Origin of the sequence: Escherichia sp. HH26CH, assembly GCF_009820205.1 — a bacterium.
Taxonomy (GTDB): Bacteria; Pseudomonadota; Gammaproteobacteria; order Enterobacterales; family Enterobacteriaceae; genus Escherichia; species Escherichia coli_F.
Genome location: NZ_VNXM01000051.1, coordinates 1 through 46684 on the forward strand (window position 1 = coordinate 1; position 46684 = coordinate 46684).

The window sequence follows — 46684 nt, forward strand, 5'->3', positions numbered from 1 at the left end:
CGGCGCTGTGTCTGGCATGCCTGCAATCTGGGAAACCGGGGTAGAAAAAAACTTGCAGGCCATAACAGTATCTACGAGACTCCTGCAATATTTTGAATTTGCATGATTTTGTAGGCCGGATCAGACGTTAACGCCGCATTCGGCAAGAAGCTATAAGAAAAGGGCGGAGATCATCTCCGCCCTTTTTATTTCTGCAATCCGTAATTATCATTCCGCAGATCTATACTTTTTGAGTCAACACGTAACGCTTTACAGGTGATTATCATGGGGCTTTTTGATGATGTTGTCGGCGCCTTTCTGAAAGGCGATGCGGGGAAATATCAGGCTATTTTGAGTTGGGTTGAGGAACAGGGCGGCATTCAGGTGCTGTTGGAAAAACTGCAAAGTGGCGGCTTAGGTGCCATTCTCTCAACCTGGTTGAGTAATCAACAGGGCAATCAGCCGGTGAGTGGCGAGCAACTGGAGTCGGCGCTCGGCACAAATGCGGTGTCCGATCTCGGGCAAAAACTGGGTGTAGATACCAGTACGGCTTCCAGCTTGCTGGCAGAGCAACTGCCAAAGATTATTGATGCTCTCTCACCGCAGGGTGAAGTGTCACCACAAGCCAATAACGATCTGCTTTCCGCAGGCATGGAACTGCTGAAAGGGAAACTCTTCCGCTAAGCAAAAGGGGAGCATGCAACGCGCGTTGCATCCCCCTTTTCCCTCGGGTGTTGTACTGATTTTTGAGCGGAATCGCGTTAGCATGGGTCAGGAACCAATCTACCTGGGGAACTCATGGCTATCAAACTCATTGCTATCGATATGGATGGCACCCTTCTGCTGCCCGATCACACCATTTCACCCGCTGTTAAAAACGCGATTGCCGCAGCTCGCGCCCGTGGCGTGAATGTCGTGCTAACGACGGGTCGCCCTTATGCAGGTGTTCACAACTACCTGAAAGAGCTGCATATGGAACAGCCGGGCGATTACTGCATTACTTATAACGGCGCGCTGGTACAGAAGGCCGCCGATGGTAGCACCGTGGCGCAAACCGCTCTGAGCTATGAAGACTACCGTTTCCTGGAAAAACTCTCTCGCGAAGTCGGTTCTCATTTCCACGCCCTGGACCGCACCACGCTGTACACCGCCAACCGTGATATCAGCTACTACACGGTGCATGAATCTTTCGTTGCCACTATTCCGCTGGTGTTCTGCGAAGCGGAGAAAATGGACCCCAATACTCAGTTCCTGAAAGTGATGATGATTGATGAACCCGCCATCCTCGACCAGGCCATTGCGCGTATTCCGCAGGAAGTGAAAGAAAAATACACTGTGCTGAAAAGTGCGCCGTACTTCCTCGAAATCCTCGATAAACGCGTTAACAAAGGTACGGGTGTGAAATCACTGGCCGACGTGTTAGGCATTAAGCCGGAAGAAGTCATGGCGATTGGCGATCAGGAAAACGACATCGCAATGATTGAATATGCAGGTGTTGGTGTGGCAATGGATAACGCTATTCCTTCGGTGAAAGAAGTGGCGAACTTTGTCACCAAATCCAACCTGGAAGATGGCGTGGCGTTTGCTATTGAGAAGTATGTGCTGAATTAATCAGTGGGCGGGCAAACTACATAAATGCGTTTGCCCGCAGCGATTAACAATTTCTGGTCGTGCATAAAATCAGGAACTGGAGTGGTGACGTTACTATATCCAGCGTAAGAGTGACTGGTAGCAGCGCATTAGCGAGGCCGCGCGGAACGCCATCAGTTGCTTTGTACTTATAAAATCCCACCGTAAAGGGTTGATGGAAAACCATCACGTTTGAGTAATCCGCTTTTTTATTTTTCTGGTGGATAGAGCCTTTCAGGCCGTCAAGTGCCCAGGTACAACGCTGGGTATTACAAATAAAACCATATTGTGTCGCCAGTGCTTTATCTTCCTCATTATCCCAGTCGTAATAGAGCATTATTGAACCAGAAAAATTAGTATCACTGCTGCTTAAAATAAATTTCGCGTTATCGGAAACGGTGATTCTTTCGCCATGAATTGCCGGATCGTTCAGCATTTTAACCACCTCGCCGCCGCCCGTGGTCAACAGATAGTCCAACGATTCACCAACAAAAACATAGCCTTTCGTACCGTTACTATCCTCTGCCAGCGATAACCCCTTAATCGAGTCTGACCGCCATTGCTCGGCATGTGGCGGACTTGCGGTATTGAAAAGCAGTCCTGCGGTTAGACATCCGGTCAACGCAAATGCCAAAGAACACAAACCGGCAGCCTTAAAAAATCCCTTAAAATTCAACTTCATGACTAATCCTTTAAACGAGTAGCTAAGCCGTTGAAAGCATACTCTTCTTTCCCTCCTGTTTAGCGCCTGATATCCCTTTTCAGATTTCTGCCCGACGCATGTCATTTTTTTATGCATTGTTCTTTTTGTGATCTAAATTGTAGTACAACAATATAACTTTGTACTACATTACGCATACGGCAAACGCGAACGTCATCACGCTGGTACTACAAAATTGCCGCGTTATGCATCGATCGGGGTAAAGTAGAGAAGTACATACAGAGCACAAGGACTCTCCATGACTCTCAATAAAACCGATCGCATAGTCATTACGCTGGGTAAACAGATCGTTCACGGCAAATACGTGCCAGGCTCGCCGCTTCCGGCCGAAGCGGAACTTTGTGAGGAGTTTGCAACCTCGCGCAACATCATCCGTGAGGTGTTTCGTTCGCTGATGGCGAAGCGGCTGATTGAAATGAAACGTTATCGCGGGGCGTTTGTGGCACCGCGTAACCAGTGGAATTACCTCGACACTGACGTACTGCAATGGGTGCTGGAAAACGACTACGACCCACGGCTTATCAGTGCAATGAGCGAAGTGCGAAATCTGGTGGAACCGGCGATTGCCCGTTGGGCGGCAGAGCGCGCGACTTCCAGCGATCTGGCGCAGATTGAATCAGCGCTGAACGAGATGATCGCCAACAATCAGGACCGCGAAGCGTTTAACGAAGCGGATATTCGCTATCACGAGGCGGTACTGCAATCAGTGCATAACCCGGTGTTACAGCAACTTAGCATTGCGATTAGTTCATTACAGCGGGCGGTTTTTGAACGAACCTGGATGGGCGATGAGGCCAACATGCCGCAAACGCTCCAGGAACATAAGGCGCTGTTTGATGCGATACGGCATCAGGACGGCGATGCGGCAGAGCAGGCGGCGCTTACCATGATCGCCAGCTCGACACGAAGGTTAAAGGAAATCACATGACAGCTCGCTACATCGCAATTGACTGGGGATCGACCAATCTGCGCGCCTGGCTTTATCAGGGCGACCACTGCCTGGACAGCAGGCAATCAGAAGCAGGCGTTACGCGTCTGAACGGAAAATCTCCGGCTGCGGTGTTAGCAGAAGTGACGACCGACTGGCGTGAAGAGAATACGCCAGTGGTGATGGCAGGAATGGTTGGCAGCAATGTCGGCTGGAAAGTTGCGCCGTATTTATCTGTTCCTGCCCGTTTTTCGTCTATTGGCGAACAATTAACGTCTGTTGGCGACAATATCTGGATTATTCCCGGATTATGCGTTTCTCATGATGATAACCACAATGTGATGCGCGGCGAAGAAACACAATTGATCGGTGCGCGTGCTCTGGCTCCTTCCTCTCTTTATGTCATGCCCGGTACGCATTGCAAATGGGTGCAGGCCGATAGCCAGCAAATCAACGATTTTCGCACCGTGATGACCGGTGAATTACATCATTTACTGTTAAATCACTCATTGATTGGCGCAGGTTTACCGCCGCAGGAAAACTCTGCCGATGCCTTCGCGGCTGGCCTTGAGCGTGGTCTCAATGCGCCCGCCATATTGCCGCAGCTTTTTGAAGTTCGTGCCTCGCATGTGCTGGGAACACTTCCCCGTGAACAGGTCAGCGAATTTCTCTCTGGATTGTTGATTGGCGCAGAGGTCGCCAGTATGCGCGACTACGTGGCCCATCAACACGCCATCACCCTTGTCGCCGGAACATCGCTGACTGCACGCTACCAGCAAGCCTTTCAGTCGATGGGTTGCGAGGTGACGGCGGTGGCGGGCGACACGGCATTTCAGGCTGGTATAAGGAGCATCGCTCATGCAGTGGCAAACTAAACTCCCGCTGATCGCCATTTTGCGCGGTATTACGCCCGACGAGGCGCTGGCGCATGTTGGCGCGGTGATTGACGCTGGGTTCGACGCGGTTGAAATCCCTCTGAATTCCCCACAATGGGAACAAAGCATTCCCGCCATCGTTGATGCGTATGGCGACAAGGCGTTGATTGGCGCAGGTACGGTACTGAAACCTGAACAGGTCGATGCGCTCGCCAGGATGGGCTGCCAGCTCATCGTTACGCCCAATATCCATAGTGAAGTGATCCGCCGCGCGGTGGGCTATGGCATGACCGTTTGCCCCGGCTGCGCGACGGCGACAGAAGCCTTTACCGCGATCGACGCGGGCGCGCAGGCGCTGAAAATATTCCCGTCATCGGCTTTTGGGCCGCAATACATCAAAGCGTTAAAAGCGGTATTACCGCAGGACATCCCGGTCTTTGCCGTAGGCGGTGTGACGCCAGAAAACCTGGCGCAGTGGATAGACGCAGGTTGTGCAGGGGCGGGCTTAGGCAGCGATCTCTATCGCGCCGGGCAATCAGTAGAACGCACCGTGCAGCAGGCAGCAGCATTTGTTAAGGCGTATCGAGAGGCAGTGCAATGAAAATCACCAACATTACTACGTATCGTTTACCTCCCCGCTGGATGTTCCTGAAAATTGAAACTGATGAAGGCGTGGTCGGTTGGGGCGAGCCCGTGATCGAAGGCCGCGCCCGCACGGTGGAAGCGGCAGTTCACGAGCTGGGTGACTATTTGATTGGTCAGGATCCATCGCGCATCAATGACTTATGGCAAGTGATGTATCGCGCCGGATTTTATCGTGGCGGTCCGATTCTGATGAGCGCCATCGCCGGGATCGACCAGGCGTTATGGGATATCAAAGGTAAAGTGCTGAATGCGCCGGTCTGGCAATTGATGGGTGGCCTGGTTCGCGACAAAATTAAAGCCTACAGTTGGGTCGGTGGCGATCGTCCGGCGGATGTTATCGACGGCATTAAAACGCTACGCGAAATCGGCTTCGATACCTTCAAACTGAACGGTTGTGAAGAACTGGGATTGATTGATAACTCCCGCGCGGTAGATGCGGCGGTCAACACCGTGGCACAAATTCGTGAAGCTTTTGGCAATCAGATTGAGTTTGGTCTTGATTTCCACGGTCGCGTCAGCGCGCCGATGGCGAAAGTGCTGATTAAAGAACTGGAACCGTATCGCCCTCTGTTTATTGAAGAACCGGTGCTGGCGGAACAAGCCGAATACTACCCGAAACTGGCGGCACAAACGCATATTCCACTGGCGGCGGGTGAGCGCATGTTCTCACGCTTCGATTTTAAACGCGTGCTGGAGGCGGGCGGTATTTCGATTCTGCAACCGGATCTCTCCCACGCAGGCGGTATTACCGAATGCTACAAAATTGCCGGAATGGCGGAAGCCTATGACGTGACCCTTGCGCCGCACTGTCCGCTCGGCCCGATTGCACTGGCGGCTTGCCTGCATATCGACTTTGTTTCCTATAACGCGGTACTTCAGGAACAAAGTATGGGCATTCACTACAACAAAGGCGCGGAGTTACTCGACTTTGTGAAAAATAAAGAAGACTTCAGCATGGTCGGCGGCTTCTTTAAACCATTAACGAAACCGGGCTTAGGCGTGGAAATCGACGAAGCCAAAGTTATTGAGTTCAGTAAAAATGCCCCGGACTGGCGTAATCCGCTCTGGCGTCATGAAGATAACAGCGTAGCAGAGTGGTAATTCCTGCCACGTAAGCCCCTCATCGGGCACTAAAACAGCAATACAAAAATATAACCCTCTGTACATTACAGGGCATGGTGAGCGGCTTCGCTATGCCCAAAATCTGGAGAAAGCTCGCTATGGATATTCCCGTTAATGCAGCAAAACCGGGGCGTCGGCGTTATCTGACGCTGGTGATGATCTTTATTACGGTGGTCATTTGTTATGTCGACCGCGCTAACCTTGCCGTGGCTTCCGCCCATATTCAGGAAGAGTTCGGCATTACCAAAGCGGAAATGGGCTATGTATTTTCGGCCTTCGCCTGGCTATATACCTTATGCCAGATCCCCGGCGGTTGGTTTTTAGATCGCGTAGGTTCACGCGTGACTTATTTTATTGCGATATTTGGCTGGTCAGTGGCGACGTTATTCCAGGGCTTTGCCACGGGCTTAATGTCATTAATTGGTCTGCGCGCGATAACCGGTATTTTCGAAGCGCCCGCGTTCCCGACCAATAACCGAATGGTGACCAGCTGGTTCCCGGAACATGAACGCGCTTCTGCCGTGGGTTTTTATACGTCTGGTCAGTTTGTCGGTCTGGCGTTTCTGACTCCGCTGCTGATCTGGATTCAGGAAATGTTGAGCTGGCACTGGGTGTTCATTGTCACCGGCGGTATCGGCATTATCTGGTCGCTGATTTGGTTTAAGGTTTATCAGCCGCCGCGCCTGACCAAAGGCATTAGCAAAGCTGAACTGGATTACATTCGTGACGGCGGCGGTCTGGTGGATGGCGATGCGCCAGTGAAAAAAGAGTCGCGTCAGCCGCTAACAGCCAAAGACTGGAAACTGGTGTTCCATCGTAAACTGATCGGCGTCTATCTTGGGCAATTTGCGGTGGCTTCTACACTGTGGTTCTTCTTAACCTGGTTCCCGAACTATTTAACCCAGGAAAAAGGAATCACAGCGCTGAAAGCGGGCTTTATGACCACGGTGCCATTCCTTGCGGCGTTTGTTGGCGTCCTGCTCTCAGGCTGGGTCGCGGATCTGCTGGTACGTAAGGGCTTTTCACTGGGCTTTGCGCGTAAAACGCCGATTATCTGCGGTTTGCTGATCTCCACCTGCATTATGGGTGCTAACTACACCAACGATCCGATGATGATTATGTGCCTGATGGCGCTGGCATTCTTCGGCAACGGTTTTGCTTCGATTACCTGGTCGTTAGTCTCTTCTCTGGCACCGATGCGGCTGATTGGTTTAACCGGCGGCGTGTTTAACTTCGCCGGTGGTCTGGGCGGCATCACCGTTCCGCTGGTGGTAGGGTACCTGGCGCAGGGTTACGGTTTCGCGCCTGCACTGGTTTATATCTCCGCCGTCGCGTTGATTGGCGCGCTCTCTTACATCCTGCTGGTGGGCGATGTGAAGCGCGTTGGATAATCTTTAAACTGTGGAATATGCGCCACACCACTGCGCATAATCCACTTTCGTAAAGCCGGTGCGGTCAGGCATTGGCTTTTTACTATTTTGCTGAAGAGTTTTAAACGCAGTGTGCGGGTGGCGCGCCAGTAGGCGGCGTTGCTCTTCTCCGGTTGCTTGAGTAACACCGAACGCAGAATCTCTGCGCTATCCAGCGCATAGCTAATCCCCTCCAGTGAGCTGGCGCTGATAAATCCCGCCGCTTCACCAATCAGAAAGGCGTTGTCCTTACCGCAGACAAAATCCTGCCAGCGTGAGGGAAACAGCACCGTGCATTTTTCGCTTTTTACCGCCTTACCAAACTGGAACTGAAAGGCGCTCATTTTCTCTTTTAGCGCCGTGAAGCGCGCCTGGCCGTCTTTCATTGGATAGGCACCGCCAAAGATAAAATAACCGTCTTTGCTGATACTCCATGAGTAACAGTCAGTTATCGCATTATCAAAGATGCAGGAGTAGAACGGTACCGGATGTTTCTCTGCGAACCACTGCTGGATAGCGACATATTTACGAATTTGATGGTTCGGGTAGAGATGTCGCCGCACCATCGAGTTGGCACCATCGGCACCGACCAGATAGCGGGCGGTAATGTGTTGCTCCCAGCCGTCTGCGCGAAAAATGACATGCCATTTATCATCCTCATGCCAGATTTTCCGGCACAGGCTATCGTGGTAAACCTCAACGCTGGTGGGAATGAGCGATTTCATCCATAAGTCGAAAGCATGGCGATTAATATTGATATAGCTTCGCTGGTAGTTACGTGTAAGCGATGCGGCGACGTCGACGGTTTTGACGCTGAAAATCTGCGGATTGGCGATCACATCGACAGGAAGCGTCAGTCCATCGCGAATAAAAGATCGCTGCGCGTCCGGTGCCAGCAGACCGCCACAAGGCTTGCTGAAACCTTCAGTACCATGCTGGTGCTTTTTATCCAGCGCGATCACCTGCATTTTGCTGGCTAACTTTCGCGCCAACGCCGAACCTGCCGGGCCGAGGCCAATAATCGCCACGTCGAAATGTTCCATCTTTTCACTCACATTCATTACGATGGCAAAAGACTATTGTCTGAAAGTGAAGTCCTTGTGAAGTATGATGGCGGAAACCGTTTTGTATCAGGACCGCGCCATGAAACAGATAACCTTTGCTCCCCGTAATCACCTGCTCACCAATACCAATACCTGGACGCCCGACAGCCAGTGGCTGGTATTTGACGTGCGTCCTTCTGGGGCGTCGTTTACCGGTGAGACCATTGAGCGCGTGAATATCCATACCGGCGAGGTCGAGGTTATCTACCGTGCGTCACAGGGCGCACACGTCGGCGTGGTGACCGTTCATCCGAAGTCAGAAAAATATGTCTTCATTCACGGCCCGGAAAATCCTGATGAAACATGGTATTACGATTTCCATCATCGACGCGGAGTGATTGCTGAAGGCGGCAAGGTGAGCAATCTCGATGCAATGGATATTACCGCGCCGTATACGCAAGGAGCGCTGCGCGGCGGCAGCCATGTGCATGTCTTTAGCCCGAACGGTGAAAGGGTGAGCTTTACCTATAACGACCATGTAATGCATGAACGCGATCCGGCGCTGGATTTGCGAAATGTCGGTGTTGCTGCACCGTTTGGCCCGGTCAACGTACAAAAGCAGCATCCGCGTGAATACAGCGGTAGCCACTGGTGCGTACTGGTGAGTAAAACAACGCCCACGCCGCAGCCTGGCAGTAATGAAATCAATCGTGCTTATGAAGAAGGATGGGTAGGAAATCACGCGTTGGCGTTTATTGGCGACACACTTTCGCCAAAGGGCGAGAAAGTGCCGGAGCTGTTTATCGTTGAGTTACCGCAAGATGAAGCTGGCTGGAAAGCAGCAGGTGATGCGCCGTTAAGTGGAACGGAAACAACCCTGCCCGCGCCACCGCGTGGCGTCGTGCAGCGACGTTTAACCTTTACCCACCATCGGGCTTATCCGGGGTTAGTCAACGTCCCGCGCCACTGGGTGCGCTGTAATCCGCAGGGGACGCAAATCGCGTTTTTAATGCGTGATGATAACGGCATTGTGCAACTGTGGCTTATCTCGCCACAGGGCGGCGAGCCGCGCCAGTTAACCCATAACAAAACGGATATTCAGTCTGCATTTAACTGGCATCCGTCAGGAGAATGGTTGGGCTTTGTGCTGGATAATCGAATTGCTTGCGCCCATGCGCAAAGCGGCGAGGTTGAGTATTTAACCGAAAACCACGCCAATCCACCTTCTGCGGACGCCGTGGTCTTCTCGCCGGATGGTCGATGGCTGGCGTGGATGGAAGGCGGCCAGCTGTGGATCACCGAAACTGATCGCTAAATCAGTTATCAGGCATTCTGGCCGGTGGAATAACCGCATTGGTGGCTTGCGCGTTGGCTTCGCTTTTTTCAACGCGTGAGCGCACCGAGCTGTCTTTGCGGAACACATCCCACGGCAGTAAAAGCGTGTCCATCACAGCGGTAAACGGCATATCGAGGATCGCCAACGACTTAGTGCCCCAGTTGGTTTCATCGTCGCCGATCATGGTGGCGCTGGCGCGGGTGCCGGGATACGTTCCTTCTTTTCCCCCGGTATGGGACATCACGCTGGAGCATCCTCCGAGTAATGTCATTCCGCTGCATATCATGAACGCTAACAACACATTTCTTATCATAATAAATTCATCTGTTGATCGTGGGTGTTGGCCTGATGAGTTATAGCGATCCCTTGCTGAAAATAACATCATCATTACGTCGCACTGTGGCGGCTATCGCACTTTAACGTTTCGTGCTGCCCCCTCAGTCTATGCAATAGACCATAAACTGCAAAAAAAAGTCCGCTGATAAGGCTTGAAAAGTTCATTTCCAGACCCATTTTTACATCGTAGCCGATGAGGACGCGCCTGATGGGTGTTCTGGCTACCTGACCTGTCCATTGTGGAAGGTCTTACATTCTCGCTGATTTCAGGAGCTATTGATTATGCGTAACTTTGATTTATCCCCGCTTTACCGTTCTGCTATTGGATTTGACCGTTTGTTTAACCACTTAGAAAACAACCAGAGCCAGAGTAATGGCGGCTACCCTCCGTATAACGTTGAACTGGTAGACGAAAACCATTACCGCATTGCTATCGCTGTGGCTGGTTTTGCTGAGAGCGAACTGGAGATTACCGCCCAGGATAATCTGTTGGTGGTGAAAGGTGCTCATGCCGACGAACAAAAAGAGCGCACCTATCTGTACCAGGGCATCGCTGAACGCAACTTTGAACGTAAATTCCAGTTAGCTGAGAACATTCATGTTCGTGGTGCTAACCTGGTAAATGGTTTGCTGTATATCGATCTCGAACGTGTGATTCCGGAAGCGAAAAAACCGCGCCGTATCGAAATCAACTAATTCCCTAAGGCCGCCTGGCGCGGCCTGACATCTCCATGCTCGCCGTCAGGGAGCATATGCGAATCTTCGGATTTGCAGGTATTTACTCGCTTCTTAGAAGGAGAAATGACTATGCGTAACTTCGATTTATCCCCACTGATGCGTCAATGGATCGGTTTTGACAAACTGGCCAACGCACTGCAAAACGCCGGTGAAAGCCAGAGCTTCCCGCCGTACAACATTGAAAAAAGCGACGATAACCACTACCGCATTACCCTTGCGCTGGCAGGTTTTCGTCAGGAAGATTTAGAGATTCAACTGGAAGGTACGCGCCTGAGCGTAAAAGGCACGCCGGAGCAGCCAAAAGAAGAGAAAAAATGGCTGCATCAAGGGCTTATGAATCAGCCATTTAGCCTGAGCTTTACGCTGGCTGAAAATATGGAAGTCTCTGGTGCAACCTTCGTAAACGGTTTACTGCATATTGATTTAATTCGTAATGAGCCTGAACCCATCGCAGCGCAGCGTATCGCTATCAGCGAACGTCCCGCGTTAAATAGCTAACTAGCTATTCTCTTTGCCCCACCATTCTGGTGGGGCTTTTTTTGTCTTTCTTCTTCAACAATGCGTTAATTTTCGCCTGTTTAAGATATTTCGGCACGTTCTTTCCCGTGATAATGTGCGCTATAAGGCAAATCTGCTTCACCGATTCAGCCATAATCCGTAGCAATTAAAATGTTATCTCAAGAGAAATGGACGATGAGTGATATAGCATTAACGGTCAGTATTCTGGCTTTGGTGGCAGTCGTCGGTTTGTTTATCGGCAACGTCAAATTTCGCGGCATAGGATTAGGTATTGGCGGCGTGCTGTTTGGTGGGATCATCGTCGGCCATTTTGTTTCTCAGGCGGGGATGACATTAAGTAGCGATATGCTGCATGTTATTCAGGAATTTGGCCTGATCCTGTTCGTTTATACCATCGGTATTCAGGTGGGGCCGGGCTTCTTTGCTTCATTGCGCGTCTCCGGATTACGCCTCAACTTGTTTGCTGTTTTGATTGTCATCATCGGTGGTCTGGTTACCGCCATCCTGCATAAGCTGTTTGATATTCCACTGCCGGTCGTGCTGGGGATTTTCTCCGGTGCGGTGACCAATACGCCAGCGCTGGGGGCGGGGCAGCAGATCTTGCGCGACCTGGGTACACCAATGGAAATGGTCGATCAGATGGGGATGAGCTACGCGATGGCGTATCCATTTGGCATTTGCGGGATCTTGTTCACCATGTGGATGTTGCGGGTTATTTTCCGCGTCAATGTCGAGACAGAAGCTCAGCAGCACGAGTCTTCACGCACCAATGGCGGTGCGCTGATCAAGACTATCAATATTCGCGTTGAGAACCCTAACCTGCATGATTTAGCCATTAAAGATGTACCGATTCTCAACGGGGACAAAATTATCTGTTCGCGTCTGAAACGAGAAGAAACCCTAAAAGTACCTTCGCCAGATACTATTATCCAACTGGGCGATTTGCTGCATCTGGTGGGGCAGCCAGCGGATTTACATAATGCGCAACTGGTGATTGGTCAGGAGGTCGATACCTCGCTGTCCACGAAAGGCACTGATTTACGCGTCGAGCGTGTGGTGGTCACCAATGAAAACGTGCTTGGTAAGCGTATTCGCGATCTGCACTTTAAAGAACGCTATGACGTTGTTATCTCGCGTCTGAACCGTGCCGGGGTCGAACTGGTCGCCAGTGGTGATATCAGCCTGCAGTTCGGCGATATCCTCAACCTGGTGGGGCGTCCGTCCGCAATTGATGCCGTTGCTAATGTGCTGGGGAATGCGCAGCAGAAACTGCAACAGGTTCAGATGCTGCCGGTGTTTATTGGTATCGGGCTTGGCGTATTATTAGGTTCTATTCCCGTCTTTGTGCCGGGATTCCCGGCGGCGTTGAAACTGGGACTGGCGGGCGGTCCGCTGATTATGGCGTTGATCCTCGGGCGTATCGGCAGTATCGGTAAGCTGTACTGGTTTATGCCGCCAAGCGCCAACCTCGCGCTGCGGGAGTTGGGGATCGTGTTGTTCCTCTCGGTAGTAGGTCTGAAATCCGGTGGGGATTTTGTCAATACACTGATCAATGGCGAAGGGCTAAGCTGGATTGGTTATGGTGCTCTCATCACCGCCGTTCCGCTGATTACGGTCGGCATTCTGGCGCGGATGTTAGCCAAAATGAATTACCTGACCATGTGCGGGATGCTGGCTGGCTCCATGACCGATCCTCCGGCGCTGGCATTTGCTAATAATCTTCATCCAACCAGCGGTGCGGCGGCACTCTCTTATGCCACTGTCTATCCGTTGGTGATGTTCCTGCGCATTATCACCCCACAATTACTGGCGGTGCTCTTCTGGAGTATCGGTTAACTCTTTTCCGGGTGGAGTCGCCGTAAATGGTACTCCACCTGGTATTCGTTGGCATTTCTGAACATTACTGAATAATTCAAAAACTCCCCGCTCTCGCTATATGACAACGAGGTGATCCGCAGCAGTGGCGTGTGTTCCGCTACCTTCATTTGCCGCGCCAGTAGTCTATCGGCGAGCACCGGCGTCAGGCTTTCATAATTACCGCCAATCAGAATCCCGCACTCTTGTTCAATATATTCAAACTTCGACCCTTCCAGATGTTGCAGCGATAGGTTGCGGAACAGTTTTACCGGCATATAGCTGTCTTCCAGCATCAGCGGTTTCCCTTCCACAAAACGAACGCGACGGGAGAAGTAGATCTGCTCGTTGATTTGAATCCGTAATTGGCTGGCAATGGCCGGAGGCGCAGGCATGATTTCAAATATTAGCACCTGGCTGGTGACCGTTTTCCCCTGGCGTTTTAACACCTCCACCAGCCCGGTCAGGCTGGCAGTTTGATGCAGTACATCTTTGCGCACCAGATAAGTACCGCTGCCGTGGCGGCGGACCACCAACCCCCACGCTACCAGCAGATCAATGGCTTTACGGATGGTCATCCGCGATACCGCAAACTCTTCCGCCAGCTTTTTTTCACCGGGAAGAGGGCTGTTTAGCGTGAAATCTGCGGAATTAAGTCGAATTCTTAACCGCTCCGCAATGCTTTTGTAGATCATCTCTAGATCTCTTTTTTGCCTGCAAGCCCGGGTAATGCGCCCACAAGTTCTGCTTAATCGATTGAAAAAACATCTTTTTTTTAAAGATGTGTTCGATGCTGTGTACCCGTGTTCACAGATGTCTACTTTTTTGCGAAAACGTAGATCTCTACCGCCCAACGAAAAGCATGAAAGCGATCACGAATCCCACTGGGTCGTCATGTTCTGCCGATAGCATCTTCCTATCCTCGCTCCAGGCCTGCCGCATAACCAATCAGGCTTCCTACTTACAGAATTGAGAAAAAAGGATGTGGAAATGCTCAGTCAAATTCAACGCTTTGGCGGCGCGATGTTCACGCCAGTGCTGCTGTTTCCCTTCGCCGGGATTGTGGTGGGTCTTGCCATTTTGCTGCAAAACCCGATGTTTGTCGGGGAATCACTGACCGATCCGAACAGTTTATTCGCGCAAATCGTACACATCATTGAAGAGGGCGGTTGGACGGTATTCCGTAATATGCCGCTGATTTTTGCTGTCGGTTTACCCATTGGCCTTGCTAAGCAAGCGCAGGGGCGTGCTTGTCTGGCGGTGATGGTGAGTTTCCTGACCTGGAACTATTTCATCAACGCGATGGGAATGACCTGGGGAAGCTACTTCGGCGTCGATTTCTCTCAGGACGCAGTGGCAGGTAGCGGGCTGACCATGATGGCCGGAATTAAAACCCTCGATACCAGCATTATCGGCGCGATTATCATTTCTGGCATTGTGACGGCGCTGCATAACCGTCTGTTCGATAAAAAACTGCCGGTTTTTCTCGGCATTTTTCAGGGGACATCTTATGTGGTGATTATCGCCTTCCTGGTGATGATCCCATGCGCGTGGCTGACATTGCTCGGCTGGCCAAAAGTACAAATGGGGATTGAATCTCTGCAAGCGTTCCTGCGTTCGGCGGGTGCGCTTGGGGTCTGGGTTTACACCTTCCTCGAACGCATTCTGATCCCAACCGGTTTACACCACTTCATCTACGGACCGTTTATCTTTGGTCCGGCAGCTGTTGAGGGCGGCATTCAGATGTACTGGGCGCAGCATCTGCAAGAGTTCAGTCTGAGCGCCGAGCCGCTGAAATCGTTGTTCCCGGAAGGCGGTTTTGCCCTGCACGGCAACTCAAAAATCTTTGGTGCCGTGGGCATTTCTTTAGCGATGTACTTCACTGCTGCACCGGAAAATCGGGTAAAAGTGGCGGGCTTGCTGATCCCTGCAACCTTAACCGCCATGCTGGTGGGAATTACCGAACCGCTGGAATTTACCTTCCTGTTCATTTCACCGTTGCTGTTTGCGGTACACGCCGTGCTGGCGGCCTCAATGTCGACCGTAATGTATCTCTTTGGTGTGGTGGGCAACATGGGCGGCGGTCTGATTGACCAGGTTTTACCGCAAAACTGGATCCCGATGTTCAGCAACCACGCGGATATGATGCTGACCCAAATCGCCATTGGGTTGTGCTTTACCCTGCTGTACTTCGTGGTTTTCCGCACCCTGATTCTGCAATTCAACATGTGCACACCGGGGCGTGAAGATGCGGAAGTGAAGCTCTACTCGAAAGCCGAATACAAAGCCTCGCGAGGCCAAACTACCGCTGCAGAGCCCAAAAAAGAGCTGGAGCAGGCTGCCGGCATCCTGCAAGCCCTGGGCGGGGTGGGCAATATCTCCAGCATCAACAATTGCGCGACGCGTCTACGGATTGCACTGCATGACATGTCACAAACGCTGGATGACGAAGTCTTTAAAAAGCTGGGAGCGCATGGCGTCTTCCGTAGTGGTGATGCCATTCAGGTGATCATTGGTTTGCATGTTTCCCAGCTGCGTGAACAGCTCGATAGCTTAATTAATTCTCATCAATTAGCAGAAAAAGTTGCCATTACGGAGGCAGTATAATGACCAAATTCTCAGTGGTTGTCGCAGGCGGTGGAAGCACCTTTACGCCAGGCATCGTGTTGATGTTATTGGCGAATCAGGATCGTTTCCCGCTTCGCGCACTGAAATTTTATGATAACGATGGCGCACGGCAGGAAGTGATTGCCGAAGCCTGTAAAGTTATTCTTAAAGAGAAAGCGCCGGACATTGAGTTTAGCTACACCACCGATCCTGAAGTGGCGTTCAGCGACGTTGATTTTGTCATGGCGCACATTCGTGTCGGTAAATATCCGATGCGCGAACTGGATGAAAAAATACCGCTGCGCCACGGCGTTGTCGGTCAGGAAACTTGCGGACCCGGCGGAATAGCGTACGGCATGCGGTCTATCGGTGGCGTCCTGGAACTGGTGGATTATATGGAAAAATATTCACCAAATGCCTGGATGCTCAACTACTCCAACCCGGCAGCAATTGTGGCAGAAGCCACACGTCGTCTGCGCCCGAACGCGAAAATCCTCAACATCTGTGACATGCCAATCGGTATTGAAAGTCGGATGGCGCAAATTGTTGGGCTGCAAGATCGCAAACAGATGCGCGTGCGCTACTACGGTCTGAACCACTTTGGCTGGTGGACATCAATTGAAGATTTGCAAGGCAACGACCTGATGCCCCAGCTGCGGCAATATGTCTCAAAGCACGGTTATGTTCCACCGCAGCAAGATACGCATACCGAAGCGAGCTGGAACGACACCTATGCAAAAGCGCGGGATGTACAGGCACTGGACCCGGATACATTACCAAACACCTATCTGAAATATTATCTCTTCCCGGATTATGTCGTTCAGCATTCCAACCCTGAACATACCCGCGCGAATGAGGTGATGGAACATCGCGAGAAACAGGTTTTCGATGCTTGCCGCGCCATTACGGCGGCAGGAAATTCAGCGGCGGGCAAGCTGGAAATTGACGAACATGCGTCATACATCGTCGATCTGGCGGCGGCAATTGCCTTCAACACTCAGGAGCGGATGTTGCTGATTGTGCCTAACAACGGGGCAATTCATAACTTTGATGATGAAGCGATGGTCGAGATCCCGTGTCTGGTCGGGCACAACGGACCAGAACCACTGGTGGTCGGCGATATCCCGCAGTTTCAGAAAGGGTTAATGAGTCAGCAAGTGGCGGTGGAAAAACTGGTCGTGGACGCCTGGGAACTGCGTTCATATCAGCACCTGTGGCAGGCGATTACCCTGTCGAAAACGGTACCGAGCGCCGCGGTCGCCAAAGCTATTCTGGATGAGTTGCTGGAGGCCAACAAAGCGTACTGGCCAGAGTTACGTTAATTGTGTGGACTGGCATCCGTTGGGTGCTGGTCCGTATTCTTCAGCACGGCTGACGGCGCATAACCAAATTTATGCTTAAAGGCTTTGCTGAAATGAAAGGAGTCGAAGAAGTTGAGTGTATCAGCGACTTCGCCAACCGAGTTCCCTTGTTGCTTTAATAGCGATAGCGCCAGATCCAGACGCGCATCGAGGTAATATTCTTTGGGCGTCTTGCCGGTATAGCGTAAAAACAGACGACGCAACCAGGCTTCGCTACAGGGGATCGTGGCAGCCATATCGGCTACGCTCCAGCGTTGTTGCAGACTGGCATGTAAAGTGGCAATTAGTTTTTCAATTTGCCGCCGTTGTGGATCTTTTTTACCGTCTGCGTACATAAGACAAATCCACTGATAAATAATTTTCGTCAGAAAAGCGACTGCCAGATTATTTTTTATTGCTTCTGGTGAAGTAATTAATTCAGCAACTTCGGTGAGTTCCTGATTATAAACTTCGCCATTATAAATAACGCTTTGCTGACCGACGGGAATATCCATCATACTGGTGGGGGTAAATTCCATCCAGTACTGTTCCCAGACTAAACCTTCACAGTGATAAGAGTGAATATCCATTGGCTTTAAAAATATAATACAGTTGCCATGCAGTGTTATTTGTTCACCATTCTTTAAAATAATTTTCCCACATCCTTGTACGGTATACACCGCTACCCATGAGTTGGCGATAAGCGGTTTCTTCTTGTCCCGCGGCCAGATGACGCGGTAATGCTCGTCGGCGTAGGTATGCCAGAGCGAGATCAGAGAAATTCCGCTGGAGATCACATTTTCGTTAATCAATAAGGGAATATTGTACGGAGTTTCGTTTTTTACATCCGAACTTTGCAATTTTCCATTCATTTTAATATCCCTCCGGCGAATTATGCTCACAACCTGAACTTAACAGAAAACAATCCGTTCAGGGATACGACGTTTGTATTTTAAGAATCTGACTGCCTGACCCGACGCATTTTACCTCTCCCTATATTCATGCGTCCGGGACATAAACATAAATAAGGGCTATGAGATGAATTCGTTACAAATCTTGAGTTTTGTCGGTTTTACGCTGCTGGTGGCGGTCATCACCTGGTGGAAGGTCCGCAAAACAGATACCGGATCGCAACAAGGCTATTTTCTTGCCGGACGTTCACTAAAAGCGCCGGTTATTGCCGCTTCGTTAATGTTAACCAACCTTTCCACGGAACAACTGGTTGGACTTTCCGGGCAGGCCTACAAAAGCGGCATGTCGGTGATGGGCTGGGAAGTCACTTCTGCGGTGACGCTGATCTTCCTCGCGCTAATCTTTTTACCGCGCTATCTGAAGCGTGGCATTGCCACCATCCCCGATTTCCTGGAGGAACGTTATGATAAAACGACGCGTATTATCATCGACTTCTGCTTCCTCATTGCCACCGGTGTCTGCTTTCTGCCGATTGTTCTCTACTCCGGCGCGTTGGCGCTCAACAGCCTGTTTCACGTCGGGGAATCGTTACAAATTTCCCACGGCGCAGCGATCTGGCTACTGGTTATTTTGCTTGGCCTGGCGGGAATTTTGTATGCGGTGATCGGCGGACTGCGCGCGATGGCGGTGGCGGACTCCATTAACGGTATTGGGCTGGTTATCGGCGGCTTGATGGTGCCGGTGTTTGGCCTGATCGCGATGGGCAAGGGCAGCTTTATGCAGGGCATTGAGCAACTCACCACCGTTCACGCCGAGAAATTAAACTCAGTCGGCGGTCCAACCGATCCCTTGCCAATTGGTGCGGCATTTACCGGTTTGATTCTGGTTAACACCTTTTACTGGTGTACAAATCAGGGCATCGTGCAACGCACGCTGGCGTCAAAAAGTTTGGCGGAAGGGCAAAAAGGGGCGCTGTTAACGGCGGTGCTGAAAATGCTCGACCCGCTGGTACTGGTGCTGCCAGGGTTGATTGCGTTTCATCTGTATCAGGATTTACCTAAAGCCGACATGGCCTACCCGACGCTGGTCAATAACGTTCTGCCAGTGCCACTGGTGGGTTTCTTCGGCGCGGTGTTATTTGGTGCGGTGATCAGTACCTTCAACGGCTTTCTGAATAGCGCCAGTACGTTATTCAGTATGGGTATTTACCGGCGCATCATTAACCAGAATGCCGAGCCGCAACAGCTGGTCACCGTTGGGCGCAAATTTGGTTTCTTTATCGCCATCGTTTCGGTGTTGGTCGCGCCGTGGATCGCCAACGCGCCGCAGGGGCTGTATAGCTGGATGAAACAGCTCAACGGTATTTACAACGTGCCGCTGGTTACCATCATCATTATGGGCTTTTTCTTCCCGCGCATTCCGGCGCTGGCGGCAAAAGTGGCGATGGGGATTGGCATAATCAGCTACATCACCATCAACTATCTGGTGAAGTTCGACTTCCATTTCCTCTATGTGCTGGCCTGTACGTTCTGTATCAACGTGGTAGTGATGCTGGTGATCGGTTTTATCAAACCGCGCGCCACGCCGTTCACCTTCAAAGATGCGTTTGCGGTGGACATGAAACCGTGGAAAAACGTCAAGATCGCGTCAATTGGTATCCTGTTCGCTATGATTGGCGTCTATGCCGGGCTGGCTGAATTCGGCGGCTACGGTACGCGCTGGTTGGCGATACTCAGTTATTTCATCGCTGCCGTAGTGATTGTCTACCTGATTTTTGACAGCTGGCGGCATCGCCACGACCCAGCCGTAACGTTTACTTCCGATGCGAAGGATAGCCTATGAAACGCCCCAATTTTCTGTTCATCATGACCGATACCCAGGCCACCAATATGGTCGGTTGCTATAGCGGTAAGCCGCTGAATACGCAAAATATTGATAGTCTGGCGGCGGAAAGTATTCGCTTTAATTCCGCCTATACCTGTTCACCGGTTTGTACACCAGCGCGCGCCGGGCTGTTTACCGGTATCTACGCTAACCAGTCCGGCCCGTGGACCAATAACGTCGCGCCGGGCAAAAACATCTCCACTCTGGGACGCTACTTTAAGGATGCGGGCTATCACACCTGTTACATTGGCAAATGGCATCTCGACGGTCATGACTATTTCGGCACTGGCGAGTGTCCGCCGGAGTGGGACGCTGATTACTGGTTCGATGGGGCGAACTACCTTAGCGAACTGACGGAAAAAGAGATCAGCCTGTGGCGCAATGGCCTAAACAGTGTTGAGGATTTACAGGCGAACCAGATCGACGAAACCTTCACCTGGGCGCACCGCATCAGCAATCGGGCGATGGATTTTCTGCAACAGCCCGCGCGCGCCGACGAACCTTTCCTGATGGTGGTTTCGTATGATGAGCCGCATCACCCGTTCACCTGTCCGGTGGAGTATTTAGAGAAATACGCTGATTTTTACTACGAACTTGGCGAGAAATCACAGGATGACCTGGCGAACAAACCGGAACATCACCGCTTATGGGCGCAGGCAATGCCATCGCCAGTCGGTGATGACGGGCTTTATCACCATCCGCTCTATTTTGCCTGCAATGACTTTGTTGATGACCAAATTGGACGGGTCATCAACGCATTAACGCCAGAGCAGCGTGAAAGTACGTGGGTCATTTATACCTCCGATCACGGCGAAATGATGGGCGCACATAAGCTGATCAGTAAAGGAGCCGCGATGTATGATGACATCACCCGTATTCCGCTGATCATCCGTTCACCGCAAGGGGAGCGGCGACAGGTCGATACACCTGTCAGCCATATTGACTTACTGCCGACAATGATGGCGCTGGCAGATATTGAAAAACCAGACATTCTGCCAGGGGAAAATATCCTTGCTGTGAAAGAGCCGCGTGGCGTGATGGTGGAATTTAACCGTTATGAGATTGAGCATGACAGCTTTGGCGGTTTTATTCCGGTGCGTTGCTGGGTGACGGATGATTTTAAACTGGTGCTAAACCTCTTCACCAGTGATGAACTTTACGATCGCCGTAACGACCCAAATGAAATGCATAACCTGATCGATGATATCCGTTTTGCCGACGTTCGCAGCAAAATGCATGACGCCTTGCTGGATTACATGGACAAAATTCGCGATCCGTTCCGCAGTTACCAATGGAGTCTGCGTCCGTGGCGTAAAGATGCGCAACCGCGCTGGATGGGGGCGTTCCGTCCACGCCCACAGGATGGCTATTCGCCGGTAGTACGCGATTATGACACCGGCCTGCCAACACAAGGGGTGAAGGTGGAAGAGAAAAAACAGAAGTTTTGACGACAATGCCCGTTGGCGATAACCCAGCGGGCAAAATATTCAGGCTGCTTAAACCAGTGAACTGCCGGTCAGGAAAGAAAAAATCAGGAATATCAGCAGAAGGCTGCAGATGATGCCGATGCCAAAAAGTAAGGTATGGAAAGCCAGCGTCCCGCCGCCAAAAACCAGAGCGCCGCGAATGCCCCAGCGATTTTCCTTACGCATACCGCCAATAAATGCGCAAAGTAGCGCGGCAATGGCCAGTGCGATTCCACCTTGATCGAGGATTATATCGACATCTACGTCCTCTTTTTTCTCCACGGTGGTAATTTTTTCACCTTTTATTCCGGCGAGAAGACCTCTTTTAATTTCAGCCGTTTTGTCCGCCACGATACTTTCAAGCGTTGGCGGTGGTGCGGAAAAAGGGCCGAATGAAAAGTGGATAATTCCCATCATTAAAGCGATGGCACCGAACAGCATGCCCAAGGAACTGATTTTATTTTGCGCTATGATACCCATCTGACCTCCTTGTAGCGGATGGCAAAAGCATATCAGGAAACGGGCGGACGAAATTCTTAAAAAAACCGCTAAAGCTAGAGCGTTAGTGAAATTGCAAAGGAGCAACAATGAAAATTTCCCGCCTCGGAGAAGCGCCCGATTACCGCTTCTCGCTGGCTAATGAGCGTACTTTTTTGGCGTGGATCCGTACTGCACTAGGATTTCTGGCGGCGGGGGTTGGGCTTGATCAACTTGCGCCAGATTTCGCCACGCCCGTCATTCGCGAACTGCTGGCGTTGTTGTTGTGTCTGTTTTCCGGCGGGTTAGCGATGTATGGCTACTTGCGCTGGTTACGCAATGAAAAAGCGATGCGTCTGAAAGAGGACCTGCCCTATACCAACAGCTTATTAATCATCAGCTTAATATTGATGGTCGTGGCGGTGATCGTTATGGGACTGGTGTTGTATGCCGGATAGCCGCAAAGCCAGACGCATTGCCGACCCAGGGCTGCAGCCGGAGCGTACATCACTGGCGTGGTTTCGTACCATGCTGGGCTACGGCGCGTTGATGGCGTTGGCTATCAAACACAACTGGCACCAGGCGGGCATGTTATTCTGGATTTCGATTGGCATCCTCGCCATCGTAGCGCTGATCCTCTGGCACTACACCCGTAATCGCAATTTAATGGATGTCACGAATAGCGATTTTTCCCAATTTCACGTAGTCCGTGACAAATTTTTGATCTCCCTCGCGGTGTTATCTCTCGCAATACTGTTTGCTGTAACGCATATACATCAACTTATCGTATTTATTGAGAGAGTCGCATGACAGGAAGTCAGGTCATTGATGCTGAAGAGGACAGGCATAAACTGGTTGTAGAGTATAAGGATGCTCTGCAACCTGCCGATTTTTATTACAATTTCAAACAGCGGGGCATCCGCTCCGTACAGCTTATTCCCCATCTTGAATTTGATGACCGGGGCGATCTGACGGCCGCTTCGGTGACAGCAGAGCTGTGGGGGAAATTTTTAATTGCCCTGTTCGAGTGTTGGGTACGGGCAGATATCAGTCGTATCTCGATTGAGCTTTTTGACGCCACCCTACAAAAATGGTGTGGCAGCGAAAACCCGCAACCGCGCCGTGGCTGCCAGGCGTGCGACTGGCATCGGCTGTGCCCGCACGCTCGGGAGGAGACGCCAGACAACGTGCTTTGTGCGGGCTATCAGGCGTTTTATTCTTACTCCGCGCCGCATATGCGGGTGATGCGTGATCTGATAAAGCAGCATCGTTCTCCCATGGAGCTGATGACGATGCTGCGGTGACGTGAGCTTAAACGGGCTGCCCCTGATGCGACATCCGCGTCGCCAGCGGTAGCCAGCACAGCACGATCAACAATCCCATTAAGGTCATCAACAACCCCAGGCTGCCCTGACCGGTTTGCGGCAACATCGCAGAGAGCGACGCAAGCACGCCGGAACCAATGTTTTGCAGACCGCCGACCAGCGCGCCAGCCGTGCCCGCCAGGAAGGGGAACGGTTCCATTGCGCCGCTGGTCGCCAGCGGAAACAGCATCCCGGCACCGAAAAAGAACAGCGCGGCAGGAACAAGCAATGTCCAGACATTCATCACGCCAAACCAGTCGGGGATCCACATCAGCAAGCCAGCCAGCAGGCAGCAGATAACCGACTGCCACATCAACGTCGGGAATCGTTTATTAGGACGCCCGGCAAACCATGCTCCAAAAAATGCCGCCGGAATCGGCAGAATAAACAAAATACTGACCGTCATACTGCTCAGCCCTAATACCGCACCCATCAGCACGCCGGAGCAGGCTTCAAAGGCGGCAATCCCGGCCAGACCGCCGATCAGCATCAGCAAATAACAGTTAAAACCGCTGTTACCGAAAAGTGTTTTATAACTGGTAAGCAGGCGCGTGCGCGGTGCATCTACCGGACGCGTTTCCGGCATCCAGCGCGCCATACTGAAGGTCACACCGGCACAAAGTACCAACAGGAAGAGATAACAGGCGCGCCAGTTCCACATCGTATCCAGCAGACCGCCGATTAACGGTGCGAGCAACGGACTGACGAGAATTCCCATGTTTAACAGGCTGTTAGCGTGACGCAACTGTGTCCGTTCATATAAATCACGCGGCAATGTACGCGCCATCACGCCGCCTACGCCGGTGCCCATCCCCTGCATCGCGCTGGCGGCAATCAACACCGTCAAACTGGAGGTCGTGACCGCGACCAGCGTTGCCAGCATAAAAATGGACATTCCGACGAGGATCACCGGTCGGCGACCCACACGGTCGGATATCGGGCCATAAAACAGTTGCGAGACACCGTAAGTCAGCAGATAAGCGCCCATTACGCTTTGCACCGCCCCTTCACGAACGTTGAGATCGCGCGCCATATCGGCAATAGCTGGAATATAAATGGTTTGCGCCATCTGACCGACGGCCACGAGTAATACCAACATCAATAACAAATTGACGTTTCTATGCCTTTTCATTATCACGGATGCTTTTATAAAAATAATTAGAATAAGTCACTACGCATTCCCATAAATGCGGGAGAGGAATCTATCACATTGATGAATGTTAGCCAGATATACGCCAGGAATGGGGAATTGTTTAGCGGCAGAATATGTAAACAAAAGCGGCAATAAATGTTGCCGGGAGGGATGGTAGGTCGGATAAGATGCGTCAGCATCGCATCCGACACCAACCCACACGCTAAATATAAAAGGGGAGCGGTTACCCGCTCCCCTTTGGTGCGACTTGAATCTGAATTACTTCAGGTATTTCAGAACAGCATCAAGCAGTTGCAGTGCTGCAACAATGAGTTTGAGGATAAGAATGGCGATATCCACCAGGCTCATACGCGTCTCCTGTGGTTCAGGAGCACTGCCAGCTGACGTACCTTTCCGCTGCCTGTTGCCAGCTGTTGTGCACGCGGTATCTCAAGGAGAAACGTTGTGCTGTTGACATAACACAGTGTGCTCACGCGGGGTTAAGGCGCTGACGGCACCACCCGTTTCAGCCAGGACTTAGTGCGCCGGGTAACGATGCGGCCCCCGCATAACACATTGCGTACAGTGATATTATAGAAGTGAACTGTATAAATAAACAGTAATTTTTAGACAAAACGCAAACTGTGATCGATACTCAACTATGCACTAAATACGTCAAAATTCGTGCCGAAATTGCGCGTTCTGCGCGGAACAGGTATACTTTCTGTGTTGACATAATACAGTGTGCTTTGCGGTTACCAGCCGCGGGCGGCTGACGAAACCTCGCTCCGGCGGGGTTTTTTATTGCCTGCTTTTCAGTACAAAACGTGATCAATCCCTCAATTTCCCCTTGATGAAAAATTTTCCATTGTCTCCCCTGTAAACCTGTGCTTGTATAAATATTGTTAAACACAAAACCAACAAGGTCCCCAATGACTACTTCCATGCTCAACGCAAAACTACTACCAACTGCGCCATCCGCCGCAGTGGTCGTTGTGCGTGTGGTGGTGGTCGTCGGCAATGCGCCGTAGGGACTGGAACAACACACGATTCCAAAACCCCGCCGGCGCAAACCGGGCGGGGTTTTTCGTTTAAGCACCTCCCGGAAAGTCGGCCCAGAAGAAAAGGACTGGAGCATGGCAAGTTCGGGCACATCATCGACACGTAAGCGCTTTACCGGCGCAGAATTTATCGTTCATTTCCTGGAACAGCAGGGCATTAAGATTGTGACGGGCATTCCGGGCGGTTCTATCCTGCCTGTTTACGATGCCTTGAGCCAAAGCACGCAAATCCGCCATATTCTGGCTCGCCATGAACAGGGCGCGGGGTTTATCGCTCAGGGAATGGCGCGCACTGACGGCAAACCGGCGGTCTGTATGGCCTGTAGCGGACCAGGTGCGACTAACCTGGTGACCGCCATTGCCGATGCGCGACTGGACTCCATCCCGCTGATTTGCATCACTGGTCAGGTTCCTGCCTCAATGATCGGCACTGATGCCTTCCAGGAAGTGGACACCTACGGCATCTCTATCCCCATCACCAAACACAACTATCTGGTCAGACATATCGAAGAACTCCCGCAGGTCATGAGCGATGCCTTCCGTATTGCGCAATCAGGCCGCCCTGGCCCGGTGTGGATAGACATTCCTAAGGATGTGCAAACGGCAGTTTTTGAGATTGAAGAACAGCCCGGTATGACAGAAAAAGCTGCCGCGCCTGCGTTTAGTGAAGAGAGTATTCGTGACGCAGCTGCAATGATTAACGCCGCCAAACGCCCGGTGCTCTATCTGGGCGGCGGTGTCATTAACGCGCCCGCGCGGGTGCGTGAACTGGCGGAGAAAGCGCAGCTGCCTACCACCATGACTCTAATGGCGCTGGGCATATTGCCAAAAGCACATCCCCTGTCGCTGGGTATGCTGGGGATGCACGGCGTGCGCAGCACCAACTACATTTTGCAGGAGGCGGATCTGCTGATTGTTCTCGGCGCGCGTTTTGATGACCGGGCGATTGGTAAAACCGAGCAGTTCTGCCCGAATGCCAAAATTATTCATGTCGATATCGACCGCGCAGAGCTGGGCAAAATCAAGCAGCCGCACGTAGCGATTCAGGCGGATGTTGATGACGTGCTGGTGCAGCTGATCCCACAGGTGGACGCGCAACCGCGTGCAGAGTGGCACCAGTTGGTAGCGGATTTGCAGCGCGAATTCCCGTGTCCAATCCCGAAAGCGTGTGATCCGTTAAGCCATTACGGCCTGATCAACGCCGTTGCCGCCTGTGTCGATGACAACGCGATTATCACCACCGACGTGGGTCAGCATCAGATGTGGACCGCGCAGGCTTATCCGCTCAATCGCCCACGCCAGTGGCTGACCTCCGGCGGGCTGGGCACGATGGGCTTTGGCCTGCCTGCGGCCATTGGCGCGGCGCTGGCGAACCCGGATCGCAAAGTGTTGTGTTTCTCCGGCGACGGCAGCCTGATGATGAATATTCAGGAGATGGCGACCGCCAGTGAAAACCAGCTGGATGTGAAAATCATTCTGATGAACAACGAAGCGCTGGGGCTGGTACATCAGCAACAGAGTCTGTTCTACAAGCAGGGCGTTTTTGCCGCCACCTATCCGGGCAAAATCAACTTTATGCAGATTGCCGCCGGATTCGGCCTCGAAACCTGTGATTTGAATAACGAAGCCGATCCGCAGACGGTATTGCAGGAAATCATCAATCGCCCTGGCCCGGCGCTGATCCATGTGCGTATTGATGCCGAAGAAAAAGTATACCCGATGGTGCCGCCAGGTGCGGCGAATACTGAAATGGTGGGGGAATAAGCCATGCAAAACACAACTCATGACAACGTAATTCTGGAGCTCACCGTTCGCAACCATCCGGGCGTAATGACCCACGTTTGTGGCCTTTTTGCCCGCCGCGCTTTTAACGTTGAAGGCATTCTTTGTCTGCCGATTCAGGACAGCGACAAAAGCCATATCTGGCTACTGGTCAATGACGACCAGCGTCTGGAGCAGATGATAAGCCAAATCGATAAGCTGGAAGATGTGGTGAAAGTGCAGCGTAATCAGTCCGATCCGACGATGTTTAACAAGATTGCGGTGTTTTTTCAGTAAGGAGCGACATTAAACCGCTCGGGGGAGTTACTGATGAGCGATTTTTGATAGATCCGTTCAGATATATAGGGTGAAATTGTGCCAGAGACCATCTCAGGCACAATTTATTAGCCCTGAATGTTAATTTAAGTCGCTGCACCGGTAATTTGGGGGTTAACAGTTAGGGCTAAAATTTCCAGCGATGGTGTTAAATTCTGATTGCTGTCTATACCAGTGGTTATGACCAGCATTCTATTAATTAATGGTTCATCGTGAGGTATATTATGGCAAGCCCTATAAACAGCGGAACAATCATGTCAAATCCCTGCCCTTCCACCTTTTTGGATAAAAATAGAATTATTGCTGCTGAGCTTAATATCACAAATAACGAGAAAAAATATTCACCTGGTAGTAATTTCGCAAAATGGATGTTACAGGAAATAAAACGCTTAATAGCAAATATTATGTCCGGTTCTCGCAGTGTTAATACCGAAATCCTTAACTATTTTCACCCTATGCCAGGCACTGAAAATAATGGTAATCGTACCTGGATGGCGGCAACTGGAGAGAACGAATACACCGTAATTGAACAAACAGGTGGCAAATCCTTTAATGTTTTTCAGGTTGGTGCAGGTAAAAATAATATAAAAGAAATATTGGGGAATACATCATATTCTGGAGTGGCTGTAGCGACTATTATCAAATCGCTATCTGAAAAAACTGCTGCGTTAGAAACACATTCTGCTGACACGGTTTTGAGGAAAAAATTAGTTAATAGTATTGTTCTGATGAATGCGGATTGTAATTACGAAATGCCTGCAGAAATTTTGAGTAATACATATGATTTATTAAACCTGCGAATTCAAAAAGATGAGGGGCATTTACCTGTTCAGGAAAAAATTGATATTGATGATGATTATTTATACTCTATGACTATGGATGCTCATAGATGTATAAAAGAACAAACTAAACCAAGTGGCGCTGCAAAAATAACTTGCTGTGGTGTTGAGTTAAGTAAAGATATTCTTAAAATATTTGCAAGCAAAATTGAAATAATTGAAAAAGATCTAAGTTATAGTCAAAAGACACCTGAACAATTGGTTGCACAGGTATGCTTTAATGATGATGATTGTGCTCGGGTAAGAGAATTATTAAAACAATCAAACGGTAATATTACGGATGATAAGATTGATGAAATAATCGCTTGCTTAGCCAGTCCTCAGGGGATTACATGTTTTTATTATTCTTCCGCACAAGGCTATCAGACTCGCTTACAACATACATCTCAAGATGTTCGCGAGTTACTCTCAAAGAGTTTGGATGGTGCCACTTCATTAACATTGCATTTAAAAAAATCAGGAAATGCTTTTTTTGGGTCTGGAAAGTATCTTAATGAAATGGATTTTACTATGAATGGGTTTAGTCAGAAGATATATTTGATGGCGGTTAATAAAATTGAAAATGAAGTTAAGCTTCAGTGTGCTCGTTATTTTACTACCGGTAGGGTCGACAAAGAAAACTCCAAAATAGATAAAGTCGCTTTTACATTTTCCGCTGCCGCAACAACTTCTGATTTATGATTTTTCTTGATAAATCGCGTTTACCATTAAGGTGAACGTGTATTCTTAAGCGTCTATGTGTAAACATTCATTTTTGAAAAATGAGCGATTTTTGATAGTGAATAAGTGGTGTTAGTGATGCAATTGCATTGGGAAAATCGATAATAATTAATGGCACTATAGTCTTATTATTGAAATAAATGAAATATAGCGGTTGGCATTGAAATATTTATCATGCTATCCATTGATATTTCTAACAATGTCAAAATATGCAAAGTGTCATATTGCGAGGTTACTATGGTTAGTGTGACGAGTTATACATATCCAACGGAAACAGAGAATGATAATAGCCAGTTTCAGAGTCAAACTCAGAGTCAGGGCCTGAGCCAGAGTCTAAGAGATAGTATCGAGGGTAATATTGCTGCATTCGATGCGATGGAGCAAAGCGGCCTGCTCGATAATTGTAGAACATTATCTAAAGATGCCACTTTTCGTGAAGTTTTCCGAAATATATTATTATACATTTTAGATTCTTTTCATATCTATCGGCATGATATCAGTGGTAAATTGGTTTCTTATTTTCATGTTACGCCTGAATCAGCGAATGCGAATTATAAGACATGGATCGCTACCACAGGCATGGATAGCTATATAAAAATTGAGCAGACCGGCAGTGATAAGTTTAAAGTCACTGATGTGTATCGTGAGTCAAAAGGCAACAGTTTGAAAAAACAGAGTAGAGACAGAGATTTTAGTGGTCGAAATGTGAAAGAGTTTATAGGGTTATTATCAGAGCACGATGTATTGGAAAAGCATCAACTCTCAAAAGTAACAGTTGCTGCAAATGCTCTTAAGATAGAAGTTGTTAATAATAATTCTGAAAATAAACGCAGTTTTGGAGTTACTGATGCTGAGCGCCAATTAAAAAAAGCGTTAAATGAACAAACTCAATTAACTCCAGATAAATTAATTCCAGATGATTGTAGTTATAAATCAGACATAAAAAAACTAGATGTTCGGGAGGGAGAGTTTAGTTCACTTCTTGCTGATGCATCAAGACACGTTGGAGAGGGTAGCTCAATTATTTCATGTTGTGGAGTTAAAATAAATAGCACAATCCATGAATTTCTGAGGGATAAAACCATGGCTTTGTCTGGTCATGGAGGTGTTAGAAAATATAAAGATTTCGAAAAACTTTTTAGTAAAATTGTATTTACGTCAGATGAATGTAATATTGTGAGAAACTCTCTACAGAACGATGGTGTTGAGAAAAAAACCAGAGAAGATATTATTTCTTGCCTCTCCAGTATTTCAGGAATAGGTAACCTGTATTATGCTTGTTCACAGGCATTTCCTGTCGCGCTTGATAGGGGGGATATTAATGCAATACAGGCAAACGATTCTGTTTCTGCCGGGCTTGATAATAACCCAGGGTTTTGTGCTTTGCTGGGAAAAACAAATTTGCTTGTTGCTGATTTTTCACAGCATACATTCACACAAACTCATTATATTGTAAAGGCCGAAATAAATGAAGTTGGTAACGATTTTAATATAGCTAATTTCATTTATCGAACATACGGTGAGGATTATATTCATAACGACTCAGTTGATGATTCTCTTAATGAGCGTTCCGCTGAAGATTATAGGTTTCTGGATGACTCTTTGTTACCTGAAAACGATTTCCGCAACAGGAGGAGAAATTTTTCAGGCAATATTGCAATTGCAACCTACAAATAATTCGCTTTTTCTCAATAACACGCACCAAACGCTTACCTTTCAGGTAAGCGTTTTGACGATAAGCTCAACATCATTAAGCCAATACATACCCCATATCCAACTTGAACAACATCGCGCTTATCGTTAAGGTATGCGCGTTTTTTATCCGCCAGGACCCAATCATGATCACCATTGCCCTTATAGACGATCACCTTATCGTCCGCTCCGGCTTTGCGCAGCTGCTGGGGCTGGAACCTGATTTGCAGGTAGTTGCCGAGTTTGGTTCGGGGCGCGAGGCACTGGCGGGGCTGCCGGGGCGCGGTGTGCAGGTGTGTATTTGCGATATCTCCATGCCCGATATCTCCGGTCTGGAGCTGCTAAGCCAGCTGCCGAAAGGTATGGCGACAATTATGCTCTCCGTTCATGACAGTCCGGCACTGGTTGAGCAGGCGCTTAACGCGGGGGCGCGCGGCTTTCTCTCCAAACGCTGTAGCCCGGATGAACTGATTGCAGCGGTGCATACGGTTGCTACGGGGGGATGTTATTTGACACCGGATATTGCCATTAAACTGGCATCCGGTCGCCAGGACCCGCTGACCAAACGTGAACGCCAGGTGGCGGAAAAACTGGCGCAAGGAATGGCGGTGAAAGAGATTGCCGCCGAACTGGGCTTGTCGCCGAAAACGGTACACGTCCATCGCGCCAACCTGATGGAAAAACTGGGCGTCAGTAACGACGTGGAACTGGCGCGCCGCATGTTTGATGGCTGGTGATGAAGACGTTGTTCTCCCGCTTAATTACTGTTATTGCCTGCTTTTTTATCTTCTCTGCCGCGTGGTTTTGCCTGTGGAGTATCAGCCTGCATCTGGTTGAGCGCCCTGATATGGCGGTGCTGTTATTTCCGTTTGGTCTTCGACTTGGGCTAATGTTGCAATGCCCACGCGGATACTGGCCAGTGCTGCTGGGCGCGGAATGGCTGCTGATTTATTGGTTAATGCAGGCGGTTGGTTTAAGCCATTTCTCCTTATTGATGATCGGTAGTTTACTGACGTTACTGCCCGTGGCGCTGATCTCACGCTATCGCCATCAACGCGACTGGCGCACTCTGCTGTTACAGGGTGCGGCGCTGACGGCGGCGGCGTTGTTGCAGTCGCTGCCCTGGCTTTGGTATGGCAAAGAGTCGTGGAATGCGCTGCTGTTAACTTTAACTGGCGGCCTGACGCTGGCCCCGATATGTCTGGTGTTCTGGCACTATCTCGCCAATAACACCTGGCTGCCGCTCGGTCCGTCATTGGTTTCTCAGCCAATCAACTGGCGCGGGCGGCATCTGGTCTGGTACTTGCTGCTGTTTGTTATCAGTCTCTGGCTCCAGTTGGGATTGCCGGATGAACTGTCGCGCTTCACTCCCTTCTGCCTGGCGCTGCCGATTATCGCGCTGGCATGGCACTATGGCTGGCAAGGGGCGCTGATTGCGACGTTGATGAACGCCATCGCGCTGATCGCCAGTCAAACCTGGCGTGACCATCCGGTCGATTTATTGCTCTCCCTGCTGGTGCAAAGTCTGACTGGGTTGTTGCTTGGTGCTGGCATACAGCGCTTGCGTGAACTTAACCAGTCGCTACAAAAGGAACTGGCGCGCAATCAGCATCTGGCTGAACGTTTGCTGGAAACCGAAGAGAGTGTGCGTCGTGATGTGGCGCGTGAATTACACGATGATATCGGTCAGACCATCACCGCCATTCGTACGCAAGCGGGCATTGTCCAGCGGCTCGCGGCGGATAACGCCCGCGTGAAACAGAGCGGGCAGCTCATCGAACAGTTATCCCTGGGCGTTTACGACGCGGTGCGCCGCTTGTTAGGGCGGTTACGTCCGCGCCAGCTGGATGATCTCACTCTGGAGCAGGCCATCCGCTCACTGATGCGGGAAATGGAGCTGGAAGGGCGCGGTATTGTCAGCCATCTCGAATGGCGAATCGATGAATCAGCGTTAAGCGAAAACCAGCGCGTGACGCTGTTTCGCGTCTGCCAGGAAGGGTTGAACAACATTGTGAAACATGCCGATGCCAGTGCGGTCACGTTGCAAGGCTGGCAGCAGGACGAACGGTTGATGCTGGTGATTGAAGACGATGGTAGCGGTTTACCGCCGGGTTCCGGGCAACACGGTTTTGGCCTCACCGGAATGCGCGAGCGAGTAACGGCGCTGGGTGGCACCTTGACCATCTCCTGTTTGCACGGCACGCGTGTCAGTGTTTCTCTACCTCAACGTTATGTCTAAGGCTTGATGATGTTGCCGTTTCTGAAAGCGCCAGCTGACGCGCCGTTGATTAGCGATAAACAAGAAATTGATGCCCGTTACCGTTACTGGCGTCGCCATATTCTGCTGACCATCTGGCTGGGTTACGCACTGTTTTACTTTACGCGTAAAAGTTTTAACGCCGCCGTACCAGAAATTCTTGCCAACGGTGTGCTCAGCCGTAGCGATATCGGCCTGTTAGCAACTCTGTTTTACATTACCTACGGCGTGTCGAAGTTTGTCTCCGGCATTGTCAGCGACCGCTCAAATGCCCGGTATTTTATGGGGATTGGGCTTATCGCTACGGGCATTATCAACATTCTGTTTGGTTTCTCGACGTCGCTGTGGGCGTTTGCCATGCTATGGGGGCTGAACGCCTTTTTCCAGGGCTGGGGTTCACCGGTGTGTGCGCGTCTGTTAACCACCTGGTATTCACGTACTGAGCGCGGGGGTTGGTGGGCATTATGGAACACGGCGCATAACGTCGGCGGCGCACTCATTCCCATTGTGATGGCAGCGAGCGCGCTGCATTACGGCTGGCGTGCCGGGATGATGATTGCCGGTTGTATGGCGATAGTCGTGGGGATTATTCTCTGCTGGCGGCTGCGCGATCGCCCGCAGGCGTTAGGTTTACCGGCGGTCGGTGAATGGCGGCACGACGCGCTGGAGATTGCTCAACAACAAGAAGGGGCAGGGCTGACACGTAAAGAGATCCTCACCAAGTATGTGTTGCTGAATCCGTATATCTGGCTGCTTTCGTTTTGCTATGTGCTGGTCTATGTGGTCCGGGCGGCGATCAACGACTGGGGCAATTTGTATATGTCCGAGACGCTGGGCGTCGATCTGGTCACGGCGAATACGGCAGTGACAATGTTTGAACTGGGCGGATTTATCGGTGCGCTGGTAGCGGGTTGGGGCTCGGACAAACTCTTTAACGGCAACCGCGGGCCGATGAATTTAATTTTCGCCGCCGGGATTTTGCTGTCCGTCGGCTCGCTATGGCTGATGCCATTTGCCAGCTACGTGATGCAGGCAAGCTGCTTCTTCACCATTGGTTTTTTTGTCTTTGGCCCGCAGATGTTAATCGGCATGGCGGCAGCAGAGTGTTCCCACAAGGAGGCGGCAGGGGCGGCAACGGGGTTTGTCGGCTTGTTTGCTTATCTGGGGGCGTCGCTTGCTGGTTGGCCGCTGGCGAAAGTACTCGATACCTGGCACTGGAGCGGTTTTTTTGTGGTTATCGCCATTGCCGCCGGGATTTCCGCACTGCTGTTACTGCCCTTTTTGAATGCCCAGACACCGCGCGAAGCGTGATGCATCTCACTTTTTCACTTCATATCCGGCAAAACTAAGAAATTTTCCAGGTTTTGCCTGGACGCTATCTCAGGCCTGATTTGCTGCTGATTTTTACAATGCATACCTCACGCAGGTATTCATTTCAGGAGTAACCCATGCTGGCTTTCTTAAACCAGGTTCGCAAGCCGACCCTGGATCTTCCGCTCGAAGTGCGGCGCAAAATGTGGTTCAAACCGTTCATGCAATCCTACCTGGTGGTCTTTATCGGCTACCTGACGATGTACCTGATTCGCAAGAACTTTAACATCGCGCAGAACGACATGATCTCGACCTACGGCTTGAGCATGACGCAGCTGGGGATGATCGGCCTGGGCTTCTCCATCACTTATGGTGTGGGTAAAACACTGGTTTCCTATTACGCCGACGGCAAAAACACCAAACAATTCCTGCCGTTCATGCTGATCTTGTCTGCCATTTGTATGTTGGGCTTCAGTGCCAGTATGGGCAGCGGCTCGGTTAGTCTGTTCCTGATGATTGCCTTCTACGCCTTAAGCGGCTTTTTCCAGAGTACCGGGGGATCGTGCAGTTACTCCACCATCACCAAATGGACGCCGCGTCGTAAGCGCGGGACGTTCCTCGGTTTCTGGAATATTTCTCACAATCTTGGCGGTGCGGGCGCGGCAGGTGTGGCGCTGTTCGGCGCAAATTACCTGTTTGACGGCCATGTGATCGGCATGTTTATCTTCCCGTCCATCATCGCGTTGATTGTCGGTTTTATCGGCCTGCGTTACGGCAGCGACTCCCCGGAATCTTATGGCCTCGGCAAAGCTGAAGAACTGTTCGGCGAAGAGATCAGCGAAGAGGACAAAGAGACAGAATCTACCGATATGACCAAGTGGCAGATCTTTGTTGAGTATGTGCTGAAAAACAAAGTGATCTGGCTGCTGTGCTTCGCCAACATTTTCCTCTATGTGGTGCGTATTGGTATCGACCAGTGGTCAACCGTGTATGCGTTCCAGGAACTGAAACTCTCTAAAGCGGTGGCGATTCAGGGCTTTACGCTGTTTGAAGCTGGTGCGCTGGTGGGTACGCTGTTGTGGGGCTGGCTCTCTGACCTGGCGAACGGTCGCCGTGGCCTGGTGGCCTGCATCGCGCTGGCGCTGATTATCGCCACGCTCGGTGTGTATCAACATGCCAGCAACGAATATATCTACCTGGCTTCTCTCTTTGCGTTAGGTTTCCTGGTCTTTGGCCCGCAATTGTTGATTGGTGTGGCTGCTGTTGGCTTTGTACCTAAAAAAGCCATTGGCGCTGCCGATGGTATTAAAGGCACCTTCGCTTACCTGATTGGTGACAGCTTTGCCAAGTTAGGGCTGGGGATGATTGCCGATGGGACGCCGGTATTCGGCCTTACCGGCTGGGCAGGCACCTTTGCCGCACTGGATATCGCCGCGATTGGTTGTATCTGCCTGATGGCGATAGTGGCGGTGATGGAAGAACGCAAAATCCGCCGCGAGAAAAAAATTCAGCAGTTGACAGTGGCATAAACGTAACTGGTGACTTTTGCCCGGCATGACGCCGGGCTTTTTTTTATTATTCCGTGACTTCCAGCGTGGTGAAGGCAAACTTCTCGCCATCAAACAGCCCCTGACTGGTTAGTTTCAGCGCGGGGATCACTGGCAGGGAAAGAAACGCCATCTGAATAAACGGCTCATCCGGTAACGGACCACATTCACGGGCGGCGGCTTTCAAGGCGTCAATTTGCTCCGCCAGTGACTGCGCCGTGTCGGTGCTCATTAGCCCGGCAATGGGCAACGGCAGATGACTTTGTACCTGGCCGTTACGTACTACGCATAGTCCGCCGCCATCCTGAATCACCTGATTGACCGCCAGCGCCATCTCTTCGGCACTACGACCGATCACCACAATATTATGGCTGTCATGGCTGACCGTCGCAGCCAGCGCGCCTTCATTCAGGCCAAAACCGCCGAGCAAACCACAGGCTGGAGCCAGTCTTTTCCCGTAACGCTCAAGTACGGCAATAAAGCACACATCATCGCGATCAAAACCATTTTCGCTGTAGACGCTAGAGCGGGAGTGCGTAATCAATTCGTTATGGATGACGTCAATGACCCGATAGCGTTTTCCAGGCGTAAATTGCAGGGCAAAGTCGCTGGCGGAAACTGGCTGGCGGGCAATGGTATTGCCATACGGCGGAGCGGATTGTGCCAGTCTCGCTGACTCTTCCGCTTGTAAGGTTTGTGCATCAATCGGTTCGCCTTTCACCAGTACCTGCTGCACCGTGACCTTACGCGCATCGCTCAACAGGACGATATCCGCCTGCTTGCCGGGTGCCAGTAAGCCGAGATGATTCAGACCAAAATGGCGTGCTGTCGACCAGCTGGCGACGCGATATGCCACATGCAGCGGCACATTGTGTTGTTCGATCAGGCGACGAATTAAGGCATCGATATGTCCTTCATGGGCGATCTCCCACGGGTTACGGTCATCGGTGCAGAGCATACATTGCGGGCTGTTAAATTCGTTGATCAACGGTGCCAGTGCGTTGAGATTGCGGGCAGCGGACCCTTCGCGGATCATCAACGACATGCCGAGTTGTAACTTCCGGCGACCTTCTTCCAGCAGATAACTTTCGTGGCAGTTTTCAATACCCGCAGCAATATAGGCATTAAGTTCTTTACCGCTCAAACCCGGGCAGTGACCGTCCAGCGTCAGGTGGCGAAATGCGTCCAGTTTATCGAGCAGCGCATTCTGTCCGCTAATTACGCCAGGGTAATCCATCATTTCAGCAAGGCCGGTAACCTGCGGATGGTCACGCCAGGCGAGCATCTGTTCAAGTGTAAAACTGGCACCGTTAACATCGCAGCCTTCCAGGGCAGGTACGCAAGAACTGACCTGCAAATACTGGTTTTGCCTTGCCTGTTCGGCACAGCGGGCAAACCAGGCGAATCCGGCTTCGCCCATCACGTTGACGATTTCATGGGGGTCGCAAATAACAGTCGTCAGGCCGCGCGGCAGGGTGGCGGTTTCAAAAGTAACCGGCGTCATCATGCTGGATTCAATATGCAGGTGAGCATCAATAAACCCTGGCACCGCCGTTGCGCCGCGTGCATCAATCCGCTGCAAAGCCGGAGCGTCAGCATATTCTGCGCCAACACCGGCAATGTGACGTCCTTTAATCACAATTGGCCCGGAAATTTCTCCACCATTGATCAGATCGAGAATAGAGACATTATCAATAATATAATCGGCAACAGCGTCGCCACGGGAAACGGCTAACAATTCCTGGTATTCAACCCGGCTAATGTGATGAAATTTATGGTTAATGGAATTATTCATATTTTTCTCATTTTGATTTTATCAATTTGATTATTATTTATCATAAAGAAACGTCGCGAGATTATTAAAGAATATCCATTAATGCGCAATTGAAATGTGATAATTATCACTGAACCGTTGTTGTCATTTGTTTTACAAAAGCAAGGGATTAAATCTCCTCCAATGGACAAAAAAATGAATAATGACAATACCGATTACGTGAGTAATGAATCAGGGACGCTTTCGCGATTATTTAAACTACCTCAGCATGGGACCACCGTCCGCACAGAATTGATTGCGGGGATGACCACTTTTTTAACCATGGTGTACATCGTTTTTGTGAACCCGCAAATCCTCGGCGCGGCACAAATGGACCCGAAAGTGGTGTTTGTTACCACCTGTTTGATTGCCGGTATCGGCAGTATTGCGATGGGGATATTTGCTAACTTACCCGTGGCGCTGGCTCCGGCAATGGGACTGAACGCCTTCTTTGCGTTCGTGGTCGTGGGGGCGATGGGTATCTCCTGGCAGACCGGGATGGGCGCAATATTCTGGGGCGCAATTGGGCTATTTTTGCTCACGCTGTTTCGCATCCGGTACTGGATGATCTCCAACATTCCATTAAGTTTACGTATTGGTATCACTAGCGGAATCGGATTATTTATCGCCTTAATGGGGTTAAAAAATACTGGTGTTATTGTCGCCAATAAAGACACCCTGGTGATGATTGGTGATTTAAGTTCTCACGGTGTGTTGTTAGGTATATTAGGGTTTTTTATTATAACCGTGTTGTCATCTCGTCATTTTCATGCCGCGGTGCTGGTCTCTATTGTGGTGACGTCTTGCTGTGGATTATTTTTCGGTGATGTTCAATTTAGCGGCGTCTATTCCATTCCGCCTGATATTAGCGGCGTCATTGGTGAAGTGGATTTGAGTGGCGCATTATCACTTGAACTCGCTGGTATCATTTTCTCCTTTATGCTGATCAACCTATTTGATTCATCAGGAACATTAATCGGTGTAACTGATAAAGCTGGCTTAATAGATAGTAACGGTAAATTCCCCAATATGAATAAGGCGCTGTATGTTGATAGCGTCAGTTCGGTGGCAGGCGCATTTATCGGTACCTCGTCTGTTACTGCCTATATTGAAAGTACTTCTGGTGTGGCAGTCGGTGGTCGCACGGGGCTAACGGCTGTCGTGGTCGGCGTTATGTTCCTGTTAGTTATGTTTTTCTCGCCGCTGGTGGCAATGGTCCCTCCTTACGCCACCGCCGGAGCGTTAATCTTTGTTGGCGTGCTGATGACCTCAAGCCTGGCGCGCGTTAACTGGGATGATTTTACCGAATCAGTACCTGCATTTATTACCACGGTGATGATGCCCTTTACTTTCTCGATCACCGAAGGGATTGCACTCGGCTTTATGTCGTACTGCATCATGAAAGTGTGCACCGGGCGCTGGCGCGATCTGAACCTGTGTGTGGTGGTGGTCGCTGCTCTGTTTGCACTGAAGATTATTCTGGTGGATTAGTAACTGGCGAGGGTTTCCAGATATCATGAGTTCTGATTACGCAGGAGAACTCATGATCTGGATAATGCTCGCCACGCTGGCTGTAGTGTTTGTAATTGGTTTTCGGGTGCTGACATCCGGGGCCAGAAAAGCGATTCGCCGTCTCAGCGATCGGCTGAATATCGATGTCGTACCCGTGGAGTCGATGGTCGATCAAATGGGAAAGTCAGCCGGTGACGAATTTTTACGTTATTTGCATCGCCCGGATGAGTCGCACCTGCAAAACGCCGCGCAGGTGTTGCTCATCTGGCAAATTGTCATTGTCGATGGAAGCGAACAGAACCTGCTGCAATGGCATCGGATTTTACAAAAAGCCCGTCTTGCCGCGCCGATTACCGATGCTCAGGTCAGGCTGGCGCTGGGTTTTCTGCGCGAAACCGAACCTGAAATGCAGGATATTAATGCTTTTCAGATGCGCTATAACGCATTCTTTCAGCCTGCTGAGGGCGTTCACTGGCTGCATTAAAACCGTTTCGTCTTATTAGCCTACAGACCGCGCCTGAGCTGGTGGGTGGATAAGGCGTGCACGCCGCATCCGGCATCGGAACTGACAGTAGGTGAACGCATTATCTACGTTCTATTTACAGCAGCACCTCCAGCCCGTGTTTTTGCACAATGCTGAGCAGTTTTAATGAAATGCCATTGGGGCGTTTAGCGCCACTTTCCCATTTTTGTACAGTTGAAACGCTGGTATTGAGATAGTGAGCGAAGACGGGCTGACTCACTTTTAATTTTTCCCGCAGTGCTTTTATCTCAACAGGTTGTAAGTCTTGCACGCTGGTCAGGCAGGCTTTGTCAAAAGTACGCATCGTTTCGGCAGAAATAGCATCGACGCTGGACAATCCAGCCGCTGCGCTGTGAATAGCCTCAAATGCAGGACTTTTAAATTTAGTTTTTGCAGTCATAGCAGATCTCTGTCAGTTCTTTAGTGTTAATCATTGCTGTTAGTTGGGCTTTCGTCAGGAAGGCATAATGCTTTGCAAGTTCACGAAACCCAGCCAGTTCCTGACTATTGATGTTCGACATATCCTGTTTTGCATATAAAAACGTGTAAAACCAATTGCTTCCCCCTTTTGCCAGAATAATTGCACGCTCACGATTTTGGTGAAGGCGCTTTTTAAAAACGCCACCACCAAGTGCATCAGCTTTACCTTGCTCCGTTTCTAAAATGGCCCGGCACAACTCTTCATCTGTTATTGCATGAGACCTGGCTCCCCTTGCAAACCATTTGGTTTTAAATACGCGCATATCGTTGAGGTCCTGTTATTAAAGTATATCACCAAGTGCAATACTTTATCCCTTATTCCCAACCCAATCGCGAAAATGCATATCAGCTTGCCCTATGATTTTTATTTCTTCGAGCAGCCTCGAACTTTTCCCACAACACCGTAAAAGTTGCAAAAACGTTAAATGTGTCACACATTTCAGTGTTAAAGTGGTCAGCTTTTCCTCTGAAACATGCCACGGGTAACACCATGAGTGAATTTATTGCCGAAAACCGCGGCGCGGATGCCATCATCCGACCGAACTGGTCCGCCGTTTTCTCGGTAGCGTTTTGCGTCGCCTGCCTGATTATCGTTGAGTTTTTGCCCGTCAGTTTGTTGACGCCAATGGCCCAGGATTTAGGTATTTCGGAAGGGGTTGCCGGGCAATCGGTGACCGTGACCGCTTTTGTGGCAATGTTTGCCAGTTTGTTTATTACCCAGACAATTCAGGCCACTGACCGCCGCTACGTTGTTATTTTGTTTGCCGTTTTGCTGACGCTCTCCTGCTTGCTGGTTTCCTTTGCCAACTCATTCAATTTGCTTTTAATCGGTCGTGCCTGTCTGGGGTTGGCACTCGGCGGGTTCTGGGCGATGTCGGCGTCGCTGACCATGCGTCTGGTACCAGCGCGTAAGGTGCCGAAGGCGCTGTCGGTGATCTTCGGCGCGGTTTCTATTGCGCTGGTGATAGCCGCACCGTTGGGTAGCTTTTTAGGTGAGCTTATCGGTTGGCGCAATGTCTTTAATGCGGCGGCGGTGATGGGCGTGCTGTGTATTATCTGGATTATCAAATCATTGCCTTCGCTGCCTGGCGAACCCTCGCATCAGAAGCAAAATACTTTCCGCTTATTACAGCGTTCGGGCGTGATGGCCGGGATGATCGCCATCTTCATGTCTTTCGCCGGGCAGTTTGCTTTCTTCACGTATATTCGCCCGGTGTATATGAACCTGGCGGGATTCAGCGTGGATGGCTTAACGCTGGTGCTGTTGAGTTTTGGTATCGCCAGCTTTATCGGCACGTCGCTTTCGTCGTTCATTCTTAAACATTCGGTAAAACTGGCCTTAGCAGGTGCGCCGTTAATGCTGGCTCTGAGTGCGTTGGTGCTGACGTTGTGGGGAAGCGATAAAATCGTGGCGACCGGCGTTGCGATTATCTGGGGGCTGACTTTTGCTTTAATTCCCGTTGGCTGGTCAACGTGGATCACTCGCTCACTGGCCGATCAGGCAGAAAAAGCCGGGTCTATTCAAGTGGCGGTTATTCAGCTTGCTAATACTTGTGGCGCAGCAATCGGCGGTTATGCGTTGGATAATATTGGTCTGACTTCGCCGCTGATGTTGTCCGGCACATTGATGTTGCTTACCGCGCTGTTAGTCACCGCAAAGGTGAAAATGAAGTAACGTATTTACAGGAGGGGTTACTGCTGTGGTGGGAACACTCTCCTGTTCTTCCCCTGATAACCATTGATCAGGCATTGTTCTTATCTTGTTGTTATTTCCATTCTTCCGCCTGTATTCATCATTTGCTAATCATGAATCATCATTTTCCCTCATGTTAAAGAAAGGTCATTTAATCTGAACGCATAGCGACAGGGATGACAAATGGCAGGGAAAGCGCATGGGAATGGCGATCGTCGGGGTGATAAAACCATATGTGGATTGGGGGATCGTTTACGTCGTCTGACCGCCGGTATTTGCCTGATAACACAAACTATTTTCCCTGTTATGGCTGCTGCCCCTACGCATGTTAACCCTGCGCATTCGGATACTGCCGCGTCACTGATCCTGTCGAACGTTAAAACTATTCCATACACCCTGGGGGCGTTGGAATCGCCACCAACGGTCGCGGCACGCTTTGGTATTACCGTTGATGAATTACGTCGCCTGAATCAGTTCCGTACCTTTGCGCGGGGCTTTGACAATGTGCGTCAGGGCGATGAGATAGATGTACCACTCATCAACAGTAACAGCCCTGAAGCGCGCACTCTGAAAGCAATGCAGATGGAGCGCGACGGTAAAGATCCACAAATGCAGGTCGCGGAAGTGGCGCAACAAAGTGGGACACTTTTAGCGCGCGATATGGACAGCGAACAGGCTGCGAGTATGGCGCGTGGCTGGGTGGCTTCTTCTGTGTCTGCGCAGGCGACAGACTGGCTCAGCCGCTGGGGAACTGCCCGGGTATCTCTGGGTGTTGATGAAGATTTCAGCCTTAAAAGCTCTTCATTTGAATTTCTCCATCCCTGGTACGAAACGCCAGATAACCTGGTCTTCAGCCAGCATGCACTCCACCGTACGGATGATCGCACTCAAACGAACCACGGTATCGGCTGGCGTTATTTCACTCCGAGCTGGATGTCGGGCATAAACCTGTTTATCGATCATGACCTGAGCCGCTATCACACCCGAACCGGGATGGGCGTTGAATACTGGCGCGATTACCTGAAACTGAGCGGCAACGGTTATCTGCGCCTCAGTAACTGGCGTAGTGCACCGGAACTCGACAATGACTATGAAGCACGTCCGGCGAACGGGTGGGATCTTCGCGCCGAAGGCTGGTTACCGGCCTGGCCGCAGCTGGGCGGCAAGTTGGTCTATGAACAATATTATGGCGATGAAGTGGCGCTGTTTGGTAAAGACGAGCGACAAAATGATCCTCACGCGATTACCGCAGGTTTGAGTTACACCCCCGTTCCCCTGATCTCCTTTAGTGCCGAGCAACGGCAGGGAAAACAGGGAGAGAACGACACCCGAATTGGTATGGAGCTGACGCTGCAACCCGGTCAATCACTGCAAAAACAGCTCGATCCGGCTGAAGTAGCAGCACGGCGTAGCCTTGTAGGCAGTCGCTATGACCTGGTCGATCGTAATAACAATATTGTCCTCGAATATCGCAAGAAAGAACTGGTGCGGCTGACGCTGACCGATCCGCTGAAAGGCAAGCCGGGCGAGGTTAAATCGCTGGTTTCTTCCTTACAAACCAAATACGCGCTGAAAGGTTATGACATCGAAGCCGCTTCCTTGCAATCTGCGGGCGGGAAAGTTGCTGTTTCCGGCAAGGATATTCAGGTCACTATTCCTCCCTACCGATTCACGGCAATGCCTGAAACCGACAACACTTACCCGATAGCGGTTACAGCGGAAGATTCGAAAGGAAATTTCTCACGGCGTGAAGAAAGTATGGTGGTCGTGGAAAAACCCACACTAAGCCTCGCCGATTCAACGCTTTCTGTCGATCTGCAAATCCTGCTTGCTGATGGAAAATCAACCTCAACGCTGACCTATATCGCGCGAGATTCCAGCGGCAAGCCGATCCCCGGTATGACGTTAAAAACACAGGCAAAAGGTTTGCAGGATTTCGCCTTAAGCGAATGGAAAGACAACGGTAACGGAACCTATACCCAAATAGTTACCGCCGGGAAGACGTCTGGCGCGTTATCGCTGATGCCACAATTTAACGGCGACGATGTTGCTAAAACACCAGCGCTGATTGCCATTGTGGCTAATATGGCATCCCGAGCGGACTCCATGATTGAAACAGACCAGAATAATTACGTCGCGGGTAAGCCGATAGGCGTAAAAGTGACCCTGAAAGATGAGAATGGCAACGGGGTTACCGGAAGAAAAGAACTTCTTAAACAGGCTGTTAAAGTAGACAACACGAAGACTGATGCTGTTAGTGCCTGGACGGAAGAAAGTGAGGGAGTTTACAAAGCAAACTATACGGCCCATCTCATTGGCGACAAATTAACGGCCCAGCTGACGATGCCCGGCTGGCAAACCAAGCATTCGGATGCGTTCAGTATTGCGGGTGATAAAGATACCGCCAAAATCGCAGCGATGCAGATCACCGCGAATAACGCAGTTGCCAGACGCGATCACAATACCGTCGCTGTGACGGTCAGGGACGTGCATCAAAATTTACTGCAGGGACAAAATGTTACCTTCACGGTCGTGAATGGTGCGGCGGTTTTTGCCGATCCAAATGGCGGTATTGTGACGACAGATAAAGACGGGATTGCCAGCGTTAACCTTGCCAGTGACCAGGCGGTAAACAGTCTTATCAAGGCCGAGATCAATGGCAGTAGTCAGTCTGTGGAAGTGAGCTTTATTACTGGCGATATCTCGCAGCTGACCTCCACCATCAAGACGGACGATGTGTCATACACCGCGGGTGGCAAGATAAAAGTGTCAGTTACCCTTATGGATGAGCAGAAAAACCTGGTGAAAGGGATGGCTTCGCTGCTGGCAGGTAGCGGCGTGGTCGAGGTGAGCGGTACAGATAAAAATGAAACGGGTAACTGGAGCGAAGAGTCTGATGGCGTTTACACCACCACCCGAACCGCGAAGATTGCTGGCGATCGCCATTACGCCACGCTGAAACTATCGACATGGAGTAGCGCGCAGCAATCCGATGCGTATGTCATCCGCGAAAGCGGAGCTGTGCTGGCTTATTCCTCTATCGTTACCGACAAAACGACCTATACCGCAGGCGGTGCAATTAAAGTTACGGTAACGCTCAAGGATAGCTATGAAAACCTGGTCGGGGGGCAACGAGACGCTATCAGCCAGGCTATCCAGCTGCCAAATACAAAAGCGGAAAGCATTACCTGGAATGAAGATCAAAAAGGCATTTATACCGCAACGTATACCGCTTTACTTCCTGGCACCGGTTTAAAAGCACAGCTACAGATGTCCGGCTGGGCGAGCGCCCTGACTTCAAATGTTTACAGTATTAGTGGCGATGCCGCCAGCGCACAAATTGTCTCGATGCAAGTGACAACGGGTAACCTGGATGTGCTGGCCAATGGCAGCGATCGACATACGGTGAATGTCCGGGTGGAAGATCAGTTTGGCAATGTGCTGCCGGAGCAGACTGTCACCTTTACGGTGACGAAGGGGGCGGCTGTATTTGCCAATGCAAGGCAGAGTGCAGACATCAGGACGGATGTGCATGGCATGGCGGAGGTTGTGCTGAGTAGTACTGTAGCGGATGCCAGCACTGTTGAGGCTAAGATCAATCAAAGCAGTGATAGTAAAACGGTGAACTTCGTTGCTGATGTCAGCACGGCGCAGGTCGCGGAGCTGGTGGTGACGCAAGACGGCTCAGCGGCAGACGGTGCAATGGCGAATATGCTGCGGGCGAGGGTCACCGATGCGTTCGGTAATGCGCTGGGCGGGCAGACGGTCAGCGTGTTGGCGGACAACGGCGCAACGGTCGCTCCGACGGTGATTACAGAGCCGGACGGCACAGTGGAGATCAGTGTCACCAGCCAGACGGCGGGCACCAGTGCCGTCACTGCAACCATCAACAGCAGCAGCCAGAGCCGGGATGTGACGTTTATCGCCGATGTCAGGACGGCGCAGATCGCGAGTCTGGAGGTGACGCAGGATAACGCCGTGGCTGACGGCGCAATGGCGAACACGCTACGGGTGAGGGTGACGGATGCGTTCGGTAATGTGCTTGCCGGGCAGACGGTCAGCGTGACGGCAGACAACAGCGCAACGGTCACTCCGACGGTCACCACGCAGCCGGACGGCACGGCGGAGATCTCTGTCACCAGCCAGACCGCCGGAATCAGTGCGGTCACTGCCAGCATTAACAGCAGCAGCCAGAGCCGGAACGTCACGTTTATCGCCGATGTCAGGACGGCGCAGATCGCGGATCTGGTGGTCACCCGGGATAACTCGGTGGCGGACGGTTCGACGGCGAATACGCTGCGGGTGAAGGTCACCGATGCTAACGGGAATGCACTTGCCGGGCAGACGGTCAGCGTGTTGGCAGGCAACGGCGCAACGACTGCTCCGACGGTCACCACGCAGCCGGATGGCACGGTGGAGATCAGTGTCACCAGCCAGACCGCCGGAACCAGTGTGATCACCGCCAGCGTCAACAACAGCAGCCAGAGCCGGAACGTGACGTTTATTGCGGATGTCAGCACGGCGCAGATCGAGGATCTGGTCGTTAGCCAGGATAACGCGGTGGCAGACGGCGCGACGGCGAATACGCTGCAAGTGAGGGTCACCGATGCGTTCGGGAATGCACTTGCCGGGCAGACGGTCAGCGTGTTGGCAGGCAACGGCGCAACGGTCGCTCCGACTGTCATCACAGGGCTGGACGGCACGGTGGAGATCTCTGCCACCAGCCAGACGGCAGGCACCAGTGCGGTCACTGCCAGCATTAACAGCAGCAGCCAGAGCCGGAACGTCACGTTTATCGCCGATGTCAGGACGGCGCAGATCGC

The 46684-nt window shown here is 50.9% G+C and carries 42 protein-coding genes, 1 pseudogene and 1 other annotated feature; of the genes and pseudogenes, 32 read left to right on the forward strand and 11 right to left on the reverse strand.

What is annotated here, in order from left to right:
* The first annotated feature begins 264 nt into the window (after nt 1–264).
* Both FQ015_RS16740 and yidA read left to right on the forward strand, forming a co-directional pair.
* Nucleotides 265–663 (forward strand): YidB family protein, encoded by a 399-nt coding sequence (locus FQ015_RS16740; RefSeq protein ID WP_001318139.1) that lies wholly within the window; start codon nt 265–267, stop codon nt 661–663.
* 114 nt (nt 664–777) lie between these two features.
* A complete protein-coding gene (yidA, locus tag FQ015_RS16745) occupies nt 778–1590 on the forward strand; it encodes a sugar-phosphatase (RefSeq protein ID WP_000985560.1) in 813 nt (270 codons plus the stop codon).
* A gap of 43 nt (nt 1591–1633) precedes the next feature.
* On the opposite strand, the gene FQ015_RS16750 is transcribed toward yidA, so the two are convergent.
* On the reverse strand, nt 1634–2290 hold the full coding sequence (locus tag FQ015_RS16750; RefSeq protein WP_039020320.1) for a hypothetical protein: 657 nt from the start codon (nt 2288–2290) through the stop codon (nt 1634–1636).
* A gap of 277 nt (nt 2291–2567) precedes the next feature.
* Between FQ015_RS16750 and dgoR the strand changes: the two genes are divergently transcribed.
* From dgoR to FQ015_RS16775, 5 genes are all read left to right on the forward strand, one after another.
* Complete coding sequence (dgoR, locus tag FQ015_RS16755; RefSeq protein WP_000174305.1) at nt 2568–3257, forward strand: D-galactonate utilization transcriptional regulator DgoR; 690 nt, start codon at nt 2568–2570, stop codon at nt 3255–3257.
* Nucleotides 3254–4132, forward strand: a complete 879-nt coding sequence (dgoK, locus tag FQ015_RS16760; RefSeq protein WP_039020319.1) for a 2-dehydro-3-deoxygalactonokinase — start codon at nt 3254–3256, stop codon at nt 4130–4132. Before dgoR ends, dgoK begins: the two co-directional genes overlap by 4 nt.
* Nucleotides 4116–4733 carry a 2-dehydro-3-deoxy-6-phosphogalactonate aldolase gene (dgoA, locus tag FQ015_RS16765; protein ID WP_039020318.1) on the forward strand — a complete coding sequence of 206 codons (618 nt, stop codon included), beginning with the start codon at nt 4116–4118 and terminating at the stop codon, nt 4731–4733. Before dgoK ends, dgoA begins: the two co-directional genes overlap by 17 nt.
* Nucleotides 4730–5878, forward strand: coding sequence for a galactonate dehydratase (gene dgoD / locus FQ015_RS16770; protein WP_000705257.1), 1149 nt, complete (start codon nt 4730–4732; stop codon nt 5876–5878). Before dgoA ends, dgoD begins: the two co-directional genes overlap by 4 nt.
* Before the next feature lie 74 nt (nt 5879–5952).
* Complete coding sequence (locus tag FQ015_RS16775) at nt 5953–7290, forward strand: MFS transporter (protein WP_000253459.1); 1338 nt, start codon at nt 5953–5955, stop codon at nt 7288–7290.
* On the opposite strand, the gene cbrA is transcribed toward FQ015_RS16775, so the two are convergent.
* Nucleotides 7251–8351, reverse strand: a complete 1101-nt coding sequence (gene cbrA, locus FQ015_RS16780; protein ID WP_105278468.1) for a colicin M resistance lipid reductase CbrA — start codon at nt 8349–8351, stop codon at nt 7251–7253. The genes FQ015_RS16775 and cbrA overlap by 40 nt on opposite strands.
* A 100-nt stretch (nt 8352–8451) precedes the next feature.
* Here cbrA and FQ015_RS16785 point away from each other — a divergent pair, with 100 nt between their 5' ends.
* A complete protein-coding gene (locus FQ015_RS16785; RefSeq protein ID WP_202385128.1) occupies nt 8452–9666 on the forward strand; it encodes a DUF3748 domain-containing protein in 1215 nt (404 codons plus the stop codon).
* Between the two features lies 1 nt (nt 9667).
* Here FQ015_RS16785 and FQ015_RS16790 read toward each other — a convergent pair whose 3' ends face one another.
* Nucleotides 9668–10000, reverse strand: coding sequence for a YceK/YidQ family lipoprotein (locus FQ015_RS16790; RefSeq protein ID WP_000620888.1), 333 nt, complete (start codon nt 9998–10000; stop codon nt 9668–9670).
* A gap of 239 nt (nt 10001–10239) precedes the next feature.
* Nucleotides 10240–10312, forward strand: a sequence feature (ROSE (Repression Of Heat Shock gene Expression) occurs in the 5'-region of heat shock genes and acts as an RNA thermometer to modulate expression.).
* Here FQ015_RS16790 and ibpA point away from each other — a divergent pair.
* From ibpA to FQ015_RS16805, 3 genes are all read left to right on the forward strand, one after another.
* Nucleotides 10306–10719 (forward strand): small heat shock chaperone IbpA, encoded by a 414-nt coding sequence (gene ibpA / locus FQ015_RS16795; RefSeq protein WP_001243437.1) that lies wholly within the window; start codon nt 10306–10308, stop codon nt 10717–10719. Its footprint overlaps the feature before it by 7 nt.
* Before the next feature lie 111 nt (nt 10720–10830).
* Nucleotides 10831–11259, forward strand: a complete 429-nt coding sequence (ibpB, locus tag FQ015_RS16800) for a small heat shock chaperone IbpB (RefSeq protein ID WP_001243431.1) — start codon at nt 10831–10833, stop codon at nt 11257–11259.
* Between the two features lie 195 nt (nt 11260–11454).
* Nucleotides 11455–13116 carry a putative transporter gene (locus FQ015_RS16805; RefSeq protein ID WP_025731828.1) on the forward strand — a complete coding sequence of 554 codons (1662 nt, stop codon included), beginning with the start codon at nt 11455–11457 and terminating at the stop codon, nt 13114–13116.
* Here FQ015_RS16805 and FQ015_RS16810 read toward each other — a convergent pair.
* Nucleotides 13113–13829, reverse strand: coding sequence for a GntR family transcriptional regulator (locus FQ015_RS16810; protein ID WP_160524291.1), 717 nt, complete (start codon nt 13827–13829; stop codon nt 13113–13115). The two genes, FQ015_RS16805 and FQ015_RS16810, sit on opposite strands and share 4 nt — an antisense overlap.
* A 295-nt stretch (nt 13830–14124) precedes the next feature.
* On the opposite strand from FQ015_RS16810, the gene FQ015_RS16815 reads away from it, so the two are divergent.
* Both FQ015_RS16815 and FQ015_RS16820 read left to right on the forward strand, forming a co-directional pair.
* Nucleotides 14125–15741, forward strand: coding sequence for a PTS sugar transporter subunit IIB (locus FQ015_RS16815; protein ID WP_000951108.1), 1617 nt, complete (start codon nt 14125–14127; stop codon nt 15739–15741).
* Complete coding sequence (locus tag FQ015_RS16820) at nt 15741–17063, forward strand: 6-phospho-alpha-glucosidase (protein ID WP_000160118.1); 1323 nt, start codon at nt 15741–15743, stop codon at nt 17061–17063. Before FQ015_RS16815 ends, FQ015_RS16820 begins: the two co-directional genes overlap by 1 nt.
* Here FQ015_RS16820 and FQ015_RS16825 read toward each other — a convergent pair.
* Entirely contained in the window at nt 17060–17953 is an 894-nt protein-coding gene (locus tag FQ015_RS16825) for a helix-turn-helix transcriptional regulator (RefSeq protein ID WP_001353557.1), read from the reverse strand. The two genes, FQ015_RS16820 and FQ015_RS16825, sit on opposite strands and share 4 nt — an antisense overlap.
* A gap of 166 nt (nt 17954–18119) precedes the next feature.
* On the opposite strand from FQ015_RS16825, the gene FQ015_RS16830 reads away from it, so the two are divergent.
* Both FQ015_RS16830 and FQ015_RS16835 read left to right on the forward strand, forming a co-directional pair.
* Complete coding sequence (locus FQ015_RS16830; RefSeq protein ID WP_160524292.1) at nt 18120–19835, forward strand: solute:sodium symporter family transporter; 1716 nt, start codon at nt 18120–18122, stop codon at nt 19833–19835.
* Nucleotides 19832–21325, forward strand: a complete 1494-nt coding sequence (locus tag FQ015_RS16835) for a sulfatase-like hydrolase/transferase (protein WP_160524293.1) — start codon at nt 19832–19834, stop codon at nt 21323–21325. Before FQ015_RS16830 ends, FQ015_RS16835 begins: the two co-directional genes overlap by 4 nt.
* Nucleotides 21326–21373: 48 nt before the next feature.
* Here FQ015_RS16835 and yidI read toward each other — a convergent pair whose 3' ends face one another.
* Nucleotides 21374–21823, reverse strand: coding sequence for a protein YidI (yidI, locus tag FQ015_RS16840; RefSeq protein WP_160524294.1), 450 nt, complete (start codon nt 21821–21823; stop codon nt 21374–21376).
* Nucleotides 21824–21930: 107 nt separating this feature from the next.
* On the opposite strand from yidI, the gene FQ015_RS16845 reads away from it, so the two are divergent.
* Genes FQ015_RS16845 through FQ015_RS16855 form a run of 3 tightly spaced genes read left to right on the forward strand, consistent with a single transcriptional unit; the run spans nt 21931 to nt 23124 of the window.
* On the forward strand, nt 21931–22278 hold the full coding sequence (locus tag FQ015_RS16845) for a YidH family protein (protein WP_000703959.1): 348 nt from the start codon (nt 21931–21933) through the stop codon (nt 22276–22278).
* The gene (locus tag FQ015_RS16850; RefSeq protein ID WP_001113432.1) at nt 22268–22630 is read left to right on the forward strand and encodes a DUF202 domain-containing protein; all 363 of its coding nucleotides are present in this window, start codon (nt 22268–22270) and stop codon (nt 22628–22630) included. The genes FQ015_RS16845 and FQ015_RS16850 overlap by 11 nt, the downstream gene beginning before the upstream one ends.
* Nucleotides 22627–23124 carry a radical SAM protein gene (locus FQ015_RS16855; protein WP_000148072.1) on the forward strand — a complete coding sequence of 166 codons (498 nt, stop codon included), beginning with the start codon at nt 22627–22629 and terminating at the stop codon, nt 23122–23124. The genes FQ015_RS16850 and FQ015_RS16855 overlap by 4 nt, the downstream gene beginning before the upstream one ends.
* A 7-nt stretch (nt 23125–23131) precedes the next feature.
* Here the strand turns inward: FQ015_RS16855 and emrD are convergent, their stop codons facing one another.
* A complete protein-coding gene (emrD, locus tag FQ015_RS16860) occupies nt 23132–24316 on the reverse strand; it encodes a multidrug efflux MFS transporter EmrD (RefSeq protein ID WP_024166225.1) in 1185 nt (394 codons plus the stop codon).
* Between the two features lie 81 nt (nt 24317–24397).
* Here emrD and ysdE point away from each other — a divergent pair, with 81 nt between their 5' ends.
* Entirely contained in the window at nt 24398–24472 is a 75-nt protein-coding gene (gene ysdE, locus FQ015_RS24280) for a protein YsdE (protein WP_211180519.1), read from the forward strand.
* A 123-nt stretch (nt 24473–24595) separates the two neighbouring features.
* On the opposite strand, the gene tisB is transcribed toward ysdE, so the two are convergent.
* The gene (gene tisB / locus FQ015_RS16865; RefSeq protein WP_000060506.1) at nt 24596–24685 is read right to left on the reverse strand and encodes a type I toxin-antitoxin system toxin TisB; all 90 of its coding nucleotides are present in this window, start codon (nt 24683–24685) and stop codon (nt 24596–24598) included.
* A gap of 563 nt (nt 24686–25248) precedes the next feature.
* Here tisB and ivbL point away from each other — a divergent pair.
* From ivbL to uhpT, 9 genes are all read left to right on the forward strand, one after another.
* Nucleotides 25249–25347 carry an ilvB operon leader peptide IvbL gene (gene ivbL, locus FQ015_RS16870; RefSeq protein WP_001300753.1) on the forward strand — a complete coding sequence of 33 codons (99 nt, stop codon included), beginning with the start codon at nt 25249–25251 and terminating at the stop codon, nt 25345–25347.
* A 105-nt stretch (nt 25348–25452) separates the two neighbouring features.
* On the forward strand, nt 25453–27141 hold the full coding sequence (gene ilvB, locus FQ015_RS16875) for an acetolactate synthase large subunit (protein ID WP_160524295.1): 1689 nt from the start codon (nt 25453–25455) through the stop codon (nt 27139–27141).
* Between the two features lie 3 nt (nt 27142–27144).
* Nucleotides 27145–27435: an acetolactate synthase small subunit gene (gene ilvN / locus FQ015_RS16880; protein ID WP_001181706.1), complete on the forward strand. Its 291-nt coding sequence runs from the start codon at nt 27145–27147 to the stop codon at nt 27433–27435.
* Nucleotides 27436–28511: 1076 nt separating this feature from the next.
* Nucleotides 28512–28994, forward strand: a complete 483-nt coding sequence (locus tag FQ015_RS16885; protein ID WP_160524297.1) for a hypothetical protein — start codon at nt 28512–28514, stop codon at nt 28992–28994.
* 276 nt (nt 28995–29270) lie between these two features.
* The gene (locus tag FQ015_RS16890) at nt 29271–30710 is read left to right on the forward strand and encodes a hypothetical protein (RefSeq protein WP_160524296.1); all 1440 of its coding nucleotides are present in this window, start codon (nt 29271–29273) and stop codon (nt 30708–30710) included.
* A gap of 161 nt (nt 30711–30871) precedes the next feature.
* Nucleotides 30872–31462: a transcriptional regulator UhpA gene (gene uhpA / locus FQ015_RS16895; protein WP_000628121.1), complete on the forward strand. Its 591-nt coding sequence runs from the start codon at nt 30872–30874 to the stop codon at nt 31460–31462.
* Entirely contained in the window at nt 31462–32964 is a 1503-nt protein-coding gene (gene uhpB / locus FQ015_RS16900) for a signal transduction histidine-protein kinase/phosphatase UhpB (RefSeq protein WP_001355057.1), read from the forward strand. The genes uhpA and uhpB overlap by 1 nt, the downstream gene beginning before the upstream one ends.
* Before the next feature lie 9 nt (nt 32965–32973).
* On the forward strand, nt 32974–34293 hold the full coding sequence (gene uhpC / locus FQ015_RS16905; RefSeq protein WP_024211947.1) for an MFS transporter family glucose-6-phosphate receptor UhpC: 1320 nt from the start codon (nt 32974–32976) through the stop codon (nt 34291–34293).
* A 137-nt stretch (nt 34294–34430) separates the two neighbouring features.
* Nucleotides 34431–35822, forward strand: coding sequence for a hexose-6-phosphate:phosphate antiporter (gene uhpT, locus FQ015_RS16910; RefSeq protein ID WP_000879194.1), 1392 nt, complete (start codon nt 34431–34433; stop codon nt 35820–35822).
* A 46-nt stretch (nt 35823–35868) separates the two neighbouring features.
* Here uhpT and adeD read toward each other — a convergent pair whose 3' ends face one another.
* The gene (adeD, locus tag FQ015_RS16915; RefSeq protein WP_039020309.1) at nt 35869–37635 is read right to left on the reverse strand and encodes an adenine deaminase; all 1767 of its coding nucleotides are present in this window, start codon (nt 37633–37635) and stop codon (nt 35869–35871) included.
* Nucleotides 37636–37809: 174 nt separating this feature from the next.
* Here adeD and adeQ point away from each other — a divergent pair, with 174 nt between their 5' ends.
* Together adeQ and FQ015_RS16925 are read left to right on the forward strand one after the other, a co-directional pair.
* Nucleotides 37810–39144, forward strand: a complete 1335-nt coding sequence (gene adeQ, locus FQ015_RS16920; RefSeq protein ID WP_077782357.1) for an adenine permease AdeQ — start codon at nt 37810–37812, stop codon at nt 39142–39144.
* 52 nt (nt 39145–39196) lie between these two features.
* Nucleotides 39197–39649 carry a DUF1198 domain-containing protein gene (locus tag FQ015_RS16925; RefSeq protein ID WP_001306732.1) on the forward strand — a complete coding sequence of 151 codons (453 nt, stop codon included), beginning with the start codon at nt 39197–39199 and terminating at the stop codon, nt 39647–39649.
* A 115-nt stretch (nt 39650–39764) separates the two neighbouring features.
* Here FQ015_RS16925 and FQ015_RS16930 read toward each other — a convergent pair whose 3' ends face one another.
* The gene (locus FQ015_RS16930) at nt 39765–40088 is read right to left on the reverse strand and encodes a helix-turn-helix domain-containing protein (protein ID WP_000125643.1); all 324 of its coding nucleotides are present in this window, start codon (nt 40086–40088) and stop codon (nt 39765–39767) included.
* Nucleotides 40072–40431 (reverse strand): type II toxin-antitoxin system RelE/ParE family toxin, encoded by a 360-nt coding sequence (locus FQ015_RS16935; RefSeq protein WP_039020307.1) that lies wholly within the window; start codon nt 40429–40431, stop codon nt 40072–40074. Before FQ015_RS16935 ends, FQ015_RS16930 begins: the two co-directional genes overlap by 17 nt.
* A gap of 227 nt (nt 40432–40658) precedes the next feature.
* Between FQ015_RS16935 and nepI the strand changes: the two genes are divergently transcribed.
* Together nepI and air are read left to right on the forward strand one after the other, a co-directional pair.
* On the forward strand, nt 40659–41843 hold the full coding sequence (gene nepI / locus FQ015_RS16940) for a purine ribonucleoside efflux pump NepI (RefSeq protein ID WP_039020305.1): 1185 nt from the start codon (nt 40659–40661) through the stop codon (nt 41841–41843).
* A 201-nt stretch (nt 41844–42044) separates the two neighbouring features.
* Nucleotides 42045–46684 (forward strand): annotated as a pseudogene (gene air, locus FQ015_RS16945) (inverse autotransporter adhesin EaeX/Air); the annotation flags it as partial.

What these genes read in the sequence shown, in the direction of transcription:
- FQ015_RS16740 (WP_001318139.1), top strand. Translation starts at nt 265, where the DNA reads ATGGGGCTTTTTGATGATGTTGTCGGCGCCTTTCTGAAAGGCGATGCG.
- yidA (WP_000985560.1), top strand. Translation starts at nt 778, where the DNA reads ATGGCTATCAAACTCATTGCTATCGATATGGATGGCACCCTTCTGCTG.
- FQ015_RS16750 (WP_039020320.1), bottom strand. Translation starts at nt 2,290, where the DNA reads ATGAAGTTGAATTTTAAGGGATTTTTTAAGGCTGCCGGTTTGTGTTCT.
- dgoR (WP_000174305.1), top strand. Translation starts at nt 2,568, where the DNA reads ATGACTCTCAATAAAACCGATCGCATAGTCATTACGCTGGGTAAACAG.
- dgoK (WP_039020319.1), top strand. Translation starts at nt 3,254, where the DNA reads ATGACAGCTCGCTACATCGCAATTGACTGGGGATCGACCAATCTGCGC.
- dgoA (WP_039020318.1), top strand. Translation starts at nt 4,116, where the DNA reads ATGCAGTGGCAAACTAAACTCCCGCTGATCGCCATTTTGCGCGGTATT.
- dgoD (WP_000705257.1), top strand. Translation starts at nt 4,730, where the DNA reads ATGAAAATCACCAACATTACTACGTATCGTTTACCTCCCCGCTGGATG.
- FQ015_RS16775 (WP_000253459.1), top strand. Translation starts at nt 5,953, where the DNA reads ATGGTGAGCGGCTTCGCTATGCCCAAAATCTGGAGAAAGCTCGCTATG.
- cbrA (WP_105278468.1), bottom strand. Translation starts at nt 8,351, where the DNA reads ATGGAACATTTCGACGTGGCGATTATTGGCCTCGGCCCGGCAGGTTCG.
- FQ015_RS16785 (WP_202385128.1), top strand. Translation starts at nt 8,452, where the DNA reads ATGAAACAGATAACCTTTGCTCCCCGTAATCACCTGCTCACCAATACC.
- FQ015_RS16790 (WP_000620888.1), bottom strand. Translation starts at nt 10,000, where the DNA reads ATGATAAGAAATGTGTTGTTAGCGTTCATGATATGCAGCGGAATGACA.
- ibpA (WP_001243437.1), top strand. Translation starts at nt 10,306, where the DNA reads ATGCGTAACTTTGATTTATCCCCGCTTTACCGTTCTGCTATTGGATTT.
- ibpB (WP_001243431.1), top strand. Translation starts at nt 10,831, where the DNA reads ATGCGTAACTTCGATTTATCCCCACTGATGCGTCAATGGATCGGTTTT.
- FQ015_RS16805 (WP_025731828.1), top strand. Translation starts at nt 11,455, where the DNA reads ATGAGTGATATAGCATTAACGGTCAGTATTCTGGCTTTGGTGGCAGTC.
- FQ015_RS16810 (WP_160524291.1), bottom strand. Translation starts at nt 13,829, where the DNA reads ATGATCTACAAAAGCATTGCGGAGCGGTTAAGAATTCGACTTAATTCC.
- FQ015_RS16815 (WP_000951108.1), top strand. Translation starts at nt 14,125, where the DNA reads ATGCTCAGTCAAATTCAACGCTTTGGCGGCGCGATGTTCACGCCAGTG.
- FQ015_RS16820 (WP_000160118.1), top strand. Translation starts at nt 15,741, where the DNA reads ATGACCAAATTCTCAGTGGTTGTCGCAGGCGGTGGAAGCACCTTTACG.
- FQ015_RS16825 (WP_001353557.1), bottom strand. Translation starts at nt 17,953, where the DNA reads ATGAATGGAAAATTGCAAAGTTCGGATGTAAAAAACGAAACTCCGTAC.
- FQ015_RS16830 (WP_160524292.1), top strand. Translation starts at nt 18,120, where the DNA reads ATGAATTCGTTACAAATCTTGAGTTTTGTCGGTTTTACGCTGCTGGTG.
- FQ015_RS16835 (WP_160524293.1), top strand. Translation starts at nt 19,832, where the DNA reads ATGAAACGCCCCAATTTTCTGTTCATCATGACCGATACCCAGGCCACC.
- yidI (WP_160524294.1), bottom strand. Translation starts at nt 21,823, where the DNA reads ATGGGTATCATAGCGCAAAATAAAATCAGTTCCTTGGGCATGCTGTTC.
- FQ015_RS16845 (WP_000703959.1), top strand. Translation starts at nt 21,931, where the DNA reads ATGAAAATTTCCCGCCTCGGAGAAGCGCCCGATTACCGCTTCTCGCTG.
- FQ015_RS16850 (WP_001113432.1), top strand. Translation starts at nt 22,268, where the DNA reads ATGCCGGATAGCCGCAAAGCCAGACGCATTGCCGACCCAGGGCTGCAG.
- FQ015_RS16855 (WP_000148072.1), top strand. Translation starts at nt 22,627, where the DNA reads ATGACAGGAAGTCAGGTCATTGATGCTGAAGAGGACAGGCATAAACTG.
- emrD (WP_024166225.1), bottom strand. Translation starts at nt 24,316, where the DNA reads ATGAAAAGGCATAGAAACGTCAATTTGTTATTGATGTTGGTATTACTC.
- tisB (WP_000060506.1), bottom strand. Translation starts at nt 24,685, where the DNA reads ATGAGCCTGGTGGATATCGCCATTCTTATCCTCAAACTCATTGTTGCA.
- ivbL (WP_001300753.1), top strand. Translation starts at nt 25,249, where the DNA reads ATGACTACTTCCATGCTCAACGCAAAACTACTACCAACTGCGCCATCC.
- ilvB (WP_160524295.1), top strand. Translation starts at nt 25,453, where the DNA reads ATGGCAAGTTCGGGCACATCATCGACACGTAAGCGCTTTACCGGCGCA.
- ilvN (WP_001181706.1), top strand. Translation starts at nt 27,145, where the DNA reads ATGCAAAACACAACTCATGACAACGTAATTCTGGAGCTCACCGTTCGC.
- FQ015_RS16890 (WP_160524296.1), top strand. Translation starts at nt 29,271, where the DNA reads ATGGTTAGTGTGACGAGTTATACATATCCAACGGAAACAGAGAATGAT.
- uhpA (WP_000628121.1), top strand. Translation starts at nt 30,872, where the DNA reads ATGATCACCATTGCCCTTATAGACGATCACCTTATCGTCCGCTCCGGC.
- uhpB (WP_001355057.1), top strand. Translation starts at nt 31,462, where the DNA reads ATGAAGACGTTGTTCTCCCGCTTAATTACTGTTATTGCCTGCTTTTTT.
- uhpC (WP_024211947.1), top strand. Translation starts at nt 32,974, where the DNA reads ATGTTGCCGTTTCTGAAAGCGCCAGCTGACGCGCCGTTGATTAGCGAT.
- uhpT (WP_000879194.1), top strand. Translation starts at nt 34,431, where the DNA reads ATGCTGGCTTTCTTAAACCAGGTTCGCAAGCCGACCCTGGATCTTCCG.
- adeD (WP_039020309.1), bottom strand. Translation starts at nt 37,635, where the DNA reads ATGAATAATTCCATTAACCATAAATTTCATCACATTAGCCGGGTTGAA.
- adeQ (WP_077782357.1), top strand. Translation starts at nt 37,810, where the DNA reads ATGAATAATGACAATACCGATTACGTGAGTAATGAATCAGGGACGCTT.
- FQ015_RS16925 (WP_001306732.1), top strand. Translation starts at nt 39,197, where the DNA reads ATGATCTGGATAATGCTCGCCACGCTGGCTGTAGTGTTTGTAATTGGT.
- FQ015_RS16930 (WP_000125643.1), bottom strand. Translation starts at nt 40,088, where the DNA reads ATGACTGCAAAAACTAAATTTAAAAGTCCTGCATTTGAGGCTATTCAC.
- FQ015_RS16935 (WP_039020307.1), bottom strand. Translation starts at nt 40,431, where the DNA reads ATGCGCGTATTTAAAACCAAATGGTTTGCAAGGGGAGCCAGGTCTCAT.
- nepI (WP_039020305.1), top strand. Translation starts at nt 40,659, where the DNA reads ATGAGTGAATTTATTGCCGAAAACCGCGGCGCGGATGCCATCATCCGA.